Source organism: Halanaerobaculum tunisiense (assembly GCF_054657635.1).
Window position 1 is genome coordinate 1 of the sequence record NZ_BAAHYI010000016.1, and the last position, 55023, is coordinate 55023.

Below are 55023 nucleotides of genomic sequence, written 5' to 3' on the forward strand. Positions count from 1 at the left end.
AGGGTTAGATTTTGAATTTGAATGTTTTGAATTGGCTGACAGCACACAGCACACGACTGACGACTGTGTCACCTGTGGTGACACAATATATCAATAATGCTTCACTTTCTCAATGAAACTAAAATAATATTTAGGTATAAAAATAGGAGTTGATTTATATATTTTAAACAAGAGTATTGTTTCAGGTAGGAGGGATATTATAATGGATGAAGGGCAAAGAGATGATTTGATTGGGGTTTTAATTATTGGGGTGTTGACACTATTATTGGTATTTGGCCCTATAGATCAAAATAATTATATGAGTGGAATAAAATTTATTGTTAGTTTAATATTTGGAGCTAAAGTAGCTAAAACAGGTATTAATATGTATAGCAAAAAAGTTGACTAAAATGCAAATTTTCTATTATTGATTTTGTTGATAATATTAAAAGTAATGGATTAGCATTTAATTAAGTGACTAATACATAATGATATAATTTAGTGTAATCCTAAAATTAGATTGATAGTCAACTTATTTAGAAGGAGGAAGTAATTATGACACAAAAAGTCGTAGTAGTTGGTGGAGTGGCTGGAGGAGCAAGTGCAGCTGCTAAAGCAAGAAGAGAAGATGAAGATGCAGAAATAATCATTTTTGAAGAAGGGCCATATGCTTCTTTTGCTAATTGTGGTTTACCTTATTATATAGGAGAGACTATTGAGGATAGAGAAGATTTATTTCAGGTACCAGATAGTCGTTTTGAGGGCTGGTTTAATATTGATTTGAGAACTGAACATCAAGTAAGCCAGATAAATCGTGAGAATAAAGAGGTAGAGGTAACTAATAAACAGACAGGAGAAAAATTTACTGAGTCCTATGATAAATTAATCATTGCTACAGGTACTGAAGCTAGTAAACCTCCAGTGCCTGGTGTAGAATCAGATAAAATCTTCACCTTGAAGACTGTACCTGACGCAGATGCGATTATGAAAGAATTAGAAAAGAATCCAACTAGTGTAGCAGTTGTAGGTGGAGGATATATAGGAATAGAGGTTGCTGATGAGTTATTAAAACAAGGATTGAATGTTACCCTGATAGAGATGAGAGATCAAATTATGCCAACGTTAGATAAAGAGATGAGTACCCCTTTGATAAAACATTTAGAAGATTTAGGAATTAATATTTTATTAGAAAGGAAAGTTGGAAAGTTTGAAGAAGGCAATAATTTAAAAGTTACATTACAAAATGGACAAGAGTTGACTGTTGATTTTGCAGTAGTAGCTACTGGAGCTTATCCTAGATTGGATTTAGTTGAAGAGGCTAAGTTAGAAGTTGGTAAAGAGGGAGTGGAGGTTAATGAAGTAATGCAGACAAGTGACCCTAATATTTATGCGGCCGGTGATATAGTAGAAAGTAAACATTTGGTTACAGGACATAAATTTAAAGCTCCATTAGCTGGTCCAGCTAATAAGCAAGGGCGGATAGCAGGAGCTCATGCTGTTGGAAATAAAAATAAAGAATTTACTGGAGTCTTAGGCACTAATATTATTAAGGTTGGAGATTGGACAGCTGGAGGGACAGGACTTAATGAAAAACAATGTCAAAGACAAGATATTGATTATTACACAGTCTATGTACCTAAAAATAACCACGCTGGATATTATCCAGGGGCTGAACAGATAATAATTAAAATTTTAGTTTCTAGAGAAACTGGAAGGTTATTGGGAGGACAAGTGATTGGAAAAGAAGGAGTGGATAAGCGAATTGATATTTTAGCTACTGCTTTAGCTGCGGAAATGACTGTAGAAGATTTAGAAGATTTAGATTTAGCTTATGCTCCCCCTTATTCTTCAGCTAAAGGGCCAACAATTATGGCAGGAATGATAGGAGCTAATGTTTTTCGAGGAGAAATGGAGATAATTACTCCCTACGAGTTATATAATCTATTAGCAACAGGTGATAGTGTACAATTACTTGATGTCAGAACAGAGATGGAGTATGAGACTGGATTTATCAATGATGCTAAATTGATTCCTTTAAGTGAATTACGAAATAGAATTATTGAATTAGATCCAGATAAAAGAACGGTAGTTTATTGTGCTATAGGATATCGTGGTTATTTAGCCTATAAAATATTAAAACAAAATGGATTTGAAAATGTCAAGAATTTGACTGGTGGTATTACTGTTTGGAATTTATTATAATAATATAAAAGATGGAGAATTCTCCATCTTTTATATTAGATTACTAATCAACTATACAGCTGAGGTGAGTTATAAAATGGAAGAGAGAATTATTATACTAAGTCATGGGAGTAAGAAGAAAGAATCAAGTGTAGTTGCACAGAAAATAATAAGTAAAGTACAAAGCAAACTAACTGATAAGAAAATCACAGGAGTTGTACTTAGATTTTCTCAACCAAAGTTAGCTACTGTTGTGGATGAGTTAGTAGCTGAAGGAATAAAGCGGATAGTAATTGTTCCATTATTTTTATTACCGGGTTTTTATACCCAAGAATATATACCTAATAGAATTAAAGAATTTAAAATGAAATATACAAAGGTTGAATTCCTATTGGCAGAAATTATTGGAGCAGATAAGAACCTAGTTAAAATTATAACGGACCAGATTAAAGACATAAGTTAGAATAAATGATACTAGGTAAAGGAAATTTTTGCGTGGTTGGTTACAAAGAGTAGAAATATAATGATTAATTTGCAGGAATACTAGATAGTTATTGAGAATAAATTGATAGTTGGATATTAAGTAACTAATAAACTAGTTAGTAATCAGAAATTAGTGGGGGATTAGATGAAGCAGTTACGGAATAATATTTTATTAGCAGTTAGTTGTAGTCTAGTAGTTATTTTATTACTTACTTTATGTACAATCAATGAAGAAACTTGGCAGTCCCTACAAAAACTAAACAAGATATATATATTAGTTATTATAGCAATTATGCTTTTTGTCTGGTTTATTAATGGCTATAAATTACAGATATTAGCTAAGGGAGTGGATTGTAAAATCCCTTTGTTAGCTGCTATTGAGATAGGATTAGTGGGGAGTTTCTTTGCTAACATTACTCCCTCAGGTATTGGTGGACAACCTATTAAAATAGTTGCTTTGACTAAGTTAGGTATCTCTTCGGGTAAAGCTAGTGCTGTTGTGATTGTAGAATTGATTTTACGGCTGTTATTTTTTACGTTTAGTCTACCTTTAATCTTTATCAAGTTACATAGTTTATTTGTCTCCTATGTTAATCCTAGTGTTTTAATAGGTAGTGTTTCCTTTTTTATGTTAGGTTTATTGGTAATGATTTATTTATTATTATACCATCCACGGTATTTAGTGTTAGCTTGTTTTTGGTTATTAAATAGAAAGATAATCGCTAAATTAATTAATCGGAAGAAGATATTTGCTTGGAAGCGTGAATTAGCTAGAGAAATCCGTATTTTTTATCAAACACTCTGGAGGTATTTACAAGCTGGTAGATGGGAGTTAACTAGTGGTTTATTATTAACTATAGTTTCTTGGTTAGCTCAATTTTCTGTTATTTATTTTATAATTAAAAGTTTACATTTAGAGATAGATTTAGGGTATCTTCTTTTAGTACAATTATTGATTTATATAATTATTATCTTTATTCCAGTGCCTGGAGGTAGTGGGGTGGAAGTTATTTTAGCTAGTTTATTAAGTAATACGCTATCTCTGTCTGAGATAGGGATTATAGTAGCTAGTTGGCGTTTTTTTACTTATTATACTACTTTGTTTTTAGGTGGTGTATTAGCTATTAAAGTTTTTGATTTAGGCCAATAAGTAGTTGATAATTAAAAGTTATAAGGAGGATACTATGTCTGAAGAAGCACAATATACTACTAATGAAGAAATTACTAATGCAATTTTACATGGGATTGGTTTAGGACTAGCAATTGCAGCTTTAGCTATTTTGCTTGTGTTAGCTAGTTATCTAGATAATATCTGGTATATGATTAGTTTTGGTATTTATGGTTCCACACTGGTAATTCTTTATTTATCTTCTACTCTGTATCATAGTTTTCACGCCGGAAAAGTTAAAGATATTTTCCAGATTTTAGATCACACATCTATTTATTTGCTAATAGCTGGCACATATACTCCAATTACGTTAATTACTCTCCAAGGTAGATTAGGGTGGATTATTTTTGGAGTTGTTTGGGCAATAGCAGTAATCGGAACTGGATATGAAGTATTTTGGACTGAGCGATCTAAAATATTTGCTACGTTGTTGTATATAATTATGGGCTGGTTAATTATCTTTGCTATTAAGCCTTTATTAACAACTATGAATCAAACTAGTATTTTCTTTTTAGTAACTGGAGGTATTTTTTATACTGGAGGAACCTTTTTTTATGTCCGGAAAACAATGAAGTATAATCATGCCATCTGGCATATTTTTGTATTGTTAGGAAGTGTATGTCACTTCTTTACAATGCTGTTTTTAGTCTTTAAATAGCTCGTTAGGTTGACAGGGGGCTAGATTAATAATAGAATGCTTAATAAAGGAGGATGGAAATGGAAGATGATGTACTACTCTGTGAGGAATATTGTCCCCACCGGAAGACAATTACTGAGGTGCAAGATAAAGAGTTATCAGCTGCTATAACAGATAGATTAGCAGCTACTTTTAAAGTCTTAAGTGACCCGACGCGGATTAGAATTATTAATGCTTTAGCTAATAAGGAGTTATGTGTCTGTGATATCTCAGAATTATTGGAGATGAGTCAATCTGCTATTTCTCATCAATTACGGAGATTACGAGAGCTTAATTTGGTCAAGTATCGCAAAGAAGGCCGGATTGTTTATTATTCCTTAGATGATGATCATATTTTGAAATTATTCAACCAAGGTCTAGAGCATGTATTAGAGGAGCAGGAATGATTTACTAATTTAGGAGGGATAAAGTTGGGCCAGAAGTTAACAGTAATTGGAGGCAGTGGTTTATATACCCCATTATTATTTGATGCAATTATTGAGGGATCAGAAGAAGTTGAGTTTGATGAGATTTGTTTAAATGGGAGAACAAAATCTAAATTAGAAAAAGTAGGTACGTTATGTCAGAACTTAATTCAACAATCAACTTATGATTTTGAGGTTACATATACAACTGATCGTCAGGAGGCCTTATTAGGGGCTGATATTGTATTATCTCAGATTCGGGTAGGGGGAATGAAGGCTAGAGCCTATGACGAAGAATTTCCGCTAGAGTATGATATTATTGGGGAGGAGACAGTTGGCCCTGGTGGGTTTGCTAATGCATTACGAACTATACCAGTTATGTTGGATTTAGCAAAAGAAATTGAAAAATATGCTCCTGATTCTTTATTAATTAACTTAACAAATCCATGTAGTATAGTACAACAAGCTATTGAAGCAGAGACTGACCTTAATGTAATTGGTGTTTGTGATTTACCAGTAGGTATGATTCAGAAGATGGCTGATTTATTAGGGGTAGAAGAAGATCAGATTGATGTAGAATACCAAGGATTAAATCATTTGGGTTGGTATACTGGAGTTTATGTTGCTGGTGAGGATAGATTAGATGAGTTATTGGCCCAAGTAGAAGAATTAGACTTAGATGTTAATACTGACTTAGTTAAAGATTTAGAAGCAATTCCTCTACCTTATTTAAAATATTATTATCATCATCAACGAGAGGTAGAACAAGCAAAATCTGAGGAAAGACTACGAGCCAAAGAATTATTGGATACGCAAGATAAAATTGCTAATGCTTTAGATGAAGATTTAACAGAAATTCCGGAAGTAATATATCAGCGGGGAGCAATTTGGTATTCTGATGTAATCATTCCGTTAGTGGCTGCTTTAAACCACCAGCAGAAGAGCCAATTTATAGTTAATTTACCTAATCAAGGTTTGATTGATTGGTTGGATGATGAAGTGATTATAGAGGTTCCAGCAGTAGTTAATTCGTCTGGCATTCACCCATTACAAATATCAGAGACTTCCTTAGAGATTAAAAGTATTATTCAGCAATCAGCTGATTATCGTAAATTAGCAACTAGAGCAGCCATTAGCCAAGAGAAAGGAGATATTCTACAAGCTTTAGTGGCCAATCCTCAGGTTTTTGATTATGATATAGCTTATGAAATTTGGGATAATGATTTAGTCGATGAAGTAAAGAAGTAATTTTTTAATTTAAATTGAGGAGGATAAAAAAATGAGATATGAAGGCAAAGTTTATCGACCACCAAGCGAAGCTAGAAGTGTTATTATCCAAACGACAATTGGTTGTTCTCATAACAAATGTACTTTTTGTAACATGTATAATGATAAACAGTTTAGAGTAAGGGATATTGAAGAAGTAATTGAAGATCTTCAACTAGTTAGGGATTCTTATGAGACTGTAAGGCGTATATTTTTAGCAGATGGAAATGCATTATGTCTAAAAATTGAGGATCTAAAAACTATACTAACCAAAATAAATGAATTATTCCCTGAATGCAAAAGAATCGGTACCTATAGTTCACCTCGAGATATTTTAAATAAATCTGTAGCTGACCTCAAATCATTACAAGACTTAGGACTGCAGATTGCCTATTTAGGAATCGAATCGGGTAGTGATAAAATACTAAACAAAGTCAATAAAGGAGTCAGTTCTAAGGAAATGATAGAAGCTGGGAATAAAATTATTGCTGCTGGTATTAAATTATCAGTAACTCTTATCTCCGGGTTAGGAGGAAAAACAAACTGGAAAGAACATGCACAAGAGTCCGCCCGAGTAGTTAATGAAATTAATCCGCATTATTTAGCTCTTTTAACGCTTTTAGTTGACGAAGAAACGGAAATTTATAATCAAATACAAAACGGAGACTTTGAGTTATTAGAACCTCAAGAAGTAATAATAGAAACTAAAAAACTGATTAATAATTTAGAGATTTCAAATTGTATTTTTAGAAGCAACCATGCTTCTAATTATTTATCTTTAGCTGGTACTTTAAATAAAGATAAAAATAAATTATTGAAAAAGTTAAATAATGCAATAGATGAGTCTGAATATAAAGCAGAAAGCTTAAGAGGATTTTAAATAAAAACAATCCTGCCTAAACCATTTTTTGTAATTGCTTTAGTCATTTATGATACTCATTCTTGATGTTAATTATAATTTATGGTAATATAAAATAGAAATCATAAATTTAGAAAGTAGGGTTAAAAGAGAATGACTTTGAAGGAAGCTTTAGAAGAGATAAAGCAGACTGATAGACGAGATTATGAAGCAAGAAATAAAGCAGTTCTTCAAGCTATGTCATCAGCAATTGAAAAAGGATATGATGCAGGAATTAGAATGGATTATACCAAACCTGATTTTCCAGTGGTATATATTGAATTACCTACTGGGCAAGTTAGTTGGCATCTACCAGAACACAAAAAAGAGTGGGATGGTCATTCTACAGAAGAAAAGTATGAACGAATAAATGAATATTTAGATTGTATTTAATAAAATCACCCTTAAGGATGGTTTTATTCTGTAAGAAAAAGTAATTTCAGGTCAGATATAGTAAATATAGAATATAATGTATGAGATAATTTTAATAAAAGAAGGGGGGATTTTATGTTAGTCAAAGATTATGAAGTAAATAAAGTCTATCAAGGGCGCTTAGAAACTGGAGATGATTTACTAACAGAGTTAACTGAGTTGATTAAGAAGGAGGAGATTAAAGCAGGAAAAGTATCTGCTATTGGTGCAGTTAAAGAAGCTACTTTATCCTACTACGATCAAGTGACTCAAGAATATCAAGAAGAATATTTTGAGGAAGCACTAGAGATTGTTAATTTATCAGGTAATATTTCATTAAAAGATGGTCAGCCAATAATTCACGCTCATATTTCTTTAGGAAATGAAGAAGGGAAGTTATATGGAGGCCATTTAGCTAAAGGAACAACTGTTTTTGCTTGTGAATTTGCAATTGAAGAATATAAAGGAGAAGAGTTTAATAGAGGATTACATCAGGAAACTGGTTTGCCTTTATGGAAAGGGTAAGGTTGATATAAAGTCATATGTTAATATATTTTGATAATAATTTATATATGCGGGTATAAAAAACCGTGCATTTTATCTTGCAATTAATAAATATCTATCTAAGTAATAAAACATTTGCATAATAATCAAAATGTTATATAATGATATATTGAAGAACCTAGAGAAGGGAGAATCTACATATGTCACAAGAAGACTATCTACAACATCTATTTGCAGAACGAATTGGTGGACAACAATTTGGTAAAGACAATGATATTTATAAGTTTGAAAAGATCAAACGAGCTAAAAAACAAGCTAAACAAGAAAATCCTAATGTAGAATTAATTGATTTAGGGGTCGGTGAACCTGATTGGATGGCTGATGAGGGAGTAGTAGAGATTTTATATCAAGAAGCCCAAAAACCAGAAAATAGATTCTACGCTGATAATGGTATCCAAGAATTTAAAGATGCTGCCGTTGATTATATGGCTGAAATCTTTGGGGTTACAGATTTAGATAACGAAACTGAAGTAAACCACTCTATTGGTTCTAAACCTGCTTTAGCTATGTTACCAAGTGCTTTTATTAATCCTGGCGATATTACAATCATGACTACTCCAGGTTATCCAGTACTAGGAACTCACACAGAATGGTACCAAGGAGAAGTAGTTGAATTACCTTTACGTAAGGAAAATAACTTTTTACCTGACTTAGATAGTTTAACTGCTGCAGAAAAGGACAAAGCTAAGCTACTTTATTTAAATTATCCTAATAATCCTACAGGAGCTTGCGCTACTCGAGAGTTTTTTAAAGAAGTAGTTGAGTTTGCTAAAGAAAATGAGATTCTAGTTATTCACGATGCTGCCTATGCAGGATTAGTATTTGATGATACAGAACCACTTAGTTTCTTATCCATTCCAGGAGCTAAAGAAGTAGGAATTGAGATCCAATCCTTATCTAAGTCCTTTAATATGACTGGCTGGCGACTAGCCTTTATAGCTGGAAATCAAAAAGCAGTTAAAGCTTTTGCTACTGTTAAAGATAACAATGATTCTGGTCAGTTTAGAGCTATCCAAAAAGCAGGGGTTTATGCTTTAAACCATCCTGAAATTACAGAGAGAACAGCGCAGAAGTATTCTCGCCGTCACGAAATGTTAGCTGAAGCTTTACAAGAAATTGGTTTTGCTGCTCAAAAACCACAAGGATCTTTCTATATGTATGTAGAAATTCCTACCGGAACTAAAGATGGTAGAGAGTTTGAAACTGCAGAAGATTTCTGCCAGTTCTTAATCACAGAGCGGTTAATTTCTGCTGTACCCTGGGATGATGCTGGAAACTTCGTGCGCTTCTCTGTTACCTTTGAAGCTGAAGATAAAGCAGAAGAAAAAGAAATCATTGCTGAGATTAAAAATAGACTATCTGAAGTTGAATTTGTATTTTAGTTAAAGCTAAGGACACGGGAACCCGTGTTCTTTTTTTATGATAGTGTGGAATAAATAGTTATTATTAATCCTTACTGAGCTGAATTATTTGTATAATTTTGCAGGAAATATATTAATTTTGTGGAAGATGATAAAGTAGTCGATGAAGCTACAGAAGAGGACGAGGAATTAACAGAGGGAGTTATTATTTAGTAAGTTAACAAATATATATATACTAAATTGATTTAAGGAGTTGGTGCCATGATCAAGCAAGGTGATTTAGTTCGCTTGCAAGGCCAACTTGATGAATTAACTTACCGAGTTAAGTATATTATTAATGATAGAGCTACAGTGGAAGTAACTAATTTACCTTTAACTACTATTCTCCCTCTCGAGCAGTTAACTAAGATTAAGGAGGAAGATTATGTCTTTAAAAGATAAAGCACTACAATTACATGCAGCTAAACAAGGAAAAATTGAAGTCAATAGTAAAGTAGAAGTGGCAACTGAAGATGATCTTACTTTAGCTTATACTCCTGGAGTAGCTCAACCCTGTACTGAGATTGCTCAGGAGCCCAAGAAGGTTTATGATTATACAGCTAAAGGGAATCTGGTAGCTATTGTATCAGATGGGACAGCAGTTTTAGGTCTAGGCGATATTGGCCCAGAAGCCTCGCTGCCAGTTATGGAAGGTAAAGCAGTATTATTTAAAGAGTTTGCTGGAGTTGATGCTTTTCCAATCTGTCTTGATACTACTGATAGCCAGGAAATTATAGAGACAGTAACTAGATTAGCTCCTACTTTTGGTGGTGTAAATTTAGAAGATATCTCTGCTCCTAGATGTTTAGAGATTGAAGAAAAACTCCAACAGAAATTAGATATACCTGTCTTTCATGATGATCAACATGGAACAGCTATTGTGGTGTTAGCTGGTTTAATCAATGGAGCTAAACAGGTAGGAAAGAAACTGACTGACTTACAAGTTGTAATTAATGGAGCTGGAGCTGCTGGTTTGGCTATTGCTGATTTATTAGTTGAGGTAGGAATTGAAAATATTACTTTAGTAGATAAGTTTGGGGCTTTGTCTCCCGAAGTAGAGGATATGAATTGGGCTCAAGCTAGATTAGCTGCTAAGACTAATCCTGGACAACAGGAAGGTAGTTTAGCAGAGGTGATTCCAGATCAGGATGTCTTTATTGGAGTTTCAGCTCCTGGAGTGTTAACTCAAGAGATGGTAGCTAGTATGGCTACTGATCCTATTATTTTTGCTTTAGCTAATCCTACTCCCGAAATCAATCCAGAGTTGGCCCATGAAGCTGGAGCTAAAGTAGTTGCTACTGGTCGATCTGATTATCCTAATCAGGTTAATAATTTACTTGCTTTTCCTGGGGTTTTTAAAGGTGCTTTGCAGGTGCAAGCTACAGAAGTTACCTCGCAGATGAAGATAGCAGCTAGTCGAGCAATTGCTGATTTAGTCAGTGCGGAAGAATTATCAGCTGAAGCTATTATTCCAGCTGCTTTTAATGAGGAAGTAGTTAATAAGGTAGCTTGGGCGGTAGCTGAAACAGCTATTGATACTGGTTTAGCTGCTAAAGAACTAGATAAAGTAGACCTTAAACAAAAATTCAGATAATAAAATTATTAAAAAGCAAGGACATATGTCCTTGCTTTTTCAGATTTTGAATTAATAAGCTCGTTCTACTTTACCTGCTTTTAGGCAAGAAGTACAGACATTAATTCTTTTAGGACTGCCATCAACCATAGCTTTGACTTTTTGTAGGTTAGGCTTTTGTACTTTTTTAGAACGGTTAGCAACATTTTGTCCTACGCCACCTTCTCTTTTTGCTTTACCTTTACGTTGTACTTGGTTAGCACGATTAGATCCTTTACCGCAGATTTCACAATGTTTAGCCATTATCAGTACCTCCTTAAGTGTATCTTGAAAATTTCAGAAGTAAGTAAACTTCTGGTATCAAGTATGTTTTTATTAGTTTCACTTAAACATTTTAACATAGATAACAAGTGATTAGCAAGGGTGATTTTTATTTTTATGTCTAGAAGCAGGAATTTATGATAATCCATGGAATAATATCCAGAGTGGGAGGTATAAACAATGAAGATTGATAAGGATACCTCTATTGCAGAATTATTGGTTAATTATCCGGCAGCTAAGGACATATTGGAAGACTATGGCTTAGGATGTGCTAAATGCTTAGGTGCTATAACTAATAGTCTTGAATCAGCAGCTAGAGCTAATAATACTAATCTTACAGAATTAATAGAGAGATTACAGCAATTACAAACCAGAAAGGAGGAATAGAATATGTCAAATAGTCAACGGTTGACAAATGATCTAGGAGTAGTTAATATATCAGAGGAGGTAATTTCAATAATAGCTGGTGTATCGGCTATAGAATGTTATGGTTTAGTAGGTATGGCTGGGCAAGGTATCCAAGATGATATCTCGAAGTTATTAGGCAAGAAGGATTTGGATCGGGGTATTGATGTTGAGGTTGTCGAAGAGGGAGTTAAAATTGATTTATATATTATTGTAGAATACGGAGTTAAAATTTCAGAAGTAGCTCATAATGTAATTGATAGAGTCCAGTATACTATAGAAGAAAAAGCAGGAGTTAAATTGAAAGAAATAAATATTAATGTACAGGGAGTGAGGATTGATCATGTCTAATGATTGGTTAGACCAAGAAATGCAAGAGGTCAATGCACTAGAATTTAAGCAAATGTTAATAGCAGCTACTAGAGCTTTAGATGAAGCAGAAACTAAAATTAATGATCTTAATGTCTTTCCAGTACCAGATGGGGATACAGGAAGTAATATGTATGCTACTATTTCTAATGCCCTAGAAGAAGTTGAAGCAGCAGATACAGATTCAGTAGGGAGTATTACTGATGAACTAGCTACTGGTGCTTTAATGGGGGCTAGAGGTAATTCAGGAGTTATTCTTTCTCAATTACTAAAAGGACTATCTGATGGTATTGGTCAGGCTGATCTTTTAACAGCAGATAAGTTAGCTGCCGGATTAGAACAAGCAGCTAATGTAGCTTATCAGGCAGTGATGAAGCCTGTGGAAGGTACTATTTTAACTGTAGCTAAAGATGTAGGTGATAAAGCCCAGGAATTAGCTGGTCAAGCTGACCTGGTAACTTTATTAAGAGAAGTAGTTAAAGAAGCTAAAGCTAGTGTAGCCCGGACTCCAGAATTACTTGCTACTTTACAAGAGGCTGATGTAGTTGATGCTGGAGGTAAGGGGTACCAGATTCTATTAGCAGGCTTGTTACATGGTTTGGTAGCTGATGAGCTAGATTCTGGTTCTGGTTTAGAGGATGTTGAGACAACACAAGAAGTGACTGAGACTAGCCAAGATTATGGTTACTGTACAGAATTTATGATTAATCAACCTACTATTGGAGCAGATGAATTAAGAACTATAATTACTGAGTATGGATCTTCTCTACTAGTAGCGCCAGCGGAGGAAATATTGAAGGTTCATATTCATACTGATCATCCTGGTCAGGCTTTAGAGATTGGCCTGGAGTATGGTGAGTTGACTGATATTAAGATTGATAATATGTCTCGCCAACATAGAGAGCAAATTGAGGCTAGTACAACTAATGAGTCAACTGAAGGTCCAGTAAAATCTGATCAATTAGGAGTTTTAGCAGTAGCAGCTGGAGCAGGATTCCAGGATATCTTTTCTAATTTAGGGGCTGATTATATATTACCAGGTGGCCAATCAATGAATCCTAGCATCGAAGATTTATTAACTGGGATTGAAGAGATTGCTAGTCAGCAGATTATTATTTTGCCAAATAATAAAAATGTTATTTCCACTGCTGAGCAAGTTGGAGAGTTAACTGATAAGGAAATTAGTGTAGTGGCTACCTCTAGTATTCCTGAGGGGATTGCAGCAATGATGGCTTTTGATCAAACAGGAGAGTTAAGTGCTGTTAGTTCAGCTATGAAGGAAGAATTAGAGTTTGTTACAACTGGAGAAGTAACTTATGCTGTACGAGATAGTCAAATTAATGATTTAGATATTACAGAAGGAGATATTTTAGGCTTAGTTGAAGGAAATATTGAACTTGTAACTGATGATTATAACCAGGCTACTTTAGACTTAATTGCTAATATGGTTAGGGCTGAAGATTCGTTACTTACAGTCTATACTGGGGCAGAGGTAGCTGAAGCTGATAAAGAAGACTTACAGACTTCTCTAGAGGAGGAATATCCAGAGTTTGATATTAAAATGTATGATGGTCAGCAACCAATTTATTATTATATTATTTCGGTAGAGTAGGAGCGTGATGGATATTGACTGAGATAGCTGTGGTAACTGATAGTACAGCTGATTTAACTGCAGATCAGTTAGCAGAGTATAATATTACGAGAATTCCTTTAGAAGTTACTGTAGATGGAGAAGATTATCGAGACTGGGTAGATCTTGGGCCGGATCAATTTTTAGATAAATTAGAATCTGCTGACCAAATACCTACTACTTCTCAACCGCCAGTGGGTAGATTTATTGAACAGTATCAAAAGTTAGCGACAGAATATGATGCTATCATTTCATTACATTTATCTAAAGAGTTGAGTGGAACTGTTAATACAGCTCAATTAGCAGCTAATCAGATAGATGAGATCCCTATCAAGGTGGTTGATTCTGAATTAGTAACTATTCCTTTGGGGTTGCTAACCATTGAAACGGCTAAGAAGACTAAGCAAGGTTATATTCTAGAAGAAATTATAGAGTTTATTGATCAGGTCCAAGATAGAATAGAGATTTATTTTACAGTTGATACTTTGGATTATTTAGAAAAAAATGGCCGAATTGGGAAAGCTACTTCTTTTTTAGGGAATCTATTTAATATCCGTCCGTTATTAACGCTTGAAGATGGAGAAGTTACTCCTTGGCAGAAAGTGCGCGGAGAAAAGAGGTTATATAGTAAGTTTAAACAGGTTACGGATGATACGTTAAATAATAAAACAGGTTCTAAATTGATTATTTTGTATGCTAAATATAGAGCTAAAGCAGATCAATTAAAGGAAGTATTGACAGATGAGTTTAGCTGGAAAGAGGTTAAAGTAGCTAAGTTAGGCCCTGTAATTAGTAGTCATATTGGGCCAACTCCTTTTGGAGCTATTATTTATAAATAGAAACTAATTAGGTAAAACTAAAAAAATAACCTAAATTATAAGGAGGGAGGTAGTTGTAGTTATAACTACTGTAAATTTATGAAACAGACTAAAGAAGTGTTTGCTACCTTAATTAAGCCCTTACCTATTGAGATTAAATCTAAAGGATTGAATACTTCTGTGATTGGTGGGTTTGATAAGTACATTTTAAACTGGAGTCAGAAGTTAGCAGAAGTAACTACTCAGCCAGAGGTTACAGAGTTGGCTCAGGATCTAAGAGATGTATTCAGAGATTATGCTCGAACTACTATTAATAATCGCCGCCAAAAATTAACAGAGGCAGTAGAGATTATTAATCAACTAGCTGAAGTTATTAAAGGACATAAAATATTTAAATTAGAGAATAATAAGCTACAACAGTTGTCTCCTCAACAAGTTGTCTCTCCAAGAACGGAATTACCTGATTTTTGGCACCAGTCAGTCCAGTATATTAAAGGGGTTGGCGAGTATAGAGCCCAGAAGTTTGCTAATCTTGAGGTAGAAACAATCCAGGAATTATTGTATTATTTTCCTCGTGATTATAATGACTGGAGTCAGTTAGAACAAATTAGTAATTTAAAATCAGGGATGAAGGTGACAGTCCAAGGTAGAGTAACTGAGATTAATCAATTACAACCTCGGGCAGGACTGAAGATTATTAAGGTAGGAATTACTGAGGGGCAAGGAATATTGTATGGGGTCTGGTTTAATCAAGAGTATATTAAACAGCAGTTTGCTAAAGGAGATAGGATCCTCTTTAGCGGAGAAGTAAAACGAAATTACGGACAGCTAGAAATTAATAACCCTCATTACGAAAAAGTGGGAGGAGATAGTCTACATACTAATCGGATAGTACCTGTCTATCCTACTACTCAAGGCCTTAACCAAAAGAGAATCCGGAAGATTATAAAAGAAGTATTAGATGAGTATAGAAGGGAAGTACCAGAATTTTTACCTACTTTTATATTAAATAAATATCAGTTTCCTAGTCTACAAGAGGCACTAAAGCAGGTTCATTTTCCTGATACACCAGAAAAATTAAAACAAGCTAGAAAAAGGTTTGCTTACGAAGAACTTTTTATTTTACAGTTAGGATTGGCTATCAGAAAGACTAAAGCCCAACAAGAAGTGCCTGGTGTAGAGCATACTAGAAAGAATAAATTAGTTGATCAGTTTCGAGAGTCATTACCTTTTGCGTTAACCTCAGCTCAAACTAGAGCTTGGCAGGATATTAGATCGGATATGGAAGCTAACCTTCAGATGAATCGTCTATTACAGGGGGATGTAGGAGCAGGAAAGACAGTAGTAGCTACTTTGGCTTTACTGAAGACTGTTCAATCAGGTTGGCAGGGAGCATTAATGGCTCCGACTGAGATTTTGGCTGAGCAACATTATTTAGATTTAAAAGAGAATTTAGAGCCTTTAGGAATTAAATTAGGTTTATTAGTAGGTAGCTTAAGTGCTACAGAAAAAAGAGAGTTATTAGCTGATATTACAGCAGGAAAAATTGATATAGTTGTTGGGACTCATGCTTTAATCCAGGAGGAGATTGATTTTGCGCAGTTAGGTTTAGCTATTGTTGATGAACAACATCGTTTTGGGGTTAGACAGCGGGCTACCTTGCAAGAAAAAGGTAATCATCCTGATGTATTAGTTATGACAGCAACTCCTATTCCCCGGACTTTAGCCTTAACAGTCTATGGTGACCTAGATGTATCAGTAATTGATGAATTACCTCCTGGTCGTAAACCAGTAGTTACGGAATGGAGAGGCCAGCAGGCTAGGGATAAGATCTATTCCTTTGTTAACCAGGAAGTTAAAGCAGGTCGCCAAGCCTATATTGTCTGTCCTTTAGTTGAGGATTCAGATAAATTAGATCTTGTCTCAGCAGAAGAGAAGTTTGATAAGCTGCAGGAAGTCTTTACTGATTTAAAGTTAGGATTATTACATGGTCAGCTAAAGGCTGATCAGAAAGAACAGGTGATGGAGGACTTTCGAGTTGGTAAGATAGATATTCTGGTTTCTACTACTGTAATTGAAGTAGGGGTTGATGTTTCGAATGCTACTTTAATGATCATTGAAGATGCCCAACGCTTTGGGTTGGCCCAATTGCATCAGCTTAGAGGCCGAGTTGGGAGAGGTCAGCACCAGTCCTATTGTATTTTGATCTCTGATGTTACTACCTCAGAGAGTAAAGAACGGATGAAGATTATGACTCAATCCAATGATGGGTTTAAGATTGCTGAAGAGGATTTATACCTACGGGGCCCAGGAGAATTCTTTGGTACTCGACAGCACGGAATGCCTGATTTAAAAGTAGCAGATATTTTACGAGATCAGGATTTATTAGAACAAGCAAGAGAAGATGCTTTTGCATTAGCCACAAAAGATCCTCAGCTAAAACAAAAGAAGCATCAATTGTTAAAGAAGTTTCTAACTGAGAGTTTTAGTTATGATCTGGATTTAATTGATATAAGCTAATAAGTAATTAATTAAGCAATAAGGAGTGGTAGTATGAGAATTATTAGTGGTAAGAATAAAGGTAAAAAACTTAAATCTCTTGATCGAAATGATGTTAGACCAACTAGTGATCGCACTAAAGAGGCACTATTTAATATATTAGGTCCTGATGTGGTAGGAGTTAGATTTTTGGATTTATATGCTGGTTTTGGCGGGATTGGGATTGAAGCATTAAGTAGAGGAGCTAAGGAAGCGATATTTATAGAAGAAAATAACGAGATTGCTGCTACTATAAGTGATAATCTTCAAGCAGTGGATTACCAAGAGCAGAGTGAAGTAATTGTCTCGGATGCTCTAGAAGCCATGAGACGATTAAGAGGGACTTTTGAATTGATTTTTATGGATCCCCCTTACCACCAGGAAGAATTATATGAAAGTAGTTTAGAACAGATTAAAGAGTATGATTTATTACATCCTACAGGTATTGTAATAGTCGAACATCATACTCAGGCTGATCTAGATTGGCCGACCTCCTATGAAGTTATTAAGCAGCGTAACTATGGTAATTCAACATTAACTTTATTACAGGGAGCAAAGAACGATGGCTAACGTAGCAGTCTATCCTGGTAGTTTTGATCCTGTGACTAATGGGCACTTAGATATTATTGAAAGATGTAATAATATTTTTGATAGAGTTATTGTAGCAGTTTTTTTTAATCCTAATAAGGATCCTTTATTCACTAGAGAAGAAAGAGTGGAGATGTTAGAGGAAATATTATCCGATTTTGATAATGTTGAGGTGGATGCCTTTGCAGGGCTGTTAACGCAATATTTAAAGCAACATGATGGGGATGTAATTATTAGAGGCTTAAGAGCTGTATCAGATTTTGAGTCAGAGTTTCAAATGGCTTCAATGAATAAGAAATTGGCTCCTGAGCTGGAAACTTTATTTATGATGACTAATACTGAATATGCCTACTTGAGTTCTAGTTCGGTAAAAGAAGTAGCTACTTTTGGCGGCTGTGTTGAGAAATTAATACCTGAAGATATTATTGATAAATTATTTAAGCGTTTAGAAGAAAAAGGGCAATTAGTTGAAGATAAAGATTAAAGGACACAATACTGTGTCCTTTTTTAATTTAGTTTATCTTTTAAGTTACTGATTTTAGTTATTAACTTTTCCCTTAGTCGCGGAAACAGAATATTATTTTCCAGATGAATATGCTGGAATAAGTCAGATTCTAATTCAACCATTTTAATTATAAGTTAATTAAAAACATTATTATATGATATTTCTCGCAAAATTAGCTTTTAAATAACAAACAGGTGGGAAATCCCACCTGTCTACTTTCTAAATCCCTAATTCTTTTCTTTTCTTAATAATATGTTCTTCAATTCCATCAGCTGCTTTTTGCGGATTATTACCTAAAGCAACTTTACCTCCAGTTAAATCTTCTAATTCATCAGTCAATAAATTAACCAATCTTTCTCCTCCAGCAACTGGTGGGGTAGGAGATAGATGAGTGTACAATCCATAAGCAAGAGAGAACATAGCATCAATAGTTGCTTTTTGTTCTAGATATTGAGGAGCAGTGACAGCTACGGGGAGTTGAGCAGTATCAACATCTAAGAAATTAGCAAGTTCAGTCACTAACATTGAGATTCTTCCTGTATCAGTACAAGTACCAAAGCTAAGAACTGGAGGGATGGTAAGTTGGTCACAGACTGCTTGTAATCCATCTCCAGCGTACTTTTTAGCTGCATCTGGAGCTGTTAAACCTGCTACTTCCAGACCATGGTTACCACATCCACCACTAACTATTAGAATATCTCTACTAACTAATTCTTGAGCAAGGTTAACTGTCATATAATCATGAGGACCATTAGCTAGAGTTGTACAGTTAATTAATCCTACAACTCCCTTGATATTTCCTGATTTAATGACATCTACTAAAGGATCGAGTTCTCCTCCTAGAGCTGCTAGTACTGATTCAGTTGAGAATCCAGTAACTGCGGTTTGAATTCTATCGGGTACATGAGGAGTAACTTTCTCTTGGCGCTGAGTAAAGTTTTCAATCCCCATGTCAATTAGCTTCTGGGCAACATTACCTACTTCCGTTGGTTTATAATCATAATTTTCATCAACGTCAGGGATTCTAACTAAATCATTGACGGAGACTAACGTAGCTTGATATTCTTCTTCATAAGGTTTTAAATTAGGTGGGGAACAGTTTTCATCCATAGCAAAGATATCAACTGCACCAGTGGCAAGAACTGGTTCAATTGCTAACCAGTTACCAATTAAACCACGGAAGACATCATCCATTTCAAAACGTTGGAGTAGTTCTTGTCCGGTTTCAATTGATCCAATTACTCGGATACCTTTAGCACCCGCCTCTTTGGCTTTCTGTTGTACTTTCGGGTCACGAGCAGCATAAATAGTTGCTACTCCAGTCCAAGGTTCGTGACCATTAAAGACTATATTAACATAATCTGGATCTAAGATACCCATATCAGTATCAGCTTCATGAGGCTGAGGAGTTCCAAAAAGAATATCTTGCACCATTTCTAACCCTAGTTGTGCTCCGTAAATAGTAGCAATTCCTGCTCGTAGAGCTTTACGGGCCATAGAGAAATGGTCGCCGTCAACATTAGTTAAACAGCTAGCAGTAGCATCCTTGATTTCATGCATTACTCCTGCAGGATAGATGGCTAAATCCTGCCAAACTTTTTTTCTAGGTTCGGGAGCAAAAATTTCCACCATTTCTGGTGGTTCATCATAATTGCTACTGAGTTGATCCATTAAAAAGTCAGCTAATTTGATAGCAACTTGTTCTTTTTGTTGGTTAGTATCAATTCCTACTGCTTCGGCCATCCAGTTTAGTTTTTCTTCGTCTGTAATTCCAAAAGGAGTCTTACCTTGAGCAGTTGATTTGAGAGTCCTAAAAGCATTATAGGCATGGTGAGTGTATGTACTAGTTCCCATGATATTTCTCAGTAACATATCTCGCATGGCCATAGCATCAGGATCTATTCCACAGTCTCCTAATTCTGCTCCAGCTTTTTCAGAAATTCGACAAGGACCATTAGTACATAGCTGGCAGCTAACTCCATCACTACAGAAACCACAACGAATTTTTTCTTGAGCATCAAAACGATCAAAGACATTACTCATTCCATCTTCATGGAGTTTTTCGTACATTTCTTGTACAGTTTCATGAACACTAACATCTCCATCAGTTAATTCTTCAATACCTGGTATTGCGTCTGCCATTTTAAGTCCTCCTTTATTATCTTGTCTCTATTTTATACTGTGGATTAATTAATTGAAATATACATGAGTTTACTAAGTTAAATCTTAAATGCCAGAGTGTAAAGAAAGTATTTTCAGGAGATAAGTATTGAAGTGATATTAGGAAAAAATTCAGTTAATGTTAATATTAATAATGTATCAGTAGATAAATTTAGAGAAAAAATAGAAGATAAAGAGGATTAAGGAGGATATAATGTCCCAAAAATCTCATGTACACTGTACAGTTAATAATTGTCAATGGTGGGAAGAGCCTAATCTTTGTGTAGCGGATAAATTATTGGTAGTTAGTGATGATTTTGCGCAGGAATTGCCTAATGAACAGGATGTAGAAGAGACTAATCAAATTATAGAAGAAAAGGGGTTATCTCCAGTTAGTGATTGCGCACAAAGTTGTTGTAAAACTTTTGTTCCTCGAGATAAGTATGAAGCTGGTAGAGGAGGTACAGAATATAATCAATAGTTATCATTTAGGCTGGGACTATTTAGTGGTCTCAGCCTAATTATTAATAAAGAAGGTGAAAAATAAGGTCAATGTGATGTAAGTCACAGGAAATTTCTTTGTTGTATGGTATTATTTTAGTAAGAGTTAATAATTATTGATTGAGGAGGCGATAGGAATGACCCTCCAGTAGTAGATGAAGAACAGTGGATTGCTTGTGAAGCTTATGTTAATAATTGTCCTGTATCTTGTATTCAGTTAGAGGGCTAGGAGGATTAAAATGGAATTCTATCAACAATTTAGTCAGTATTATGATGCTATCTTTCCTTTTAAGGAAGTTAAGTATAATTTGTTGTCTAGTTGCTTGCCAGAATCAGGAAAGGTTTTGGATGTAGCTACAGGGACAGGAACTTATGCTGTAGCTTTGGCTGAAGCTGGTTATCAAGTAACAGGAATTGATTTAAGTCAGGCTATGATTACAGAGGCCAAACAAAAATTTACTTCTGAAGAGGTAACTGTTGATTTTAAGGTAGCAGATATGAGAGAAGTTGACCAAACATATGAAGCTCGAAATTTTGCTTTGATTAGTTGTATTGGTAATTCATTAGTTCATCTTGAAGGGATAGAAGAGATTAAGAAAGTACTAAATAAATTTTATAAACTTTTAGTCACTGAAGGAAAGTTAGTTTTACAGATTGTAAATTATAATCGAATAGTAGCTAATAAAGTGACTAAATTACCGACAATCAATAATCAAGAAGCAGGAGTTAAATTAACTAGAGATTATGAATTTAAAGAAGGTAAGGTTGATTTTATAACTAATTTAGAGACTCCAGAAGGAGAATTTTTTAATTCAGTCTTACTTTATCCGTTACAAGCAGAAGAATTAAGAGAGGCACTAGCGGAGGCAGGATTTACAGAGCTTAATTTTTATGGTGGTTTTGATCGTAGTGATTATGATTCTGTAACTTCTTTTCCGTTAGTTGTTGTAGCTAATAAATAAGTTTAATCTAGGAGGCTAATAATTATGTCGATGTTATGTTATCAATGTCAAGAAACAGCTGCTGGTCAAGGTTGTACTGTACAAGGGGTTTGTGGAAAGACAGAAACAGTTGCTAATACACAGGATTTATTAATTTATGTACTGAAAGGGCTTGCTGTCTATGGAATGCAAGCTGAAGAATTAGATTTGGATACAGAAGAAGTAGATGAATTTATAATGGAGAGTTTATTCACTACGATTACCAATGCGAATTTTTCTGAAGAAGACATCATTACTCGAGTGAAAGAAGGGTTGAGTAAAAAGGAAGCGCTTAAAGATAGAATAGCAGCTGTTGATCAGGAAGCAGTGACTGATTTATCAGAAGTAGCTACTTGGCAACCAGCTAATGAAGAGGAAATATATAATAAAGCTGAGGAAGTAGGAGTTAAGACAACAGAAAATGAAGATATAAATTCCTTACGAGAATTATTAATCTATGGGGTTAAAGGAATGGCTGCTTATGCTGATCATGCTTATGTACTAGGAGAAAAGAAAGATGATATCTTCTCCTTTATGAAGAAAGCTTTAGCAGCTACTACTGATGATAGCTTATCTGTTGATGATTTAGTCGGGTTAGTCTTAGAGTGTGGTGAAGTTGGAGTAGATACTATGGCTTTACTTGATCAGGCTAACACTGCAGCTTATGGAAACCCAGAACCAACTGAAGTAGAACTAGGAGTTAGAGATAATCCAGCAATCTTAGTTAGTGGACATGATCTGAAGGATTTAGAAGAATTATTAGACCAAACAGAAGGTACAGGAGTGGATGTTTATACCCATGGTGAGATGCTACCAGCTCATTCCTATCCTGCTTTCAAAAAGTATGATCACTTTGTAGGAAATTATGGTGGATCTTGGTGGCGCCAGAAAGAAGAATTTGAGAAATTTAACGGTCCTATCTTAATGACTACTAACTGTATTGTACCACCGAAAGATTCCTATAAGGATCGAATTTATACAACTGGAGTAGTTGGTTTTGCTGGTATAGATCATATTCCAGATCGGAAAGAAGGAGTAGCAAAAGACTTTTCTACTATCATCGAAGATGCTAAGAAATGTGATGCACCTGAAGAATTAGAATCAGGTAGTGTGATGGGCGGTTTTGCTCATCAAGCTGTATCAGAAGTAGCAGATAAAGTTGTGGAAGCAGTTAAAGCAGGGGATATTAGTCGCTTTTTTGTAATGGGAGGTTGTGATGGACGCCATACCGATCGAGATTACTATACTGAATTTGCTAAGTCTTTACCAGAGGATACAGTAATCCTAACAGCAGGTTGTGCTAAGTATCGGTATAATAAGTTAGATCTAGGTGATATTGGTGGGATTCCGAGAGTCTTAGATGCTGGACAGTGTAATGACTCATATTCGTTAGTTGTAATTGCTCAAAAGTTAGCTGCAGCTTTTGATGTAGATGATATTAATGAGTTACCTATTTCCTATAATATTGCTTGGTATGAACAGAAGGCTGTTTTAGTTTTATTAGCTTTACTTTCTTTAGGCGTTAAGAATATTCATTTAGGTCCTAGTCTACCAGCTTTTGTATCTGAAAATGTACTAGATGTATTAGTAGAAGAATTTAATATTAAACCAAATACTACTGTAGAAGAAGACTTAGAAACAATGATGACAGAAGAGTAAACTATTTATCTTTTTATCAGCTCTGCCTAGCAGGTGGGGCTGATTTTAGTTTTTGGAGGTATTATTTGACTAATAGTTTTCAGTTTGGTATTCTTTGGGTATCTCTAAAAGATAAATTGGGGGGATCTAGAATGAAAGAAATAGGAGAAGTTATAGATTGTACAGCAAATAAAGCGATAATTAAGATTCAACGTCACTCAGCTTGTAGTAATTGTAAGAAAGACTGTAATATGGCTGAAAGTCACGAAACAGATGAATTAGTAGTAGAAGTCGATAATAAAGTAGAAGCTACAGTAGGCCAGAAGGTAGAATTAGAGATGGAGGGAATGAATTTAGTTTCAGCAGCTTTATTAGTCTATTTATTTCCTTTAGTTAGTATTGTTGCTGGTTATTTTCTTGGGGACTGGATTATAGAATCTGGAATTGGTGGTTCATTAATATTGGCTTTACTTGCGGTAGGAGTGATTAAAATAGTAGGTGGCAAAGAAAGTTTTGAACCGGAAATAATAGATATTATTGATTAAATTTAGTGAGGTGTTACTGATGGAGGATCGGTTATTAAAACAGAACTCTTATTTTGCAGCTTTGACAGACCAGGAACTGGATAAGATAAAAGAGATCATGTACACTCAACATTATCAGGCAGGTGAGTTTATCTTTTTTGAAGGAGAAGCAGGGGAAGGGTTATTTTTTGTTAAATCTGGGAAAGTAAAGTTGACTAAAATGATAGAGAATGGTAAAGAACAGATTTTGAATATTTTACAATCAGGCGATATGTTTGCTGAAGTTGTATTATTTGATGAAGGTAAATATCCTGCTACAGCAGTGGCTAGTGAAGAGACAGAGGTTGAGGTTATCAGTAAAGAGGATATGGAAAAATTAATGAAGGATTATCCTGAAATTACGATTAAGATTTTAAGGGTGATGAGTAAACGTTTAAGAAGAGCTCAAAAGAGAGTTCGTAATTTAGGTTTAAAGAATACTAAAAGTAGAACAGCAGGTATTTTAGTGTATTTAGCAAAAGAGCACGGTGCTGATAAATATAATAAATTACAGATTAATCTTTCTTTAACTCAACAGGATTTAGCTAGTTTGATTGGATCTTCTCGAGAGACAGTTTCTAGGATTTTAAGTGAATTTAAAGCAGAAGATTTAGTTGCGGTGGCTCGGCAAAGAATTATTATTAAAGATTTAGTCGGTCTGAAAGAATTGACTTAGTTAGAAGGCTGTAGTAGTTTTATAGTTAAGTGAGCGCGATGCTTTTACTCCGAATATCGGAGATAATATTGAAACAAGAATTGGATTACATAATTATGATGATCGAGGATTAATTCTTTAAACTTTAAAGCTTTAGATCTAAAATTTCATTAAAGATGACTAAGCAGTAGTTGAAAATTCAACTACTGCCTGTTTTATCTAAACTTCTTAAGCGGAGATTGACTTTTAAAGACAAGCTGGTTATCGACTGCTACTAGTTGGGCTGACTGACAAATCTCCCAGAAGGCTGATAGAGAGGTTGAATTATCAACTATAATTTCTTCTTGGTTGATTTGTGGTGGTTGGTGATTTAACTGTTGGTGGTTGCTAAAGGCAATGCTGGCCCTAGCAGTTAGAGTTAACTTAGTGGTTGAAAAATTGAAGCTGTCTAATAATTGTAATAGATTTTGTTGTTTAGTATTTAGGTTATTAAGCTGGAGATTATTTGTAATAAAATCAAAGTCTAATTCAGAAGCTACAGCTTGGTGACTTAAGACAGCAATAATCTGGCGTAGAGTATCTTTAGACTGGGGAAAAAGAGAGTCTATTCCGTGTAAGATTTTATAGGAGTAATCTGTTTCTAACCAGTCTGTAAAGTTAGAGGTTAGTTGCCAATTAGTAGTTATTAGCTTGTTAGTTTGACTGTATTGGAGTAAGTAGTCTAGCAATTCAGCAGTTGAAAAAGAGGTAAAATTAATAGGGGATAGATAAGATATTAGTTGTTGTTGTGTAGCATTTGTTTTGATTTGGTTTAAAGTTAGCAGCAGATAATGATAAAAGGTTAAGTCGGCTGGCCGATTGACTGTAATTTGAGTACTAGTTTGGGGATAGGGTTGTAGATCAGGAGTAGTTCTTAATGTAGAAGTTGGTTCTTGATTATTTACTGTGCAATTATCAGTAGGATTATTATTTTTAAGATTATTTGTCAGAACTTCTTTGATATCTTCAGGTAAATAATAAAAGTTATCTTTTTCGTAGATCAGGCCTAATTTTTTTAATCTGTGGTATTCTTGGGTAGTTGTTTTTTTCTTAGCAATAAATTCAGTAGTAATTAATTGTTTAAGCAGGTTAGTTTCTTTAGTACTTAGTTGCTTATTGATTAGTTTTTCTAGATAGGATTTACTAAGTAACTTTTCTTTTAATTTATTTGTAGCCCATAGATGAGAGAAGTCATCCTCATAACAGATTCTATGTCTCTGAGCTAGATTGTTTAGTTGTCGATCAGAGATTGTATTTAAAAAGTCTGTTAGCTTCATTTTTTATCCTCCTTATCCTTAAGTGTTATTCTTAGTAATGATTATGTCTCTAATGGAGATCACATTCATTATATTTGAATATTTTTCCACGAAACTTTGGTAGCTCTAAGACATAAGTATAAACTGATGCTTTAAGGAGGGGTAAAATGGCTGATGATAAATTTGATCTGGAGGATATAGCTGATGTATTAGGAGTTGACCAGGAAGCAATCAGTGATTTAGGGGCTGATGAATTATCTGCAGAAAAGAAAGAATTTTTGGAGTCGGTTTTTAATCTTTATTTGACTGATCAAGAAGCCTTTAATGAGTTTGTCAAGGAAAGTGGTTTAAGTGATTTATTAGCCGAGCTAGATGATATAGAAGGGCCAACTTCTAAGAGTGAGGAAGAATTGACGGCTATTACAAATGAATTAAAAGAGGAGTTAGCGAAAAAAGACTTAGATATTGATTTAGATTTATAGTAGTTTTAAGTTTATATAAAATAGAGCCATTCTACATTTGTAGTAGGATGGCTTTTTGATAATTATTAGGTCTTTAATTAGTGTTATAGAGAAAATATGTAAATTATTATTCAAATTTAAGATTTGAAGCCATTTGTAAAAATTAGATATTAATGAGGAATAAAGATAGAGAAGTAGCAAGCCATCATTGATGATGGCTTGCTATTATTATTTTAATACCATAGTTTATCACATTTTTAACTAAAAAACATATTATATACTGAATTAATTAAAGTTAGCCTAAGTTAATATTTTTAACTTAGGCTAAAATATTTAATTTAAGTTAACATTCTAGGTTAGGAGGTGCTAATTTTGTTTTTAACTGATTTACCAATTGGTGACCAAGGGAAAATTATTAAATTAAAAGCAACTGGAATTAAGAGAAGAAGATTATTAGATTTAGGATTGATTCCAGGCACAATAGTTAGTGCTAAAAGAAGAAGTCCTTCTGGTGATCCAACTGCTTTTATAATTAGAGGTACTACACTGGCCTTAAGAAGTGAAGAAACTGATTTAATTGAAGTAGAAAGATTAACAAATAGAAAGGAGGTAAGTTAATGGGATTAACATCTGATGCAAGTGGTTTAAAGTTATTAAGAAAATCATTTAATTTGGAATTAGAAAAGAATAATCCAATAGTTGCTCTGTGTGGAAATCCCAATACTGGTAAAAGTACAGTTTTTAATGGGTTAACAGGTTTAAAGCAACATACTGGCAATTGGCCAGGTAAGACAGTAACTCAAGCTAAAGGATACTATAATTATAATAATCAAGAGTACACTTTGGTTGATTTACCAGGTACTTATTCTTTATTAACTAATTCTAGTGAGGAAAAGGTAGCTCGTGATTTTATTTGTTTTGCTCAACCAGATGTTACTATTGTAGTAGTTGATGCTACGAATTTAGAAAGAAATCTTAATTTAGTCTTGCAGGTTATGGAGTTAACAGATAATGTAGTTCTTTGTTTGAATTTAATGGATGAAGCCGAGCGAAAAGATATTAAAGTGGATATTAAAGGCTTAAAAGAGGAATTACAAATTCCAGTGATACCTACGGTAGCAATAGATGAGATTGGTTTTAAAGAAATCAAAAATACAGTAGATGAAATTATTAATGATAAGCTTAAAGTTACTCCTAGGGTTATTGAATATTCGCCTAAAATTGAAGAAAAAGTTGATCAATTAGTAGCAGAATTAAAAGCAATTTGGGAGGACCTAGAGTTTGAAATTAATTTGCGTTGGTTAGCTCTAAGGTTATTAGAAGGGGATGAAACTGTTTTGGAATCACTAAATGATTATTATTTTAAACCTTTAGGCGGAGAAAAGATTGATCAATTAGAAAGTGAGGTGCAGTCTAATGAAGTACTCAGAGGTTAAGCGAAAACTAAAAGCAATTAATAATCAAATTACTACAAAACAACATCAAAATTTAAGGGATCAAATGGTAAAAGATATCTATACTAAAGCAGAAGAAGTAGCAACTAAGAATGTTAAAGTAACAAGAGAAGAAACTAGAACCTGGGGCGAAAAAATAGATAGGCTATTAACTTCAAAGTGGTTTGGGTTTCCAATTATGTTGTTGATGTTAGGAGCGGTATTTTGGATTACTATTGTAGGGGCCAACTACCCTTCGGAAATGTTGGCTAATCTTTTATTTGGGATAGAAGGGCAGTTGAGTGAGTTAGTTATGAGCTTAGGAGCTCCAAGTTGGTTACATGGGATTTTGGTTAAAGGAGTTTATCGCACAATGGCCTGGGTTGTTTCAGTTATGCTACCGCCAATGGCTATTTTCTTTCCTTTATTTACTTTATTAGAAGATTTAGGTTATTTACCGCGGGTAGCCTTTAATTTGGATAATTTCTTTAAAAAGGCTGGTGCTCATGGTAAGCAAGCATTGAGTATGAGTATGGGATTTGGTTGTAATGCGGCAGGAGTAATTGCAACTAGAATTATTGATTCACCGCGGGAAAAATTAATAGCTATTTTAACTAATAATTTTGTTCCTTGTAATGGTCGATTTCCTACTTTAATTATGTTAGTTATAATTTTTACGGGGGGAGTCGTAGGAGGAGTCTATAATTCTTTTGTTGCTACTGCAGTAGTAGTAGGGTTAGTTTTAGTAGGTATTACTATAACCTTATTAGTATCTTGGTTGTTATCTCAGACAGTTTTACAAGGAGTTCCTTCTTCATTTACTCTAGAATTACCGCCTTATCGGAAACCACAAATAGGTCAAATTTTAATCCGTTCTTTTTTAGATAGAACATTATTTGTGTTAAGTAGAGCAGTTATTGTAGCAGCACCAGCTGGAGCAGTAGTTTGGATTTTGGCTAATAATACAATTAACGGGGTAAGTATGATCAATTATTTTGCTAATTTGATAGATCCTTTTGCTAGTTTAATCGGCTTAGATGGTTTTATTCTATTAGCTTTTATTTTAGGTCTACCAGCTAATGAGATAGTACTGCCTATTTTGCTAATGAGTTATCTGTCAGCTGGAGCAATGATTGAACCAGGTGGTCTTGAATCACTGCAAGAAATACTAGTTAATAATAATTGGACTTGGGTAACTGCTTTAGCAACTATGTTATTTTCTTTACTCCATTTTCCCTGTGCAACTACTCTGTTAACAATTAAAAGCGAGACCAATAGTCTTAAGTGGACTATTTTTGCTGCGATAATGCCTACAGTGGTAGCAATTATAGTTTGTTTCTTAGTTACGCAAGGAATTAATTTATTTTTATGATTCGAAAGGAGGTTTGCCTCCTTTTTTATTTTTCTTAAATTTAATTAACTCTTGTTGTAATTGAGGTCTTTGTTTTAAAAAATCAACTAGCGAGGTGATAGCTCTAACAGTCTCTCGAGATAAGTAATGTTCCATAGCTTCAGCTTCTTGTTCTTTATTACAATCACTACCAATTATCTGAACAAATTCTTGTAGAGTTTTATTTCTAGTAACTAAAAACTTTCCTAATTCAGCTCCCTTTTTTGTTAATTTGATGCTTTTATAAGGTTGATAATTTAAATATCCTTTGTCAGTGAGTTTTTTAACTGCTTTAGTGACTGAAGGAAGAGAGACATTTAGTTTATCAGCTACATCAGTAGTTCTGACAAATCCGTCTTGATTAGTAAAGCGATAAATTTCTTCTAAATAATCTTCTAGACTAGGAGAAAGCATTTTTTCACTCCTTAAGTGACTTTTGTAATTATTTATGTAAGGGAGAGTAGAATAAGAAGTTAATTCCAACCTTTTAATCCTCTTAAGTTTGCTGTAGCCATGGAAGCTAGTTTTGTAGCGCGAGGCTTTGTAGGAAATCAGGAACAACTTAAGGAATTAATGATGGAGCACTTAACCATCGTGGTTATGCTTTAGTAGATATTTTACAACCTTACAAGACTTAAAATATTTAGTAGACGAATTAAAATAATCTAACCCCGGGCTAATGTAGTTGGTCCGGGGTATTTTTAATTAGCCTGTATAAGATAAACTCCAATTATAAGTAAAATTATTCCTAGAATTCTTAATGGATTAATTGTATGTATTGTATTTCTTAGTATTCCAAAATGATCTAAAAGCATAGCTAGTATCATTTGACCTGCAATAACTAAACTGAACATATTTGCAAAACCAATTTTAGGAGATATGAATGTTGTTGTGAATATATATAATGCTCCAAATAAACCACCTAGCCACATCCACCAATTAGTTTGTTGGCAATTTTGTAGTGAAGGTAAAGTTATAATTCCATTAATGATGTTTAAAATTAAAATTATTCCTAATCCTAAAGATCCTACTATAAAACTAACTAGAGAAGATAAAAGAGGATTATTAACAATAGATCCTAAATTTGAATTTAGTCCTACTTGCATTGTTACTGCTGCACCTGCTATTATTGGTAAGAGATAATAAATGACTTCCATATAAAAACCTCCCTTGTTTATTTAACAATTTAAAATCATTATACCATAGAAGGGAAAGGTTATATAGGATATAAGTAAAAAGAAAGTTTTTATTTAAGATTATTATAAGCTTTACGTGTTTTTTCTTTAACTTGTTGAGGATTATGAATCCACTCTTTCCAATCACTATCAGCAATTAATTGATTTAAGAAATCCCCCCAACGTCCCTTATTAATCTTATTCCAGGGGGGAGTAGAATCTGTGCTTAATAATTCCTGATGACAGGCTTGGAAGTTGGCCCACAGAATAGCTAAAGCTAAGACATTAGGTTGCTCAGATGGATTAGTAGTAGGGTTCGCTTGCTTGTTAGAGCCAACCTGAACTGAGATATCTTCTGAGTCAAGAGGTTCAGAAGAGTTAATTTTAAATCTGCGTTTACAATTAAAAGTCTTAGTCACTTTATTAGACATGATTATCCCTCCCAATATGTAAATTCTTCACTTCTGCTTCTACCATTAAGTTCAATTGAAGAGTTAATATTTGTTCTAGGGAACATGTTGTTGTTTCTTTATCAGTAGTTTCAACATTATCGGAGTTTATTTCCTTATAAGTCGCAATACTACGGTGGCGTACTTCCTCTGGATCATGAATCCAGTTAGCTAGGTTAGGAGTAACAATATTTTGTAAGAATTGTAACCATAGTTTTTGTTCTGAGGTCGATATATCGTCTTCTTCTATTTGCTCCCAAGGTGCTATTTTGCCTTCTGGTAATAAATCTTGTTCATAAGCTTGGAAGTGGGCCCACAGGATAGGTAAAGTTAATGGATTAGATTCAGAATTATTAGCATTAGATGTAGATTGATCATCAGAGCCAACTTGAACCGAAATATCTTCTGAATCAAGTGGTTCAGAAGAATTAACTTTCAATTTCCGTTTACAATTAAAAGTTTTAGTAACCTTATTAGACATAATAATTCCTCCAATTTTAATGACATTGAGTGTAGGTTTAACCTACACTCAGTGTGGTGATATTAGGAATCATCACAGGGCTCACAAGTGATTTTAAGATCTTTACATTCTGCTTCAACTTCTATTTCTAATTCGAGACATAATTCTTGTTTGAAATCGCATGTTTCTTTATCTTTACATTTGCCTTTGGGTTTACATTTCTTACTCATCAGTTGTCCCTCCTTTCTGTTTGTTATATAATATGTAGTTATATTAATTATGTTACTTTTAAAATTAACAGAAAAATGTTACAAGGCATATGATAAAAGAAGAAGAAGGAGGAGGAGATTATTATGGAATGGCAGTTGAGTTTAGATACTATTTTTAATCTGTTAGGTATGTTATCTAGTGTAATTATAGTCTTGGTTAAATTAAAGCCTGGTTTGGATGATTATTTTAGACAGGGCACTCCTATTTTAGCAGAAATAGATGATGTAATTGATGCTATTTTACTAACTTTTCTCAATAATAAGACGATGAATACTATTGATGATTTGCTAGACAAAATAATAGAAGAATTAAAACAAGCGGGATATAAAGTAAATAATAAAGAGAAGAAGAAGATAGAGAATCGATTAAAAGCTAGGTTAAGAAGAGAGAAAGAATTCAAATTAAAATTTAATTCCGATAATAATAGGTATGAAATTAAATATACAACTGATTTTTAAGTAAACCTCCCTTAAGGGAGGTTTTTTATTATGAAGTCATATTTTAATTAATAATAGATTAAGTTTTAATAAAGGCTGTAAAAGGAGGTACTAAAATGAATCATAACCAAATTACATTTCAAAAAAATATCAGGAACCAAACTGGGGAATTTATTGTTGTATTAATTAAATCAGGAGCCAATTGTTGCAAACATAAAGGAGTGTTATGTAATGTTGGAAAGGATTTTTTGGTTTTAATTAATAATGGAGTTAAAATAGAAATTGCACTTGATGCTGTTGTAGCTGTTAAAAGAAAGATTAATGGAACTAAGAGTGAAAATTCAAGTTGTTATTATGATTAAGAAAAGAAGGAGGAGGCAGTTATGGTAGCTAATAATAAAAAATTACCGATGGTTAGTAATGATCCTAATTTAACTGAAGAAGAAATTGATTTTTTAATGCAAAATATTGATGAATTAAAACAAAATGATTCTATGGGAGAAAATGAAGAACAGTTAATTAGTTTTTTAAAGAAACAGCTTAATAAAATGAAGCAGGCTAAGGAAAAAGAACAATTAGAAGGGATTAGGATAAATAGTAACCATCAAGAGGATATAAAAAAGATATTAAAGAAAAGAACAGGAGAATTTATAATAATCAATTTGATGATTGGAGGGGATTGTTGTCAGGTAGAAGGAGTTTTATCTGATATAAATACAGATTTTATTAGTTTGATTAAGCAAGGAGAAGTAATACAAATCAAAATAGAAGCAATAGGGGCTATTATAAAGAAAAATTCCTCTTTGGCTAATGAAGAAACTAGAGTTTCAGCAAATAATACGAAGCAAAAATATAATGATCAATATCATTTAGAAGATGAAAATGATCAAGTTAGTAAACAAGATTCTGAGCTTAAAATTAATAAACAGCAAAAAGCATATACTGAAATCGAAGAATAAAAGGAGAGGGGTTTTACCTCTCCTTTTATCACCTATATTAAAAATCGGATTTTTTAGGTATAACACAGGTACAAAGTAGAATGCATTGGTTGATTTCTTGTTTGTTAATCAGTTGGACAATAGTATCTTCTACTTTGATTTTTATATCACCAAGTTTTAGTTGAACAGGTAATGTAATAAAGGTATAAAAAGGAAAATTGAATTTAGCAGTCTGAATAGTTTGTGTTTTATTCTGTGCTATATAGAACATTTTTTCAATAATTCGGCCTTGAATGATAACTTTAGGACCTTGGGAAGTGTGGGTTGTTTTATAAGAGGTGATTTTAGGATTAATAAGAATTTTAGCTAATTTTTTTATTGTAGTATTTTCTTTAGGCATAGCCATAGTTTTCTCTTTTATAAATTCTTTATAAGTTGTTTTAGGTGGCAGTGACTTTAGATTATCATCCACAGTAACTAATTCAAATGATTTGTCATTTTGTAAGGAATCATTCATTTGATTTAACCTCCCTTCTATTATGATATGTATTCAAAAGAATTCATTTTTTTCTTAAGAAGTTAGATTATCTAATATAGATCTAATCTATATTGCATATATTTAGTATAGAATAAAGGGGGAACTAGAAATGTCAGGGCCAAATTCAGACAAAAAAGATAAAGGTGAAGTATTAAATAATATTCTAGAATCTATTATGTTCCACAAGAAAGCGTTGGCCCATTTTTTAAATATTGAAACTGAAAAGATAAATAAGACTATTGATCTTTTATCTATAAATGAAGTATTAGTTTTTGAACAAGATTTAGCATCTATTATTAAAGATAGTATGAAAATACAGATGTTATTACAATTTAGGTTGGAAAAAATTTTAGTAGAAGATGAAATAAGTGCTGAAGGATTATCTGATTTTCGTAGGGAGACAGTAATAGATATAGTAGATGGAATTATCTTGTTAGAAACAGTTGTAGATAATTTGATTGAAACTGAAACTAATAGATTAAAAAAATTAACTGATGAATATAATTTCCCTCAAGGGAAATTAAATAGATTACAAAAAAGTGTTACTTTAATTATAAAGAATGGGACTAGAATCAAAGATTCTTTAGAATATGAATTAGAGGAGATTAAAAAAATGCTTTAAAGTTAATAAGGAGTGATAGAAATGTCAAGGCCAGAGATCCCCACAAGAGATCGAGATGAAGCACTAGTAGATTTATTAGAGTCTATTGCATTAGAAGAAACAGCCTTAGCTAACTTTATAAATGCTGAAGCTGAAAAGACACAGCGGATTATAGCTGATTGTAATATTACTCCAGACGAAATAATTGATTTTCAAAAAAACATGTCTAAAGTAATGAAGACTGTAATTAAGAAAGAAATGTTATTACAGTTCAAACTTGAAGATGTTTTAGATGCTAAATTAGAAACGAAGGATGATTATAGTTAATTAAACATTTTATATCATTTAACAATAATTGATATAATTGTAATTTAATTTATGTAATATATAGACTTATCTTTCCGTAGGATGTATTAGAAGACTGATAAAGTGATGAAAAATCTATTTAAAAGGGGTTGATAGTGGTGAGTACGCCAGATATACCAGAAGGGGTAGACCAAGAACAGTCACTAACAGATTTATTAGAGTCAATTGCTTTAGAGGAAACTGCATTAGCACATGTTGTTAATGCAGAAGGAGAAAAGATTCAAGCAATTGTCGATTCTTTTGATGATTTTACTCATCAAGAAATACTGGATTTGCAGGATTCAGTGGAAGATACATTAAAGACAACAGTTAAAAAGCAAATGTTATTGCAATTTAAATTAGAAGAAGTTTTAGATTTCAAAGAAGATTTAGAAATAGATGATTGCTAGATAAGTGTATACTTACCTCCATTCTTCAGAATGGAGGTTTTATTGTTTAGTTGTTTATTTAAAAAATATAAGTTTTTTGTCACATATAGATTAATTCAGTTATATTATATATTGAAAGAAAAGAAAGGAGGTAACCAATTAATGAGTACACCGCAGATACCTGACGTTACTCAAGAAGAATCATTAACAGATCTTTTAGAATCAATTGCTCTAGAAGAGACTGCATTAGCACATGTTGAGAATGCAGAAGCAGAAAAGATTCAAGCAATTGTTGGTGATTTTGATAATCTTACTGTGCAACAGATACTGGACTTACAGGATTCAGTAGATGATACTTTAAAGACAACAGTTAAAAAGCAAATGTTATTGCAATTTAAATTAGAAGATGTTTTAGATTCCAAAGAAGACCTAGAAAATTTATAATAGAGATTAATTGAAAGATTAAATTAGAACAGGGGAGAAAAATTTCTCCTGTTTTTTTGAGTAATTATAGTTTTAATAAAAATTATTAACATTTTTGTAATAACTTAATATTATAAACTAGAAAGATTAAAGTTAAAAAATTAAAACTTTAATCTTAATTATTATTATTTAAAGGAAGGTGACTATTAGTGAGCACGCCACAAATACCTGATGTTACTCAAGAAGAATCACTAACAGATTTATTAGAATCAATTGCTTTAGAGGAGACTGCATTAGCGCATGTTGAGAATGCAGAAGCAGAAAAGATTCAAGCAATTGTTGCTGATTTTCCTAATCTTAGTGTAGAAGAAATATTAGACTTACAAGATTCAGTAGATGATACCTTAAAGACAACAGTTAAAAAACAAATGTTATTGCAATTTAAATTAGAAGATGTTTTAGATTTTAAAGAAGATCTAGAAAATTTATAATAAAGATCGATTAAAATATTAAATCAGAACAGGAGAGTAAAAAGACTCTTCTGTTCTTTTTTTTTAGTAATCACAGTTTTAATTAAAAATTATTAACATTTTTGTAATAACTTAATATTATAAACTAGAAAGATTAAAGTTAAAAAATTAAAACTTTAATCTTAATTATTATTTTAAGAAAGGAGGATAATTTTTAATGTCTGAACCAACAATACCAGACGTTGATCAAGATCAATCTTTAGTCGATCTTTTAGAATCAATTGCTCTAGAAGAAACAGCATTGGCCCATGTTGAGAATGCAGAAGGAGAAAAGCTTCAAGCAATTGTTACTGGTCTTCTTAACAATGATCTTACTGTTCAAGAAGTACTGGATTTACAGGATTCAGTAGATGATACCTTAAAGACAACAGTTAAGAAACAAATGTTATTACAATTTAAGTTAGAAGATATTTTAGATTCTTTAGAACCTATACCACCAGTTGATGTGCAAGCTAACACAGGTACAGTTACTGCTGTATTTGATGATACGACTGTTACAGATTCTGATGATGCATTTTTTAATACAGAAACAACAACACAGGAGGTGAATAACTCATGACTACAATTGGAGGTATTGATCTAGGTAATTTAACTGATAACTTATTCTTTTTTGCTGATGCTAATCAAGATGCAAACTGGCAAGGAGCTACTAAAGGGTATGTCGGTGATGTAGCAGTTGATGGTATTCAAGCCGATGAGCGTACTTCAGGAGATGTTCCTTATGCTGGAACAATTTCTACTAATGATAGTACTTTGGATGCTTGGCAACAGATTGTTGATCAAAATCCTCTTCAAGCTTCAGCAGCAACTAATCAAAACACACTTATTAATAATTTAGAAGCTGATCTTATTAGTGCTTTTCAACAGATAAATGCTGAATCTGTTAATTTACCACCAGGTGTAACAGCTCCTGTTTCAGCTACTGACTTGGATGGAGTAGATACTACAAATGGTATTGCTGAAACTTTTGTCATTAATATTACTTCAGGACTTAACTTTTCTAGTAAGATTAATATTACTGGTGATGCTGGAGATGTATTTATTCTTCGCTGGGATACAGATGGAGATCCAACTAATGGTTACCAAGGACAAGTAAAACCACAGAGTGGTGGTGCAATTGTTCCTCAGGGAGATTTAGAACCTGGTAATTTCATCAATGTTGCCGGTGATATAAATGCATCTGGTGGTGGTACTACCCCAGCTCCACCATATCCCCAAGGACCTCGCTTTGATGATGGTCAAGGGGCATTAATTAATGGTGGTGAGGACTTCAGTGGTGGTGGTTTCTTTACTGGTTACTGGTTAACTACTGGAAGCCCTGATAATTTTGATGCAGGAAGTGGTTTATTTTTCGGAGAAACTTCGTCACTTAGTAATGGAATCTTCGTTGGTGGCTGGTATACAATTACCACTCAATTCAGTATGACTTCAGGTACCAGTGGTGTCTATGTATCACCAAATCCTGAAACCCTACAGGCACCTTCAATTGATGTTGAAAAATTAGTTTCAGCTGATGGTGGTGCAACATTCGTTGATGCTGATACACCACCCGGACCTAATATAGTTCAGGGAACAGATCCGGTATTTAGATATGTAGTAACAAATAATGGTAATGAAACTTTAGATAATATAACACTAACTGATAGTGATTTAGGTTCTATAACCATTCCCCAAACTTCACTAGCTCCTGGAGAATCATTTGAAGTAGAAGTGACTGGTACGTGGGCTGCAGGTCAACAAACTAATACAGCTGATGTTGAAGGAACAACTCCAGGTGGAGTTACCGTTACAGATACTGATCCAGCTAATTATTTTGGAACAACTGCTGCAATAGATATTGAGAAGCAAGTTTCAGCTGATGGAGGAGCAACATTTGTAGATGCTGATACACCTACAGGGCCATTTATACCTCAGGGGACTGATCCACAATTTAGATATATTGTAACTAATAATGGAACAGAAACTTTGACAAATATTACAGTAACTGATGATACTTTTGGTAATATTGGTGTTACTGTTAATGAACTTGACCCTGGGGAGAGTACAACATTAACTGTGACGCAACCTTGGGCTGCAGGTCAACAAACTAATATTGCTACAGCCGAAGGAACAACTCCAGGTGGAGATACAGTCACAGATAGCGATCCTGCTAACTATTTTGGTGAATCAAATCCAGCTATTGATATTGAGAAACAAGTTTCAGTTGATGGTGGTGTAACATTTGTAGATGCTGATACACCATCAGGGCCAACTTTACCGCCAGGTGAAGATCCAGTATTTAGATATATTGTAACTAATATTGGTGGAACGCAATTGACAAATATTGAAGTAGTTGATTCTGTATTAGGTCCTATTGCTACTATTCCTAGTTTAGATCCTGGTGATTCTGAAATATTTGAAGTAATTGGATAATAGAATAAAATTATCTTTAAAATGGCGAGGGGATATTTCAATATCCTCTCGCTTAAATTATTTTCAGTATTGGGGAAGGGCAGGAATTAGACAAAAAATGAGAAGAATCCATTGGTTGATTTTTCTTTTATTTATAAGTTGAATTATAGCATCTTCACTTGTGACTTTAACTCTTTTTATTTTTGGGTTTTGGGGTAACTTAATATAATTAGCAAAGGAAAAAGAAAACTCGGAACAATGGATTGCTTGTTCTGGTTTATCAGCTACATAAAATATTTTTTCAGTAATATTTCCTTGGATTACTAGTTGTGAACCTTGAATTGTAGAGATGATCTCATAAGAAGAAATTTCTGGTTGAATAATAATTTTAACTAGTTGTTGAATATCAGGTTTAGTTTTAGAGATAATAAGTTTTTCTTGTGCAGTAAAGTTTTTATATGTAACATTATGTGGAAGAGAACCAAAGTCTTCTGCAACAGTAACTAACTCGTATGATTTATTTTCCATTTTAGACACCTCCTTTAACCTATTATTCAATTAATCTATATTAAGCTATTATAATATAAATTAATAAAAATAATTAATTAGGATAAGAGTGGTTGATTTAATTGATTTTTTTATGGTTTATAGCGTATATATTAAATAAATAGGAGGTGTCCAATGAGTACATTTAATGATAATGATATGGTAGAAATAGTTGGGGTAGCCGAATCATTTCCTAAACTCGATGGAGAGTGTGATTTCTGGACACAATTATCCGTACCAGAAATTGTTTTTATTCCTGAACAAAAACCAAATATTGAACAAATAGCTAAGGTAGCAGTAGAGGTGGAGATCATCTCACAACGGGTGGTAAAAACCCCTACTTCTTATGGTTATAATTTAGGGGGCCAAAAACTAACAGGAAAAAAGCTTATTATAGAAGGAAAGATTAAACAGAAATTATTTTATGTAGCTGATGTAGCAGAGCAGTCTATGCATGTAGCTCATTTTCAAAAGTCATTTTCTACTTTTATTATTATTCCATCAGATATGAACAAACATGCTAAATTTAGAATAGATCCTTATATTGAAGATGTATTTGTGAAGATGAATGATAAAAGAGAAGTATTTAAAAATGTTACTTTATTTTTACATGCTGTTCCAACAAATTGTTATTGTTACTAAGGAATTATTATCCATTTAGATCTCCCGTTAAGGGAGATCTTTTATTATTTGATATAAATCATAATTAATAAATGACACAAATGTAAACATTTAGGAATATATTATAATAAGTTTTAGGAAAGGAGGCAATAAAATGGAAAATGAAATGTTAGTATATAAGGAAGGGGGTGAAGATCAATGGCAGTAATTGGAGGTGTTGACTTAGGGAATTTAACTAATTACTTGTTCTTCTTTGCTGATGCTAATCAAGATGCAAACTGGCAAGGAGCTACTAAAGGATATGTTGGTGATGTAGCAGTTGATGGTATTCAAGCTGATGAGCGTACTTCAGGGGATGTTCCTTATGCTGGAACGATTTCTACTAATGATAATACTTTAGGAGCTTGGCAACAGATTGTTGATCAGAATCTTCTTCAAGCTTCAGCAGCAACTAATCAAAATACACTTATTAGTAATTTAGAAGATGATCTTATTAGTTCCTTTCAGCAGATTAATGCTCTTAGTGTTACAGCTGGCTTTGAAAATGTTTCTTCTACCTCACTAGATGGTTTGAATACTCAAAATGGAACTGACGAAGTTTTCGTTATCAATGTTACTTCAGGACTTAATTTCTCTAGTAAGATTAATATTACCGGTGATGCTGGAGATGTTTTTATTCTTCGCTGGGATACAGATGGTGATCTGACTAATGGCTACCAAGGACAAGTAAAACCACAGAGTGGTGGTGCAATTGTTCCTCAGGGAGATTTGGAACCTGGTAACTTTATTAATGTTGCAGGTGATATAAATGCATCCGGTGGTGGTACTACCCCAGCTCCACCATATCCCCAAGGTCCTCGCTTTGATGATGGTCAGGGCGCATTAATTAATGGTGGTAGTAATTTTGATGGTGGAGGTTTTTTTACTGGTTATTGGTTAACGACAGGTGCCCCTACAAACTTTGATCCAGGTACTGGGCTTTTTACAGGGGAAACCCAATCACTTAGTAATGGTATTTTTGTTGGTGGTTGGTACACACTTACTACTAAATTTAGTATGACTTCAGGTACTAGTGGTGTTTATGTTTCTCCAAATCCTGCTACCCTTGAGGCAAACACACCACCATCTGTAGATAAAACACCACCTAGTGGCTCATTAGTAAGTGGAACAGTACCAATAGAAGTAACAGCTTCAGATGATGAATGTTTAGACCGAGTAGAATTATTTATAGATGGAACATTGGTAGAGACAGTAGTAGACAATGGTTCGGGAGATGATGATCCTGATGCTAATGAAATAAATTTCACTTTTGATTGGGATACTACAACACTCAGTGATGGTGAGCATATAGTATTGGCAAGAGCAATTGATTGTGCTGGTGATCAAACTGATGATGTTAATCAATATATAGTAGATAATACACTTCCAATAGTAAATATAGATAGTCCACCAGATGGCTCAATAGTTAATGATATAACTCCAATAGAGGTATCAAGCACAGATAATGAATGCTTAGACCGAGTAGAATTATATATAGATGGTGATTTAGTATTTACTCAATCAGTAGCTCCTGGAACAGAAACCAACTTTATCTTTGATTGGGATACAACAGCTGTAGCCAATGGACCACATACTATAGAAACAGTAGCAATAGATTGTGCAGGTAATGAAGCGACAGACCAAATTCAGTTAATTGTAGATAATGAACCTCCAGTAGTAAATATAGATAGTCCACCAGATGGCTCAATAGTTAATGATATAACTCCAATAGAGGTATCAAGCACAGATAATGAATGCTTAGACCGAGTAGAATTATATATAGATGGTGATTTAGTATTTACTCAATTAGTAGCTCCTGGAACAGGAACGACTTTTACTTTTGATTGGAATACAACAATTGAAGATGATGGTCCGCATAATATAAAAGCAGTGGCCGTTGATTGTGCTGGTAATGAAGTGACAGATGAGATTCAGTTAATTGTAGATAATGAACTGCCGGAAGTAAGTATAGATAATCCCCCAGATGGTTCTTTTGTGACAGGGACTATTCCAATAGATGTATCAGGTTCAGATAATGAATGCTTAGACCGAGTAGAATTATTTATAGATGGTAATTTAGTACGGACAGAAATAGTAGATCCGCCAGGAGGAACTGAGTTAGATTTTACCTTCAATTGGAATACTCTTGCTTTCTCTAATGGTTCACATCAAGTTAGAGCAGTTGCAACTGATTGTGCTGGTAATACAGCAGAAACTACTAGTACTTTTATTGTAGATAATTTACCATCAGAAGTAGAAATAGTAGATCCACCAGATGAATCAACGATAGAAGGAGAAACATTGCTAGAAATTACTGCAGAAGACAACGAATGTTTAGATCGAGTAGAGTTGTATATTGATGGTAATTTAGTAACAACAAAATCAGTAGTACCTGAAACAGAAACTTCTTTCTTCTTTGATTGGGATACTACTGAATACCTTGAAGGCCCTCATGAAGTAACAGCAATAGCATTTGATTGTGCTGGTAACATTGCTGAAACTACTAACACTTATATTGTTGATAATATACCAGATAATTTTGTAGAAGAGTTAGTTAATGGTGATCTTAAGCTACCTGAAGAAAAGCCTGATATTGAGCAAATTGTAGATTTTGATGTAGAAATTGAAGTTGAAGAAGTATTTCCTTTTGAAACTTTTGCAGAACTTAAGGTTAAGGTAAGAGGAAGAGTTAAAATTGAGATATCTTATGTAGCAGATGTAGCAGATGATAGTCAACCAGTCCATTCTGCTCACTTTACTATACCATTTAGTAGTTTGATTAAAGGAATTAACTTAGGTGCCTGTATTTCTTTATATCCAGTAGTTATTTTAGAACATGTTCAATATCATCAAATAGATGCTAGAACTATTAAAAAAGCGATTGTCTTTCTTGTTGGAGTTCGGACAGAAAATTAATTGATATAAAGTATACTTTATATCAAACTGTGAGTTGTGTGTCATGAGCTAGATCAAAGATTTTAATGTTATTCGTAATAAAAACTATTCTCTCATGACACATGACTTAAAATGTTATTTGAAAGGAGGGAAAAATTAATGAGTAATGGTCCTTTTTGTAGTAAGGAAGAGATGCAAAAAAAAGGTGATGAAAAGTGTCCAGCTCCTAATGATACTGTAGCTTATTCTAATCAAATTGTTTTAGAGGGCCAATGTACGATTCCAGATACTAAACCAGATAAAGAAAAAATCTTTGATATACATCATAGTATTGAAATTCGTAAAGCACAAACTATAAATTCAACAGAAGTAATTGATAATCGAGAAGTAAGAGGGAAAAAAGTTGTAGTAGCTGGATTATTTAATTTAGGAATAGAGTATTCTGCTAAGACACCAGATCAGCGAGTACACTTTTTTCATTGTTCTTTTCCATTTCAAGGGTTGATATTGCGTGAAGTGAATGGTGAAGAACGTCTCCTACCTCGTGATTTTAGCCTAGATGATTATCTAGTCCATGTTTGTGTTGAAGATTTACAGATTGAACAGATTGATGAACGTACTATAAATAGAACAGTGGTTCTAATGATTTGGTTAGAGCCTAAACAGTGAACTTAATTAATAATGAAAATAAGAGTGAAGGGAGGGATAAGAAATGGATTGTCGACAAAACTCATGTACTGGACCTCCTGATATTTCTAAAGAAATAACGATTGACAGTACTCTTATTATTCCAGACCAAAAGCCGTCATTAGAATCTATTTTGGATTATTTTGTAGAATTTGAAATTACCAAAACTGAAATTATTGATACTAATATTACTGTAGGAGATCCACCACAGCAGTTACAAAAAGTAATTGTAATGGGGGAGGCTCAAATATATGTTAAATATGTTGGAGAAACAGAAGCAGGAGATCAGCCAGTCCATGCAGCACATTTTAAAGCTCCTTTTGATACTTTAATTGAATGGCCAGGAGGTCCTCCAGGAGGTACTCCGATTTGTGTCTGTATTAGTAAAGAACATTTTCAGTTGGAACCTCTTGATAACAGATATTTATTTAAGGTTTTAGTTGCTAAGATAGATATATTTGAGAATTAGATTTTTAAAGCAGGGTAACTCCCTGCTTTTTATTTTAGATAAATGATAATAAGTACAATTATAACATTATTTACATATAATTTTTTTAGTTTTCATTCATATAGATTAATTGATGGATAGGAGGAGGGAAAATGAATAGTCTGAATGATTTAGTTGAAGTAGTTGGAGTGGCAGATTCTTTTCCTGAACTTGATGGAGAAGGTGATTATTGGACTCAAATGTCTATTCCTGAAACTTTAACTATCCCACAACAAAAACCTGATATAGAACAGATAGCTAAGGTCGTAGTTAAAGTAAAGATTATGTCCCAGAGAGTTGTTAAAACACCTGTTTCTTGTGGTTGTAATTTAGCTGGGAGTAATCTAACAGGAAAAAAGTTAATTATAGAAGGTTTTTTAAAACAAAAATTACTTTATGTAGCAGATATACCACAACAATCAGTTCATGTGGCTCATTTTAAAGTACCATTTTCTACCTATATTATTGTGCCAGGTGAAACAAGTTTACAGGCTAAATTTAGAGTTGATCCTTATATTGAAGATGTTTTCATTAAACTAGAAACTGCTAGAAGTTTTTTTAAAAATGTTACTTTGTTTTTGCATGCTATACCAACTGATTGCCAATACTGTTAGATTTTGTATGACACAATTTTAATTTTTTGAGAGTATGATAGAAGTGGATAAAAGATAAGGAGGTAAAAGGATGGTAGAGACTTCAAGTGATTTTGTGAAGATTGTAGGTGAATGTGATATTGATAATGTTGATCTCACGCAAGGAAACTTTAATCAAATAGCAGTTCCAGAGACTTTAGAAATACCAGAACAAAAGCCAGATGTTGAGCAAATTTTAAAGGTGATGTTAGAAGGAGAAATAGGTAGCGTAAAGTTAGTGGAGACTCCAGAAGGAGAAAGTGCAAGTGGCATGGAGAAGACTGGTAAAGGTTTAGTAGTAGAGGGAAACCTTCATCAAAAGATAGTTTATGTAGCAGAAACAGATGATGAAGATCAGCCAGTTCATTCTGCAGAATTTAATATTCCTTTCAGTACTTTTATACCAATTAATACATGTTTAATACCAGGAGAAGAAGACCAAATTGATGTAGAGATTTGTATTGAAGATGTTTATGTAGAAATGCTTAATCAACGAGAAATCTTTAAGAACGTAACTATTGTAGTCAATGCAATTGTTCCTAATACAGATCCAACTGTAAATATACTATGGCCTGAAGGTCCTAATGAAGATGGTGCTGAATTTACTGCTGGAGATCAAGTTTCAATAGTGGTTGATGCTTTTGATTGTGAGTGCTTAGATAAGATTGAAATTTATATAGATGGTACTTTAGAGACAACAGAAAATGTGTTTGGAGAGACCAATGTAGAGTTTACTTATTTGTGGACTGCTGAAGCAGGAGATGGTCAAGTAATAGAAGCAAGAGTATTTGATTGTGCTGGAACTGAAATAAGTGATACAGTTACAGTTGATATAGAAGCGAGTACTACAATTGCAAGTGACAGAGAAGAAACTAATGATATAGAATTCTGATAGTATACTTGGGTTAAAAGATTAACTGAAATTTTTGGATTGTGAGTTTATAAAAGTAGTAGTGAAAAAAAAGGAGGTAGAAGAATGGCGTGTACGGTAAGTGATTTTGTTGAAGTAGTAGGACTTTGTGATTTATCTAAGATTGATGTTAGTGAAGGAACTTTTAAACAGATTGCAATTAAAGAAACAGTAGAAGTTCCTGAACAAAAGCCTGACATAGAACAAATTTTAAAGGTCGTAGTTGATGGAGAAATAACTAGAACTAAAGTAATAGAGACTCCTGTAAGAACTGATAGTGAAGGTAATATAGTTCCGTCAACAGGTGGTCAAGAATTAACTGGTAGAAAGCTAATTATAGAAGGTAAAATTAGTGAAAAAGTTGTTTATGTAGGGGATATAGAAAGTGGTAGTCAACCAGTTCATTCGGCTGAATTTGAGGATATTCCATTTAGTACTTTTATTGTTCTGCCTGAGGATACACCATTAGAAACTCGGTTTAATGTTAAGATTTGCTTTGAAGATGTTTTTATAGAGCAATTAAGCCCACGAGAAATCTTTAAAAATTTAATAGTTTTACTTGTTGCTAATGAAAGATAATTTTTTTGTATTATTGTAGAAAAAAAAGGAGGTAGAAGGATGGCGTGTGTATTAAATAATTCTATTGAGATTGAAGGTATTTGTAAAAACTTCCCTAATAATTGTCAGGGAGCATTTACTCAGTTAAAAGTTCCAGAGATTTTAGAAATTCCAGAGCAAAAACCAGATATTGAGCAGGTTTTACAGGTTCTAGTTGAAGGAAAAGTAACTAATTTACGGATAATAGAAACGCCTGAAGAAACATCAGAAGAAGGGCAGGCTTTAACTGGTGAAAAATTGGTTATAGAGGGTAAGATTAGGCAAAAAGTTGTATATGTAGCTGATGTAGAAGATGGTAGCCAACCAGTTCATTCTGCTGAATTTGAAATTCCATTTAGTACTTTTATAGTTGTACCAAAATGTTATGTAGGTACAGTTAAGCCAGGTAAAGAAGATAATATTAATGTGCAAGTCTGTGTAGAAGATGTCTTTATTGAAACAATTGATCCTCGTAAAGTAATTAAGAGTGTTTTACTTTATATTAATGCAATCTTTCCACCAGCAGATGATGAGGATCCGAGTATAGATGAGATAATAACTTCGGTTCCGAATAATTTTACAATTGGTGATAATATTCTAATCCAAACTACTGTTAATGATAATTGTTCTTTAGATAGGGTTGAAATAGTTATTACAGATGATACTGGAGCTGAAGTAGATTCTTTAACAGAATCTGTTCGTGGAGAAACTAACGCTACAGTTACTTTTTTATGGGAAACTGAAGGGTTGACAGCAGGAGACTATACAGCATCAGTAACAGTTTATGATTGTGAAGGAAATGAAGCTAGTGATACTGCTACTATTGCTTTAATATAAGTATAATTTTAGAAGTATGATAAATATGTTCTGATTATCAGAACATATTTATCATTTATTATTATGTAGTATAGTTGAATAGATATAATAATTAGATAAATACAATAATTAATATGTTAGGAATGTTATCAGCAGTAATTATTACTTTAGTTAAACTAAAGCCAGGGTTAGATGACTACTTTCGGAAGGGAACTCCTATTCTAAAAGAAATTGATGATTTAATTGATGCAATATTATTAGAATTTCCTAATAATGATACTTTAAATACGATTAGTGATATCTTAGATAAGATAATTTCTGAGCTAAAAGAAGCAGGGTACAAAATAGATGAAGAACAGAAGAAGAAGATAGAAAATAGATTAAAAGCTAAAATAAGAAGAGAAGGAATTGAAATAGAATTAAATAATGAAACTAATGAATATAGTATTAGATTGAATTAAGTATTTATGCAAAGCCTCCCTTTATATTTATGGAGGCTTTTATTTTAGATAATAAGTACACTTTAAACTTGGTCACTTATGAACAATAAAAAACTATTACAACCAACTAATAGGAATACTTAACCAACCAACTAGTTTAGCTAAATTGATTTTTCTTTGTAAGAACATTTTTTTTACTGTTCTATTATTGAGTCCTTTAACTAATTTATCATATTGAGGATTAGATAATTTGGCTAATAACTTTCTTAACTTAAGCGATGTATAATAGTCTTGCTGAAAGTTTTTAGTTAATTTATTATAATTTTGATTTCTATTAATAGCTTGAGCTACTAAGATACCGCTTTCTATTGAAGTAAACTGACCAAACCCTAAGAAAGGCATAACAAAACCTCCGGCATGTCCTATAATATATGTATTATTAAATTCTTGAGTTTTGCTTTGTCCAATTTCGTATTTATCAATTTGAAAAGTATCTTTAATTCTAAAATCAAAGTTTAGTTGATTTAAGAAATTCTGCCATAGTCGTTTCCAATCTACTATATCATGGGGAGTAGCAATAGCTAATGAAGCTAATTTATGTCCTAAAGGGAGCATATAACCATATCCTTGGGGAGCAAAATTATGATTTAACCACATTTTAACTGTAGTAGCCTCAAACTTTCCTTCAATTGTTGCCCCTATAATTTTAACTGAGACATCTGTCTGGTGCCACTGATTAAGTCTTTTAGTAGTAGCTGGGTCACCAGTAGCTATAATAACCTTATCAAAATTGTTTTTGAGAGTATTGTAGTCAGGTTCAGTATTATAGTTTATATTACTAGTGATTAGTTTACCTAGTTGATTTTCTAGTGAACGTTCATGATTTCCTCGTGAGTTAATATAGCCTATATCTCCTACAATAGTAGCGCTTTCAGTTGGCCCATAAAACTCTATCTTTCTAATAGGTAATGTTGGTTGCAAGGGTAATTCATGATTGAGGCTTAAGTGATAGAATGCATCAGTAACTGGTAAATTGATTAGATGCATCATTGCTTCTCCGTTAACAAATCTAGCGCCTACTTTATGTTCCTTCTCAAATAAAACTGGAGAATATCCTGCTTGTTCTAATTTGTAGGCAGCTGTTAGACCACTAATTCCGGCTCCAATAATAGCAATTCTAATTTTAATTCCTCCTTTTTATAAAGGATTAAAAAAATTATAGAATTGATTACTATAGCTATTTAATCGGGGGACTTGATTTATTAAATTATTAATTGTTTTAGTTAATTGTTGCCAAGAGTTGGCTTCTATTATAATCTGATAAATAGAATAGACAACAGCTAATAAAGAAGAAACTATCAATAAATATAAGATTAGATTAATTAGTTTACTAGTAAAAAAGTCAATTAATTTTAACATATGTATTCTCCTTTTATTAAAGAGATTAGTATTATATATTCTGTAATAGTTAAGTATAAATTATACATTATATTCTGAAATAGATAACCCCTGGGCAGAAGAATCACTCCCAGGGGGAAAGAGTAGTTTTATTATTGTTGTTTTTGTTGTTCAGTTTGTCGTGCTTTATAAGATGGTTCTTCCTGCTCAACATAATTAACTCTATTCTCAAGTTGGTTAGTTACATTCTCTAAATCTTGAGCTAATTGATTATACATCTGTTGAGCTTGTTGGTCATTAGTACTTAAAGCAAAGCTTTCTAAATTACTTTTTGCTCCTTCTACACTAGTTAATGTTTGATGGAGTTGATCACCAACTGTCATATTATTAACTACCTCCTTTGTTATGCTATAAATTAGAATAACCTCTAGCTAAGAAAATATAACAAGTTAAATCAGGTAGATATATAAAGGATTTCCACTTTAATTCTAGAAAAACATAACAGGTATTTGGTAATAATAAACCGAAAGGAGTGGATAAAATGAGTAAAGTAATTATTCTTTTAGCTGATGGTTGTGAAGAAATTGAAGCTATCACTAATATCGATGTTTTAAGACGAGCTAGTGTTGAAGTAGAAACAGTCGCCCTTGATAAGTTAGAAGTAACAGGAGATCACGGAATTACTATTACAGCTGATAAGAATATTGATCAAGTTGATTTAAATCAGGTAACAGGGATTATCTTACCAGGTGGAATGCCAGGAGCTGCTAATTTAAGAGATGATCAACGAGTGATTAATATAGTACGTAAATTAGATCGAAATAATGATTTAATTGCTGCTATTTGTGCTGCTCCAATTGTATTAGAAGAGGCTGGAATATTAAAGGATAGATCTGTTACTAGTTATCCTAGCTTTGCTAGTAATTTACCATCTTGTGATTATCAAGTAGATAGAGTAGTTACTGCTGATAATTTAATTACAGGACGAGGGCCAGGTGTTGCTTTAGAATTTGCTCTTGAAGTTGTTAAGTACTTAGTAAGAGAAGAAAAAGTTAAAAAACTTAAATCAAATATGTTAACTAATTTTTAAAGATTCTAGATAATACCAGACAGTTTAACTATTGTCTGGTATTTTGCTTCTAACTTAATTATATGTTAATATTAGATTAATCTGTAAATTTATAAGGAGGATTATTCTATGAAGCAGACTAAAAAATTAGCGATAAATGGCTTATTAATTGCATTAGTAGCAGTAGCAACTATGGCTATTAAAATTCCAGTACCTGCTACGCAGGGATATATTCATCCTGGTGATAGTATGATTTATTTAGCTGCTATTTTATTTGGGGCAGAAGTAGGTTTAATAGCAGGAGGAGTAGGATCAGCATTAGCAGATCTTTTATTAGGCTATCCTCAATTTGCTATTATAACATTACTAGTTAAAGGCTTAGAAGGTTGGATTATTGGTTATCTAGCTTATAGAGAGAAACCTACAACCTCTTTAAGAGGAAAAGATATTATAGCTGCTTTAGTAGGGGGAAGTTGGATGGTAGCTGGTTATTATTTAGGAGAAGCTGCGTTATATAAAAGTTTTATAGCCCCTTTAGCAGAAATCCCAATGAATATAGGGCAAGCTATCGGAGGAGCTATTATTGCTTTTCCTATTATTTATGCTATTCTAAAGACGGATTTATTAGAATCGATTAAAAGTAATTAAGAAAGGTGATAAATATGCAAGCAGGTAAGATAGGGATCAATCAATTAAAAAAATTAGTATTAGATAAACTTTCTACACAAAAAGAGGAAGTTTTAGTTGGCCCGCAAGTAGGAGAAGATTCGGCTGTACTTGATTTTGGTGAATTTGTAGCTGTAATGTCTACTGACCCTATTACAGGTTTAGAAGAAGGAATGGGCAGTTTAGCAGTTAATGTAGCTTGTAATGATATTGCGGCTAATGGAGCACAACCAATTGGGATTCAACAAGCTTTATTAATTCCTCCTGAGACTACAGAAGAAGAGGTAATAGCTATTGTAGAAGATATTAATCAAGCAACTAAAGAATTGAAAATTGATGTCTTAGGTGGACATACTGAAGTAACTGATATAGTCAACCAGCCTTTAGTATCATGTACTGCTATTGGAAAAACTACTAAAGATAAATTTATTACTTCAGGTGGAGCGCAAATAGGAGATGATATTATAGTTACTAAGTGGACAGGATTAGAAGGTACAGCTATTTTAGCTAGTACTTATAAAGAAGAGTTGATTAATCTAGGAGTTACAGAAAAAGTAATAGAATCAGCTTTAGATTTAGCTAATGATTTAAGTGTAGTTCCTGAAGGACAACTAGGAGCTAAACTAGAAGTTAATGCTATGCATGATGTTACTGAAGGTGGTTTATACGGAGGATTATATGAATTGACAACTACTGCAGAAGTAGGCTTTAGAATTGAAAAAGAGAGATTACCTGTACATAAAACTACTAAAATTATTACTGATGCTTTAGAGGCTAATCCTTACCAATTAATTGGTTCCGGAATGATGCTCTTAACTTCTTCTCAAGGGGATAAATTGGTTAGCAAATTATCTCAAGCAGGAATTAAAGCTACTATTATTGGAAATATTATTTCCGAAAAGAGAGTTGTTAAAACTGCAAAAGAAGATTTAATAATTGATTCTGCTCCTAAAGATGAATTATGGCGGCTACTTAAGGAGGAATAGCTATAAAAGAAGCAATTTGTAAACAGTGTAATAATATTATGAGAAGAGAAATAGAAGCAGGGGAAGAAAATTATTTTTGTAAATACTGTGCTGATTATACTCCCTATCAATTTAAAGAAGCAAAAAAATTTTGTGATAAATGTGGTAAAAAAGTAGAAGTAATTAAAGGTTGTGGTAGTATTAGCTTCTTCTGCAATAATTGTAATGAATTAAGACCTAAAAAGAAAATAGAGACTGAATACTTTGAATAAATGAGCCAGTTAATTCTGGTTCATTTATATTTTTATAAATATAGTCATTTATTATATAGTCACTTATGAACATAAAAATAATAAAGGAATAAATAAAAAAATACATAAATTAAATAATAAACTAAAAGAGGTGATAACAATCACTAATAAAAAATATTTGAAACCAGAAAATTGGAAAGAAATATTAAATAGTTCCCAAACAGTTGATTATCCTATTATTTTTATTCATGGTATTGCTAAAGGAGTAGAGGCTTGGCAACAAATAGCTAATATAATTAGTAATCAAAACTACTATGAAATGAGATACATTGAAGAAGATAAAGTATACCACAATTACTATGGAGAAGAAGTTAAAAGTTGGATTTGGAGTATTTCTTATTATACAATTAATCCTATTGAAGAATCGTTATTTGGTAATTTAGATCTATATGCTCAACGATTAGATAAGATTATTGATTTAATTACTCAGATAACAAATAAAGATAAAGTAATTTTAGTAGCACATAGCATGGGAGGCTTAGTAGCTCGTAGATATATGTCACTAAAACAAGAGAATTGGAACCAAGTCCACAAATTGTTAACTGTAGGGACTCCCCATCAAGGAGTAATTACTTCAGTAGGAATTATAGGACAACTGAAGGATTTATCACAAGATAGCCAGTTTTTGAATCAACTTCAACAAGATTGGACATTATTAAATCAAGATATGAATTATAAAAAGTGGGGGGTTTTAGGGGCAGTTGATACAAATAAATTTTTTAGTAAATTAGATAGTCCCCGAGCTACTGATTCAGGCGGTCCAGGTTTTGTTCGTATTTCTTCAGCCATTCCTTATAAGGAATGGCAAGATGCTATTGCAGAACTAAATCAAGCTAATTATAATACACCTCACTTTGGTTTTAGATTAGCAGTAGAAGCAACTCATATGGATTTACTATTCCATCCTGGAACTTTTAAAGGAATTGAATGGACACTTAGCAAAGGAAAATAGAGGAGAAGACTGTTATCAATACAAATAATTACCTTTGCATTTTTTGAATAAATAAGAGAAAATATATTTAACGATGTAGCAATAACTGAAAAAGGGGTTATAAAATGAAGCTAAATACATTATACTATAAATTAATCACATATTTGCTATTGTTTACAATCATATTTCCTTTTATAGCAGGGGGCATATTAATCATTCCTGCTTATGCTAGTGATGGAGCAAGTACAAATAATTTTTTAGATGCTATCAAAGGCTTATTATCTTTATTCTTTCTTTCTTTTGTAACTGGTCAATCAGATGGAGAAGCTAATCCACCAGATCAAAATGATGTTAGTAATCCTTATCAATCAGCAGCTCAAGAAGCTCCAGTCAGCATTGATCAACCCGACCAAAAAAAAAGATTAAATTTAACAGATCAGGAATTTAAGACATTAGTTAAAGCAATTCATGGTGAAGCACGTGGTGAACCTTTTAAAGGCCAAGTTGCTGTAGCTGCAGTAATTATTAATCGAGTAAAAAGTCCTGAGTTTCCTAATGATATAAATAGTGTTGTTTACCAAAAAATCGGTGGTAGTTATGCTTTTTCAGCAGTTTTAGACGGCCAAATTATTGTAGAACTTTATAAGGTTGATGATAATATCTATGAAGCAGCAAATTATGCATTGAATGGTTGGGACCCTACCAATGGCTCTCTTTATTATTATAATCCTATTACTGCTACATCAAGTTGGATTTTTGAAAATACAACTAAAGTTCAAGAGATCGGTAATCATGTTTTTGCTGAGTTAAAGTAACCAGGACACATTAATGTGTCCTCTTTTTCTTTTTTTGATTAATTTTTAATTTTAAACAGGATAATAATAAATTATAAGGAATTATACCATGATAGAAAGGTGGTGAAATTATCAAACAAACACAATGGATTACTCGAACAGGTATTTTAGCTGCTTTAACTTTAGTAGTCCAAATGATAGGATTACCTATTTTTATTACAGGCCCATTAGTAAATATGTTTTTATTTTTAGCTACTAGTGTAGTAGGGGTTACAAGTGGTGTTTTAGTAGGTGGTTTAACTCCTTGGATAGCTTTAGTTAGAGGAATTTTACCCGCTCCTTTAGCTCCTATGACACCATATATTATAGCAGGTAATATTAGTTTAGTAGTTGTTTATTATTTAGCTAAACGAACTAATAATTATTTAGCAATTGCTGGAGCAGCAGGATTCAAGTATTTAGTTTTAGCTTATGCTGTTAAATCCTTTGTCCAAGTACCAGATAAAATTGCTAAAGTAATGCAAATTCCACAATTATTAACTTCTTTAGCTGGCGGACTATTAGCTATCTACTTAATTAAATTAATTAAAAAAGCGGATATAGATATATGAAATAAAAGGAGAGACTAAAATGTCCTATTTATTAGCAGTAATAACTGGAGTATTATTAGCCATTCCCTTCCAATTTCCTAAGTGGGCTTTAATTAGTTGGCTAGGATTAATTCCTTTCTGTTATGGATTAGAGGATGAAACACCTTACAAAGCTTTTAGGTTAGGTTGGTTAATGGGGAGTATCTTTTTATTAATTAGCGGTAAGTGGTTATTTTATCCGTTAATTAATTTTAGCGGTTATCCTTGGTTTATCTGTTTGTTATTACTTGTAATAGCACTCTCAATTATTGGGCTTTATTTTGGTTTATTTGCCTGGATAACTAAAATATTAGAAAAGAATTTAAGTATCTCTTTAGTAATTATACTTCCTTTGACTTGGACGGGAATGGAATATATAAGAACTTTATTTTCTTTTCAGTATTTATTTGGCTTTTTAAGTTATAGTCAAAGTGCTATTCCGGAATTGATCCAATTAGCTCAGTATGGTGGCCTTTATCTTGTTAGCTATTTAATTGCATTAGTTAATGTTATATTATACTTAGGTTTAAAAAAAGAAAAAAATGAAAACAAACTAACTTATATTTTAACAGCAATTTTAATTGTTGGTTTAATCTTTAGTTATGGCAATTTAGAATTAAATCAAGAAACAAAGGTGATAGATGAATTGCAATTAGGATTAATTCAACCTAATATCCCACAAAAAATGAAATTAGATGCAAGTAAAGAGGGCCAAATAATCAATAAGATCAACAACTTAACCAACCAACAAATGAAACAAGAGAAGGGTTTAGATTTATTGATTTGGCCGGAAACAGCCATTTTAAGAAATTATGATCCTCAAGAGAAATTTCCCTTTTATTTTGTTAAATCAATTCCTTTACTAGTTGGAGGATTTATAGAGAAAGATGGAGACTATCTAAATAGTGCTTTATTAGTGGAGGAAGATAATACTATTAGTAAATACTATAGTAAGAATAGATTAGTTCCTTGGGGAGAGTATGTACCCTATCCTAATCTACTATCTGATTTTATTACTAGTAATTTAAATCATTTAACTCCGGGAACTAAATTAAAAGATTTTGAATTAGATAATATCAGTTGGATTAATCCTATCTGTTCTGAGATTTTAAATCCCTTTTATATTCATAAATTATATCAAAATAATGACCTAATAATTAATATCTCTAATGAGGCTTGGTTCCAAGAAAGTAAAGCACCTTGGCAGATGTTACAAGCAGCTATTTTTAGAGCAGTCGAATATCAAGTGCCACTTATTAAGGTTAGTAATACAGGAATTAGTGGTCTAATAAATGACCAAGGAGAGGTGATTACTAGAACTGATTTATTTACTACAACTAGTTTATATCTTGACTTAAAAATTCCTGCTC

69 protein-coding genes (1 of these 69 only partly in view) are annotated in these 55023 nt (G+C 33.0%); 56 read left to right on the forward strand and 13 right to left on the reverse strand.

What is annotated here, in order from left to right:
• The first annotated feature begins 202 nt into the window (after nt 1–202).
• The 13 genes from ACYQ3D_RS11565 (at nt 203) to ACYQ3D_RS11625 (ending at nt 11045) form a co-directional block, all read left to right on the forward strand.
• Nucleotides 203–388, forward strand: coding sequence for a hypothetical protein (locus tag ACYQ3D_RS11565; protein WP_459838526.1), 186 nt, complete (start codon nt 203–205; stop codon nt 386–388).
• Between the two features lie 146 nt (nt 389–534).
• Entirely contained in the window at nt 535–2181 is a 1647-nt protein-coding gene (locus ACYQ3D_RS11570; protein ID WP_459838527.1) for an FAD-dependent oxidoreductase, read from the forward strand.
• 76 nt (nt 2182–2257) lie between these two features.
• A complete protein-coding gene (locus tag ACYQ3D_RS11575) occupies nt 2258–2623 on the forward strand; it encodes a sirohydrochlorin chelatase (protein WP_459838528.1) in 366 nt (121 codons plus the stop codon).
• Between the two features lie 165 nt (nt 2624–2788).
• Nucleotides 2789–3793, forward strand: coding sequence for a lysylphosphatidylglycerol synthase transmembrane domain-containing protein (locus ACYQ3D_RS11580; RefSeq protein WP_459838529.1), 1005 nt, complete (start codon nt 2789–2791; stop codon nt 3791–3793).
• Between the two features lie 34 nt (nt 3794–3827).
• Entirely contained in the window at nt 3828–4469 is a 642-nt protein-coding gene (trhA, locus tag ACYQ3D_RS11585; RefSeq protein WP_459838530.1) for a PAQR family membrane homeostasis protein TrhA, read from the forward strand.
• Nucleotides 4470–4528: 59 nt separating this feature from the next.
• Entirely contained in the window at nt 4529–4894 is a 366-nt protein-coding gene (locus ACYQ3D_RS11590) for an ArsR/SmtB family transcription factor (RefSeq protein ID WP_459838531.1), read from the forward strand.
• Between the two features lie 24 nt (nt 4895–4918).
• Nucleotides 4919–6160, forward strand: a complete 1242-nt coding sequence (locus tag ACYQ3D_RS11595; RefSeq protein WP_459838532.1) for a family 4 glycosyl hydrolase — start codon at nt 4919–4921, stop codon at nt 6158–6160.
• Between the two features lie 31 nt (nt 6161–6191).
• A complete protein-coding gene (locus ACYQ3D_RS11600; RefSeq protein ID WP_459838533.1) occupies nt 6192–7058 on the forward strand; it encodes a radical SAM protein in 867 nt (288 codons plus the stop codon).
• Nucleotides 7059–7190: 132 nt separating this feature from the next.
• Nucleotides 7191–7469: a WDGH domain-containing protein gene (locus ACYQ3D_RS11605; RefSeq protein ID WP_459838534.1), complete on the forward strand. Its 279-nt coding sequence runs from the start codon at nt 7191–7193 to the stop codon at nt 7467–7469.
• 114 nt (nt 7470–7583) lie between these two features.
• A complete protein-coding gene (locus tag ACYQ3D_RS11610; RefSeq protein WP_459838535.1) occupies nt 7584–8012 on the forward strand; it encodes a PPC domain-containing DNA-binding protein in 429 nt (142 codons plus the stop codon).
• A gap of 179 nt (nt 8013–8191) precedes the next feature.
• Nucleotides 8192–9433 (forward strand): LL-diaminopimelate aminotransferase, encoded by a 1242-nt coding sequence (locus ACYQ3D_RS11615; protein ID WP_459838536.1) that lies wholly within the window; start codon nt 8192–8194, stop codon nt 9431–9433.
• A gap of 240 nt (nt 9434–9673) precedes the next feature.
• On the forward strand, nt 9674–9853 hold the full coding sequence (locus ACYQ3D_RS11620) for a hypothetical protein (RefSeq protein WP_459838537.1): 180 nt from the start codon (nt 9674–9676) through the stop codon (nt 9851–9853).
• On the forward strand, nt 9837–11045 hold the full coding sequence (locus ACYQ3D_RS11625; protein ID WP_459838538.1) for an NAD(P)-dependent malic enzyme: 1209 nt from the start codon (nt 9837–9839) through the stop codon (nt 11043–11045). The genes ACYQ3D_RS11620 and ACYQ3D_RS11625 overlap by 17 nt, the downstream gene beginning before the upstream one ends.
• 51 nt (nt 11046–11096) lie before the next feature.
• On the opposite strand, the gene rpmB is transcribed toward ACYQ3D_RS11625, so the two are convergent.
• Nucleotides 11097–11327, reverse strand: coding sequence for a 50S ribosomal protein L28 (gene rpmB, locus ACYQ3D_RS11630; protein ID WP_459838539.1), 231 nt, complete (start codon nt 11325–11327; stop codon nt 11097–11099).
• Nucleotides 11328–11525: 198 nt separating this feature from the next.
• Here rpmB and ACYQ3D_RS11635 point away from each other — a divergent pair, with 198 nt between their 5' ends.
• The 7 genes from ACYQ3D_RS11635 (at nt 11526) to coaD (ending at nt 18177) form a co-directional block, all read left to right on the forward strand.
• Entirely contained in the window at nt 11526–11732 is a 207-nt protein-coding gene (locus ACYQ3D_RS11635; RefSeq protein ID WP_459838540.1) for a DUF1858 domain-containing protein, read from the forward strand.
• Nucleotides 11733–11735: 3 nt separating this feature from the next.
• Complete coding sequence (locus tag ACYQ3D_RS11640) at nt 11736–12101, forward strand: Asp23/Gls24 family envelope stress response protein (RefSeq protein ID WP_459838541.1); 366 nt, start codon at nt 11736–11738, stop codon at nt 12099–12101.
• Nucleotides 12094–13731, forward strand: coding sequence for a DAK2 domain-containing protein (locus ACYQ3D_RS11645; protein ID WP_459838542.1), 1638 nt, complete (start codon nt 12094–12096; stop codon nt 13729–13731). The genes ACYQ3D_RS11640 and ACYQ3D_RS11645 overlap by 8 nt, the downstream gene beginning before the upstream one ends.
• 14 nt (nt 13732–13745) lie before the next feature.
• Entirely contained in the window at nt 13746–14588 is an 843-nt protein-coding gene (locus ACYQ3D_RS11650) for a DegV family protein (RefSeq protein ID WP_459838543.1), read from the forward strand.
• Between the two features lie 78 nt (nt 14589–14666).
• Entirely contained in the window at nt 14667–17087 is a 2421-nt protein-coding gene (gene recG, locus ACYQ3D_RS11655; RefSeq protein ID WP_459838544.1) for an ATP-dependent DNA helicase RecG, read from the forward strand.
• A gap of 33 nt (nt 17088–17120) precedes the next feature.
• The gene (gene rsmD / locus ACYQ3D_RS11660) at nt 17121–17675 is read left to right on the forward strand and encodes a 16S rRNA (guanine(966)-N(2))-methyltransferase RsmD (RefSeq protein WP_459838545.1); all 555 of its coding nucleotides are present in this window, start codon (nt 17121–17123) and stop codon (nt 17673–17675) included.
• Complete coding sequence (coaD, locus tag ACYQ3D_RS11665) at nt 17668–18177, forward strand: pantetheine-phosphate adenylyltransferase (RefSeq protein WP_459838546.1); 510 nt, start codon at nt 17668–17670, stop codon at nt 18175–18177. Before rsmD ends, coaD begins: the two co-directional genes overlap by 8 nt.
• A gap of 240 nt (nt 18178–18417) precedes the next feature.
• Here the strand turns inward: coaD and cooS are convergent, their stop codons facing one another.
• A complete protein-coding gene (cooS, locus tag ACYQ3D_RS11670; protein ID WP_459838547.1) occupies nt 18418–20340 on the reverse strand; it encodes an anaerobic carbon-monoxide dehydrogenase catalytic subunit in 1923 nt (640 codons plus the stop codon).
• A 232-nt stretch (nt 20341–20572) separates the two neighbouring features.
• On the opposite strand from cooS, the gene ACYQ3D_RS11675 reads away from it, so the two are divergent.
• The 5 genes from ACYQ3D_RS11675 (at nt 20573) to ACYQ3D_RS11695 (ending at nt 24716) form a co-directional block, all read left to right on the forward strand.
• On the forward strand, nt 20573–20839 hold the full coding sequence (locus tag ACYQ3D_RS11675) for a DUF1540 domain-containing protein (protein WP_459838548.1): 267 nt from the start codon (nt 20573–20575) through the stop codon (nt 20837–20839).
• Nucleotides 20840–21098: 259 nt separating this feature from the next.
• Complete coding sequence (locus tag ACYQ3D_RS11680) at nt 21099–21821, forward strand: class I SAM-dependent methyltransferase (RefSeq protein WP_459838549.1); 723 nt, start codon at nt 21099–21101, stop codon at nt 21819–21821.
• 24 nt (nt 21822–21845) lie between these two features.
• Complete coding sequence (gene hcp, locus ACYQ3D_RS11685; RefSeq protein ID WP_459838550.1) at nt 21846–23498, forward strand: hydroxylamine reductase; 1653 nt, start codon at nt 21846–21848, stop codon at nt 23496–23498.
• Between the two features lie 131 nt (nt 23499–23629).
• Entirely contained in the window at nt 23630–24022 is a 393-nt protein-coding gene (locus tag ACYQ3D_RS11690; protein ID WP_459838551.1) for a SoxR reducing system RseC family protein, read from the forward strand.
• Nucleotides 24023–24041: 19 nt separating this feature from the next.
• On the forward strand, nt 24042–24716 hold the full coding sequence (locus ACYQ3D_RS11695) for a Crp/Fnr family transcriptional regulator (protein WP_459838552.1): 675 nt from the start codon (nt 24042–24044) through the stop codon (nt 24714–24716).
• A gap of 194 nt (nt 24717–24910) precedes the next feature.
• Here ACYQ3D_RS11695 and ACYQ3D_RS11700 read toward each other — a convergent pair whose 3' ends face one another.
• Nucleotides 24911–26011, reverse strand: a complete 1101-nt coding sequence (locus ACYQ3D_RS11700) for a hypothetical protein (RefSeq protein WP_459838553.1) — start codon at nt 26009–26011, stop codon at nt 24911–24913.
• Between the two features lie 146 nt (nt 26012–26157).
• Between ACYQ3D_RS11700 and ACYQ3D_RS11705 the strand changes: the two genes are divergently transcribed.
• The 4 genes from ACYQ3D_RS11705 to ACYQ3D_RS11720 all read left to right on the forward strand — a co-directional run bounded on the left by ACYQ3D_RS11705 (nt 26158) and on the right by ACYQ3D_RS11720 (nt 29256).
• Nucleotides 26158–26472 carry a cell division FtsX domain-containing protein gene (locus ACYQ3D_RS11705; protein ID WP_459838554.1) on the forward strand — a complete coding sequence of 105 codons (315 nt, stop codon included), beginning with the start codon at nt 26158–26160 and terminating at the stop codon, nt 26470–26472.
• Between the two features lie 351 nt (nt 26473–26823).
• On the forward strand, nt 26824–27069 hold the full coding sequence (locus tag ACYQ3D_RS11710; RefSeq protein WP_459838555.1) for a FeoA family protein: 246 nt from the start codon (nt 26824–26826) through the stop codon (nt 27067–27069).
• Nucleotides 27069–27887, forward strand: coding sequence for a FeoB small GTPase domain-containing protein (locus tag ACYQ3D_RS11715; protein ID WP_459838556.1), 819 nt, complete (start codon nt 27069–27071; stop codon nt 27885–27887). Before ACYQ3D_RS11710 ends, ACYQ3D_RS11715 begins: the two co-directional genes overlap by 1 nt.
• Complete coding sequence (locus ACYQ3D_RS11720; RefSeq protein ID WP_459838557.1) at nt 27868–29256, forward strand: nucleoside recognition domain-containing protein; 1389 nt, start codon at nt 27868–27870, stop codon at nt 29254–29256. Before ACYQ3D_RS11715 ends, ACYQ3D_RS11720 begins: the two co-directional genes overlap by 20 nt.
• Here the strand turns inward: ACYQ3D_RS11720 and ACYQ3D_RS11725 are convergent.
• The 5 genes from ACYQ3D_RS11725 to ACYQ3D_RS11745 all read right to left on the reverse strand — a co-directional run bounded on the left by ACYQ3D_RS11725 (nt 29251) and on the right by ACYQ3D_RS11745 (nt 31588).
• The gene (locus ACYQ3D_RS11725) at nt 29251–29688 is read right to left on the reverse strand and encodes a metal-dependent transcriptional regulator (protein WP_459838558.1); all 438 of its coding nucleotides are present in this window, start codon (nt 29686–29688) and stop codon (nt 29251–29253) included. The two genes, ACYQ3D_RS11720 and ACYQ3D_RS11725, sit on opposite strands and share 6 nt — an antisense overlap.
• 287 nt (nt 29689–29975) lie before the next feature.
• Nucleotides 29976–30431: a DMT family transporter gene (locus ACYQ3D_RS11730; RefSeq protein ID WP_459838559.1), complete on the reverse strand. Its 456-nt coding sequence runs from the start codon at nt 30429–30431 to the stop codon at nt 29976–29978.
• Nucleotides 30432–30520: 89 nt separating this feature from the next.
• Entirely contained in the window at nt 30521–30880 is a 360-nt protein-coding gene (locus ACYQ3D_RS11735; RefSeq protein WP_459838560.1) for a hypothetical protein, read from the reverse strand.
• Nucleotides 30873–31379 (reverse strand): hypothetical protein, encoded by a 507-nt coding sequence (locus ACYQ3D_RS11740; protein WP_459838561.1) that lies wholly within the window; start codon nt 31377–31379, stop codon nt 30873–30875. The genes ACYQ3D_RS11735 and ACYQ3D_RS11740 overlap by 8 nt, the downstream gene beginning before the upstream one ends.
• A gap of 62 nt (nt 31380–31441) precedes the next feature.
• On the reverse strand, nt 31442–31588 hold the full coding sequence (locus ACYQ3D_RS11745; protein ID WP_459838562.1) for a hypothetical protein: 147 nt from the start codon (nt 31586–31588) through the stop codon (nt 31442–31444).
• A 123-nt stretch (nt 31589–31711) separates the two neighbouring features.
• On the opposite strand from ACYQ3D_RS11745, the gene ACYQ3D_RS11750 reads away from it, so the two are divergent.
• From ACYQ3D_RS11750 to ACYQ3D_RS11760, 3 genes are all read left to right on the forward strand, one after another.
• A complete protein-coding gene (locus ACYQ3D_RS11750; protein WP_459838563.1) occupies nt 31712–32086 on the forward strand; it encodes a hypothetical protein in 375 nt (124 codons plus the stop codon).
• Nucleotides 32087–32181: 95 nt separating this feature from the next.
• Nucleotides 32182–32427 (forward strand): hypothetical protein, encoded by a 246-nt coding sequence (locus ACYQ3D_RS11755; RefSeq protein ID WP_459838564.1) that lies wholly within the window; start codon nt 32182–32184, stop codon nt 32425–32427.
• Nucleotides 32428–32448: 21 nt separating this feature from the next.
• Nucleotides 32449–33024, forward strand: coding sequence for a hypothetical protein (locus ACYQ3D_RS11760; protein WP_459838565.1), 576 nt, complete (start codon nt 32449–32451; stop codon nt 33022–33024).
• Nucleotides 33025–33061: 37 nt separating this feature from the next.
• Here the strand turns inward: ACYQ3D_RS11760 and ACYQ3D_RS11765 are convergent, their stop codons facing one another.
• Nucleotides 33062–33520, reverse strand: coding sequence for an SPOCS domain-containing protein (locus ACYQ3D_RS11765; RefSeq protein WP_459838566.1), 459 nt, complete (start codon nt 33518–33520; stop codon nt 33062–33064).
• A gap of 130 nt (nt 33521–33650) precedes the next feature.
• On the opposite strand from ACYQ3D_RS11765, the gene ACYQ3D_RS11770 reads away from it, so the two are divergent.
• From ACYQ3D_RS11770 to ACYQ3D_RS11800, 7 genes are all read left to right on the forward strand, one after another.
• Entirely contained in the window at nt 33651–34163 is a 513-nt protein-coding gene (locus ACYQ3D_RS11770) for an alpha-helical endospore appendage domain-containing protein (RefSeq protein WP_459838567.1), read from the forward strand.
• Between the two features lie 21 nt (nt 34164–34184).
• Nucleotides 34185–34469 carry an alpha-helical endospore appendage domain-containing protein gene (locus ACYQ3D_RS11775; protein ID WP_459838568.1) on the forward strand — a complete coding sequence of 95 codons (285 nt, stop codon included), beginning with the start codon at nt 34185–34187 and terminating at the stop codon, nt 34467–34469.
• Nucleotides 34470–34606: 137 nt separating this feature from the next.
• Entirely contained in the window at nt 34607–34897 is a 291-nt protein-coding gene (locus ACYQ3D_RS11780) for an alpha-helical endospore appendage domain-containing protein (RefSeq protein ID WP_459838569.1), read from the forward strand.
• A 141-nt stretch (nt 34898–35038) separates the two neighbouring features.
• Nucleotides 35039–35320, forward strand: a complete 282-nt coding sequence (locus tag ACYQ3D_RS11785) for an alpha-helical endospore appendage domain-containing protein (RefSeq protein WP_459838570.1) — start codon at nt 35039–35041, stop codon at nt 35318–35320.
• 188 nt (nt 35321–35508) lie between these two features.
• The gene (locus tag ACYQ3D_RS11790; protein ID WP_459838571.1) at nt 35509–35790 is read left to right on the forward strand and encodes an alpha-helical endospore appendage domain-containing protein; all 282 of its coding nucleotides are present in this window, start codon (nt 35509–35511) and stop codon (nt 35788–35790) included.
• A 196-nt stretch (nt 35791–35986) separates the two neighbouring features.
• Nucleotides 35987–36388, forward strand: a complete 402-nt coding sequence (locus ACYQ3D_RS11795; protein ID WP_459838572.1) for an alpha-helical endospore appendage domain-containing protein — start codon at nt 35987–35989, stop codon at nt 36386–36388.
• On the forward strand, nt 36385–38241 hold the full coding sequence (locus tag ACYQ3D_RS11800; RefSeq protein WP_459838573.1) for a DUF7507 domain-containing protein: 1857 nt from the start codon (nt 36385–36387) through the stop codon (nt 38239–38241). Before ACYQ3D_RS11795 ends, ACYQ3D_RS11800 begins: the two co-directional genes overlap by 4 nt.
• Before the next feature lie 63 nt (nt 38242–38304).
• On the opposite strand, the gene ACYQ3D_RS11805 is transcribed toward ACYQ3D_RS11800, so the two are convergent.
• Nucleotides 38305–38748, reverse strand: coding sequence for a DUF3794 domain-containing protein (locus ACYQ3D_RS11805; RefSeq protein WP_459838574.1), 444 nt, complete (start codon nt 38746–38748; stop codon nt 38305–38307).
• Between the two features lie 153 nt (nt 38749–38901).
• Between ACYQ3D_RS11805 and ACYQ3D_RS11810 the strand changes: the two genes are divergently transcribed.
• The 9 genes from ACYQ3D_RS11810 to ACYQ3D_RS11850 all read left to right on the forward strand — a co-directional run bounded on the left by ACYQ3D_RS11810 (nt 38902) and on the right by ACYQ3D_RS11850 (nt 46911).
• Nucleotides 38902–39408, forward strand: coding sequence for a DUF3794 domain-containing protein (locus ACYQ3D_RS11810; protein ID WP_459838575.1), 507 nt, complete (start codon nt 38902–38904; stop codon nt 39406–39408).
• A gap of 177 nt (nt 39409–39585) precedes the next feature.
• Entirely contained in the window at nt 39586–42342 is a 2757-nt protein-coding gene (locus ACYQ3D_RS11815; RefSeq protein ID WP_459838576.1) for an Ig-like domain-containing protein, read from the forward strand.
• Nucleotides 42343–42480: 138 nt separating this feature from the next.
• On the forward strand, nt 42481–42990 hold the full coding sequence (locus ACYQ3D_RS11820) for an SPOCS domain-containing protein (protein WP_459838577.1): 510 nt from the start codon (nt 42481–42483) through the stop codon (nt 42988–42990).
• 43 nt (nt 42991–43033) lie between these two features.
• The gene (locus tag ACYQ3D_RS11825; RefSeq protein WP_459838578.1) at nt 43034–43477 is read left to right on the forward strand and encodes a DUF3794 domain-containing protein; all 444 of its coding nucleotides are present in this window, start codon (nt 43034–43036) and stop codon (nt 43475–43477) included.
• Nucleotides 43478–43608: 131 nt separating this feature from the next.
• Nucleotides 43609–44109, forward strand: coding sequence for a DUF3794 domain-containing protein (locus ACYQ3D_RS11830; protein WP_459838579.1), 501 nt, complete (start codon nt 43609–43611; stop codon nt 44107–44109).
• A 70-nt stretch (nt 44110–44179) separates the two neighbouring features.
• Nucleotides 44180–45019, forward strand: a complete 840-nt coding sequence (locus tag ACYQ3D_RS11835; RefSeq protein ID WP_459838580.1) for a DUF3794 domain-containing protein — start codon at nt 44180–44182, stop codon at nt 45017–45019.
• 84 nt (nt 45020–45103) lie between these two features.
• On the forward strand, nt 45104–45616 hold the full coding sequence (locus tag ACYQ3D_RS11840; protein WP_459838581.1) for a DUF3794 domain-containing protein: 513 nt from the start codon (nt 45104–45106) through the stop codon (nt 45614–45616).
• Nucleotides 45617–45655: 39 nt separating this feature from the next.
• Nucleotides 45656–46471, forward strand: a complete 816-nt coding sequence (locus tag ACYQ3D_RS11845) for an SPOCS domain-containing protein (protein WP_459838583.1) — start codon at nt 45656–45658, stop codon at nt 46469–46471.
• Between the two features lie 122 nt (nt 46472–46593).
• On the forward strand, nt 46594–46911 hold the full coding sequence (locus tag ACYQ3D_RS11850; protein WP_459838585.1) for a hypothetical protein: 318 nt from the start codon (nt 46594–46596) through the stop codon (nt 46909–46911).
• Between the two features lie 96 nt (nt 46912–47007).
• On the opposite strand, the gene ACYQ3D_RS11855 is transcribed toward ACYQ3D_RS11850, so the two are convergent.
• From ACYQ3D_RS11855 to ACYQ3D_RS11865, 3 genes are all read right to left on the reverse strand, one after another.
• Nucleotides 47008–48078: an NAD(P)/FAD-dependent oxidoreductase gene (locus ACYQ3D_RS11855; protein WP_459838601.1), complete on the reverse strand. Its 1071-nt coding sequence runs from the start codon at nt 48076–48078 to the stop codon at nt 47008–47010.
• 9 nt (nt 48079–48087) lie between these two features.
• Complete coding sequence (locus tag ACYQ3D_RS11860) at nt 48088–48309, reverse strand: hypothetical protein (protein WP_459838586.1); 222 nt, start codon at nt 48307–48309, stop codon at nt 48088–48090.
• 131 nt (nt 48310–48440) lie between these two features.
• Nucleotides 48441–48671, reverse strand: coding sequence for a DUF1657 domain-containing protein (locus ACYQ3D_RS11865; RefSeq protein WP_459838587.1), 231 nt, complete (start codon nt 48669–48671; stop codon nt 48441–48443).
• A gap of 158 nt (nt 48672–48829) precedes the next feature.
• Between ACYQ3D_RS11865 and ACYQ3D_RS11870 the strand changes: the two genes are divergently transcribed.
• The 8 genes from ACYQ3D_RS11870 to lnt form a co-directional block, all read left to right on the forward strand.
• Nucleotides 48830–49378 carry a DJ-1 family glyoxalase III gene (locus tag ACYQ3D_RS11870; protein ID WP_459838588.1) on the forward strand — a complete coding sequence of 183 codons (549 nt, stop codon included), beginning with the start codon at nt 48830–48832 and terminating at the stop codon, nt 49376–49378.
• Between the two features lie 108 nt (nt 49379–49486).
• Nucleotides 49487–50005 carry an ECF transporter S component gene (locus ACYQ3D_RS11875; RefSeq protein WP_459838589.1) on the forward strand — a complete coding sequence of 173 codons (519 nt, stop codon included), beginning with the start codon at nt 49487–49489 and terminating at the stop codon, nt 50003–50005.
• A gap of 14 nt (nt 50006–50019) precedes the next feature.
• A complete protein-coding gene (locus ACYQ3D_RS11880; protein ID WP_459838590.1) occupies nt 50020–51009 on the forward strand; it encodes an AIR synthase family protein in 990 nt (329 codons plus the stop codon).
• A 14-nt stretch (nt 51010–51023) separates the two neighbouring features.
• Nucleotides 51024–51260: a YfgJ family double zinc ribbon protein gene (locus tag ACYQ3D_RS11885; RefSeq protein ID WP_459838602.1), complete on the forward strand. Its 237-nt coding sequence runs from the start codon at nt 51024–51026 to the stop codon at nt 51258–51260.
• A gap of 130 nt (nt 51261–51390) precedes the next feature.
• The gene (locus ACYQ3D_RS11890) at nt 51391–52251 is read left to right on the forward strand and encodes an esterase/lipase family protein (protein ID WP_459838591.1); all 861 of its coding nucleotides are present in this window, start codon (nt 51391–51393) and stop codon (nt 52249–52251) included.
• A 104-nt stretch (nt 52252–52355) separates the two neighbouring features.
• Nucleotides 52356–53045 (forward strand): cell wall hydrolase, encoded by a 690-nt coding sequence (locus tag ACYQ3D_RS11895; RefSeq protein ID WP_459838592.1) that lies wholly within the window; start codon nt 52356–52358, stop codon nt 53043–53045.
• A gap of 128 nt (nt 53046–53173) precedes the next feature.
• Nucleotides 53174–53635: an ECF transporter S component gene (locus ACYQ3D_RS11900; protein ID WP_459838603.1), complete on the forward strand. Its 462-nt coding sequence runs from the start codon at nt 53174–53176 to the stop codon at nt 53633–53635.
• A gap of 19 nt (nt 53636–53654) precedes the next feature.
• Nucleotides 53655–55023 carry the 5' portion of an apolipoprotein N-acyltransferase gene (gene lnt, locus ACYQ3D_RS11905; protein ID WP_459838593.1) on the forward strand. It continues 110 nt past the right edge of the window, so only the first 1369 of its 1479 coding nucleotides appear in the window; the start codon lies at nt 53655–53657; its stop codon lies off the right edge, out of view.

What these genes read in the sequence shown, in the direction of transcription:
- ACYQ3D_RS11835 (WP_459838580.1), top strand. Translation starts at nt 44,180, where the DNA reads ATGGTAGAGACTTCAAGTGATTTTGTGAAGATTGTAGGTGAATGTGAT.
- ACYQ3D_RS11880 (WP_459838590.1), top strand. Translation starts at nt 50,020, where the DNA reads ATGCAAGCAGGTAAGATAGGGATCAATCAATTAAAAAAATTAGTATTA.
- ACYQ3D_RS11715 (WP_459838556.1), top strand. Translation starts at nt 27,069, where the DNA reads ATGGGATTAACATCTGATGCAAGTGGTTTAAAGTTATTAAGAAAATCA.
- ACYQ3D_RS11800 (WP_459838573.1), top strand. Translation starts at nt 36,385, where the DNA reads ATGACTACAATTGGAGGTATTGATCTAGGTAATTTAACTGATAACTTA.
- ACYQ3D_RS11815 (WP_459838576.1), top strand. Translation starts at nt 39,586, where the DNA reads ATGGCAGTAATTGGAGGTGTTGACTTAGGGAATTTAACTAATTACTTG.
- ACYQ3D_RS11765 (WP_459838566.1), bottom strand. Translation starts at nt 33,520, where the DNA reads ATGAATGATTCCTTACAAAATGACAAATCATTTGAATTAGTTACTGTG.
- rsmD (WP_459838545.1), top strand. Translation starts at nt 17,121, where the DNA reads ATGAGAATTATTAGTGGTAAGAATAAAGGTAAAAAACTTAAATCTCTT.
- ACYQ3D_RS11860 (WP_459838586.1), bottom strand. Translation starts at nt 48,309, where the DNA reads ATGTTAAAATTAATTGACTTTTTTACTAGTAAACTAATTAATCTAATC.
- ACYQ3D_RS11605 (WP_459838534.1), top strand. Translation starts at nt 7,191, where the DNA reads ATGACTTTGAAGGAAGCTTTAGAAGAGATAAAGCAGACTGATAGACGA.
- ACYQ3D_RS11725 (WP_459838558.1), bottom strand. Translation starts at nt 29,688, where the DNA reads ATGCTTTCTCCTAGTCTAGAAGATTATTTAGAAGAAATTTATCGCTTT.
- ACYQ3D_RS11895 (WP_459838592.1), top strand. Translation starts at nt 52,356, where the DNA reads ATGAAGCTAAATACATTATACTATAAATTAATCACATATTTGCTATTG.
- ACYQ3D_RS11840 (WP_459838581.1), top strand. Translation starts at nt 45,104, where the DNA reads ATGGCGTGTACGGTAAGTGATTTTGTTGAAGTAGTAGGACTTTGTGAT.
- ACYQ3D_RS11590 (WP_459838531.1), top strand. Translation starts at nt 4,529, where the DNA reads ATGGAAGATGATGTACTACTCTGTGAGGAATATTGTCCCCACCGGAAG.
- ACYQ3D_RS11645 (WP_459838542.1), top strand. Translation starts at nt 12,094, where the DNA reads ATGTCTAATGATTGGTTAGACCAAGAAATGCAAGAGGTCAATGCACTA.
- ACYQ3D_RS11615 (WP_459838536.1), top strand. Translation starts at nt 8,192, where the DNA reads ATGTCACAAGAAGACTATCTACAACATCTATTTGCAGAACGAATTGGT.
- ACYQ3D_RS11775 (WP_459838568.1), top strand. Translation starts at nt 34,185, where the DNA reads ATGTCAAGGCCAGAGATCCCCACAAGAGATCGAGATGAAGCACTAGTA.
- ACYQ3D_RS11570 (WP_459838527.1), top strand. Translation starts at nt 535, where the DNA reads ATGACACAAAAAGTCGTAGTAGTTGGTGGAGTGGCTGGAGGAGCAAGT.
- ACYQ3D_RS11695 (WP_459838552.1), top strand. Translation starts at nt 24,042, where the DNA reads ATGGAGGATCGGTTATTAAAACAGAACTCTTATTTTGCAGCTTTGACA.
- ACYQ3D_RS11810 (WP_459838575.1), top strand. Translation starts at nt 38,902, where the DNA reads ATGAGTACATTTAATGATAATGATATGGTAGAAATAGTTGGGGTAGCC.
- ACYQ3D_RS11625 (WP_459838538.1), top strand. Translation starts at nt 9,837, where the DNA reads ATGTCTTTAAAAGATAAAGCACTACAATTACATGCAGCTAAACAAGGA.
- ACYQ3D_RS11640 (WP_459838541.1), top strand. Translation starts at nt 11,736, where the DNA reads ATGTCAAATAGTCAACGGTTGACAAATGATCTAGGAGTAGTTAATATA.
- ACYQ3D_RS11820 (WP_459838577.1), top strand. Translation starts at nt 42,481, where the DNA reads ATGAGTAATGGTCCTTTTTGTAGTAAGGAAGAGATGCAAAAAAAAGGT.
- ACYQ3D_RS11785 (WP_459838570.1), top strand. Translation starts at nt 35,039, where the DNA reads ATGAGTACACCGCAGATACCTGACGTTACTCAAGAAGAATCATTAACA.
- ACYQ3D_RS11690 (WP_459838551.1), top strand. Translation starts at nt 23,630, where the DNA reads ATGAAAGAAATAGGAGAAGTTATAGATTGTACAGCAAATAAAGCGATA.
- ACYQ3D_RS11875 (WP_459838589.1), top strand. Translation starts at nt 49,487, where the DNA reads ATGAAGCAGACTAAAAAATTAGCGATAAATGGCTTATTAATTGCATTA.
- ACYQ3D_RS11705 (WP_459838554.1), top strand. Translation starts at nt 26,158, where the DNA reads ATGGCTGATGATAAATTTGATCTGGAGGATATAGCTGATGTATTAGGA.
- coaD (WP_459838546.1), top strand. Translation starts at nt 17,668, where the DNA reads ATGGCTAACGTAGCAGTCTATCCTGGTAGTTTTGATCCTGTGACTAAT.
- ACYQ3D_RS11600 (WP_459838533.1), top strand. Translation starts at nt 6,192, where the DNA reads ATGAGATATGAAGGCAAAGTTTATCGACCACCAAGCGAAGCTAGAAGT.
- ACYQ3D_RS11700 (WP_459838553.1), bottom strand. Translation starts at nt 26,011, where the DNA reads ATGAAGCTAACAGACTTTTTAAATACAATCTCTGATCGACAACTAAAC.
- ACYQ3D_RS11635 (WP_459838540.1), top strand. Translation starts at nt 11,526, where the DNA reads ATGAAGATTGATAAGGATACCTCTATTGCAGAATTATTGGTTAATTAT.
- ACYQ3D_RS11730 (WP_459838559.1), bottom strand. Translation starts at nt 30,431, where the DNA reads ATGGAAGTCATTTATTATCTCTTACCAATAATAGCAGGTGCAGCAGTA.
- ACYQ3D_RS11830 (WP_459838579.1), top strand. Translation starts at nt 43,609, where the DNA reads ATGAATAGTCTGAATGATTTAGTTGAAGTAGTTGGAGTGGCAGATTCT.
- ACYQ3D_RS11735 (WP_459838560.1), bottom strand. Translation starts at nt 30,880, where the DNA reads ATGTCTAATAAAGTGACTAAGACTTTTAATTGTAAACGCAGATTTAAA.
- ACYQ3D_RS11740 (WP_459838561.1), bottom strand. Translation starts at nt 31,379, where the DNA reads ATGTCTAATAAGGTTACTAAAACTTTTAATTGTAAACGGAAATTGAAA.
- ACYQ3D_RS11805 (WP_459838574.1), bottom strand. Translation starts at nt 38,748, where the DNA reads ATGGAAAATAAATCATACGAGTTAGTTACTGTTGCAGAAGACTTTGGT.
- ACYQ3D_RS11755 (WP_459838564.1), top strand. Translation starts at nt 32,182, where the DNA reads ATGAATCATAACCAAATTACATTTCAAAAAAATATCAGGAACCAAACT.
- hcp (WP_459838550.1), top strand. Translation starts at nt 21,846, where the DNA reads ATGTCGATGTTATGTTATCAATGTCAAGAAACAGCTGCTGGTCAAGGT.
- ACYQ3D_RS11770 (WP_459838567.1), top strand. Translation starts at nt 33,651, where the DNA reads ATGTCAGGGCCAAATTCAGACAAAAAAGATAAAGGTGAAGTATTAAAT.
- ACYQ3D_RS11575 (WP_459838528.1), top strand. Translation starts at nt 2,258, where the DNA reads ATGGAAGAGAGAATTATTATACTAAGTCATGGGAGTAAGAAGAAAGAA.
- ACYQ3D_RS11565 (WP_459838526.1), top strand. Translation starts at nt 203, where the DNA reads ATGGATGAAGGGCAAAGAGATGATTTGATTGGGGTTTTAATTATTGGG.
- ACYQ3D_RS11720 (WP_459838557.1), top strand. Translation starts at nt 27,868, where the DNA reads ATGAAGTACTCAGAGGTTAAGCGAAAACTAAAAGCAATTAATAATCAA.
- ACYQ3D_RS11760 (WP_459838565.1), top strand. Translation starts at nt 32,449, where the DNA reads ATGGTAGCTAATAATAAAAAATTACCGATGGTTAGTAATGATCCTAAT.
- ACYQ3D_RS11675 (WP_459838548.1), top strand. Translation starts at nt 20,573, where the DNA reads ATGTCCCAAAAATCTCATGTACACTGTACAGTTAATAATTGTCAATGG.
- ACYQ3D_RS11610 (WP_459838535.1), top strand. Translation starts at nt 7,584, where the DNA reads ATGTTAGTCAAAGATTATGAAGTAAATAAAGTCTATCAAGGGCGCTTA.
- trhA (WP_459838530.1), top strand. Translation starts at nt 3,828, where the DNA reads ATGTCTGAAGAAGCACAATATACTACTAATGAAGAAATTACTAATGCA.
- ACYQ3D_RS11750 (WP_459838563.1), top strand. Translation starts at nt 31,712, where the DNA reads ATGGAATGGCAGTTGAGTTTAGATACTATTTTTAATCTGTTAGGTATG.
- rpmB (WP_459838539.1), bottom strand. Translation starts at nt 11,327, where the DNA reads ATGGCTAAACATTGTGAAATCTGCGGTAAAGGATCTAATCGTGCTAAC.
- ACYQ3D_RS11745 (WP_459838562.1), bottom strand. Translation starts at nt 31,588, where the DNA reads ATGAGTAAGAAATGTAAACCCAAAGGCAAATGTAAAGATAAAGAAACA.
- ACYQ3D_RS11845 (WP_459838583.1), top strand. Translation starts at nt 45,656, where the DNA reads ATGGCGTGTGTATTAAATAATTCTATTGAGATTGAAGGTATTTGTAAA.
- ACYQ3D_RS11870 (WP_459838588.1), top strand. Translation starts at nt 48,830, where the DNA reads ATGAGTAAAGTAATTATTCTTTTAGCTGATGGTTGTGAAGAAATTGAA.
- ACYQ3D_RS11850 (WP_459838585.1), top strand. Translation starts at nt 46,594, where the DNA reads ATGTTATCAGCAGTAATTATTACTTTAGTTAAACTAAAGCCAGGGTTA.
- ACYQ3D_RS11825 (WP_459838578.1), top strand. Translation starts at nt 43,034, where the DNA reads ATGGATTGTCGACAAAACTCATGTACTGGACCTCCTGATATTTCTAAA.
- ACYQ3D_RS11795 (WP_459838572.1), top strand. Translation starts at nt 35,987, where the DNA reads ATGTCTGAACCAACAATACCAGACGTTGATCAAGATCAATCTTTAGTC.
- recG (WP_459838544.1), top strand. Translation starts at nt 14,667, where the DNA reads ATGAAACAGACTAAAGAAGTGTTTGCTACCTTAATTAAGCCCTTACCT.
- ACYQ3D_RS11620 (WP_459838537.1), top strand. Translation starts at nt 9,674, where the DNA reads ATGATCAAGCAAGGTGATTTAGTTCGCTTGCAAGGCCAACTTGATGAA.
- ACYQ3D_RS11680 (WP_459838549.1), top strand. Translation starts at nt 21,099, where the DNA reads ATGGAATTCTATCAACAATTTAGTCAGTATTATGATGCTATCTTTCCT.
- ACYQ3D_RS11580 (WP_459838529.1), top strand. Translation starts at nt 2,789, where the DNA reads ATGAAGCAGTTACGGAATAATATTTTATTAGCAGTTAGTTGTAGTCTA.
- ACYQ3D_RS11865 (WP_459838587.1), bottom strand. Translation starts at nt 48,671, where the DNA reads ATGACAGTTGGTGATCAACTCCATCAAACATTAACTAGTGTAGAAGGA.
- cooS (WP_459838547.1), bottom strand. Translation starts at nt 20,340, where the DNA reads ATGGCAGACGCAATACCAGGTATTGAAGAATTAACTGATGGAGATGTT.